48 protein-coding genes, 1 tRNA gene and 1 pseudogene (1 of these 50 running past the window's edge) are annotated in these 57671 nt (G+C 38.4%); 27 read left to right on the forward strand and 23 right to left on the reverse strand.

The features are described from left to right. Positions 1-281: 281 nt before the first annotated feature. Positions 282-1094: a hypothetical protein gene (locus ABVT42_RS06700; RefSeq protein WP_353874193.1), complete on the reverse strand. Its 813-nt coding sequence runs from the start codon at positions 1092-1094 to the stop codon at positions 282-284. A 245-nt stretch (positions 1095-1339) separates the two neighbouring features. Here ABVT42_RS06700 and ABVT42_RS06705 point away from each other — a divergent pair, with 245 nt between their 5' ends. From ABVT42_RS06705 to ABVT42_RS06720, 4 genes are all read left to right on the forward strand, one after another. After that, positions 1340-1492 (forward strand): two-component regulator propeller domain-containing protein, encoded by a 153-nt coding sequence (locus tag ABVT42_RS06705; protein WP_353874205.1) that lies wholly within the window; start codon positions 1340-1342, stop codon positions 1490-1492. Then, the gene (locus tag ABVT42_RS06710; protein WP_353874192.1) at positions 1446-2066 is read left to right on the forward strand and encodes a two-component regulator propeller domain-containing protein; all 621 of its coding nucleotides are present in this window, start codon (positions 1446-1448) and stop codon (positions 2064-2066) included. Before ABVT42_RS06705 ends, ABVT42_RS06710 begins: the two co-directional genes overlap by 47 nt. Before the next feature lie 67 nt (positions 2067-2133). After that, complete coding sequence (locus ABVT42_RS06715; protein WP_353874191.1) at positions 2134-2628, forward strand: hypothetical protein; 495 nt, start codon at positions 2134-2136, stop codon at positions 2626-2628. Positions 2629-3803: 1175 nt separating this feature from the next. Then, positions 3804-5177 carry a M20 metallopeptidase family protein gene (locus tag ABVT42_RS06720; protein WP_353874190.1) on the forward strand — a complete coding sequence of 458 codons (1374 nt, stop codon included), beginning with the start codon at positions 3804-3806 and terminating at the stop codon, positions 5175-5177. Positions 5178-5201: 24 nt separating this feature from the next. On the opposite strand, the gene ABVT42_RS06725 is transcribed toward ABVT42_RS06720, so the two are convergent. Beyond that, the gene (locus ABVT42_RS06725) at positions 5202-6353 is read right to left on the reverse strand and encodes a c-type cytochrome (RefSeq protein WP_353874189.1); all 1152 of its coding nucleotides are present in this window, start codon (positions 6351-6353) and stop codon (positions 5202-5204) included. A 504-nt stretch (positions 6354-6857) separates the two neighbouring features. Beyond that, positions 6858-7292, reverse strand: coding sequence for a PPC domain-containing protein (locus ABVT42_RS06730; RefSeq protein WP_353874188.1), 435 nt, complete (start codon positions 7290-7292; stop codon positions 6858-6860). A gap of 937 nt (positions 7293-8229) precedes the next feature. On the opposite strand from ABVT42_RS06730, the gene ABVT42_RS06735 reads away from it, so the two are divergent. Then, positions 8230-8985: a hypothetical protein gene (locus tag ABVT42_RS06735; protein WP_353874186.1), complete on the forward strand. Its 756-nt coding sequence runs from the start codon at positions 8230-8232 to the stop codon at positions 8983-8985. Positions 8986-9859: 874 nt separating this feature from the next. On the opposite strand, the gene rfbB is transcribed toward ABVT42_RS06735, so the two are convergent. From rfbB to ABVT42_RS06750, 3 genes are all read right to left on the reverse strand, one after another. After that, the gene (rfbB, locus tag ABVT42_RS06740; RefSeq protein WP_353874185.1) at positions 9860-10882 is read right to left on the reverse strand and encodes a dTDP-glucose 4,6-dehydratase; all 1023 of its coding nucleotides are present in this window, start codon (positions 10880-10882) and stop codon (positions 9860-9862) included. A gap of 124 nt (positions 10883-11006) precedes the next feature. Continuing rightward, a complete protein-coding gene (locus ABVT42_RS06745) occupies positions 11007-11195 on the reverse strand; it encodes a dTDP-4-dehydrorhamnose 3,5-epimerase family protein (RefSeq protein ID WP_353874184.1) in 189 nt (62 codons plus the stop codon). After that, positions 11185-11400, reverse strand: a complete 216-nt coding sequence (locus ABVT42_RS06750; protein ID WP_367023549.1) for a dTDP-4-dehydrorhamnose 3,5-epimerase family protein — start codon at positions 11398-11400, stop codon at positions 11185-11187. Before ABVT42_RS06750 ends, ABVT42_RS06745 begins: the two co-directional genes overlap by 11 nt. 280 nt (positions 11401-11680) lie before the next feature. Here ABVT42_RS06750 and ABVT42_RS06755 point away from each other — a divergent pair, with 280 nt between their 5' ends. From ABVT42_RS06755 to ABVT42_RS06765, 3 genes are all read left to right on the forward strand, one after another. Then, a complete protein-coding gene (locus ABVT42_RS06755) occupies positions 11681-12043 on the forward strand; it encodes an NAD-dependent epimerase/dehydratase family protein (RefSeq protein WP_367023615.1) in 363 nt (120 codons plus the stop codon). Positions 12044-12649: 606 nt separating this feature from the next. Further along, positions 12650-13597: an FAD-binding oxidoreductase gene (locus ABVT42_RS06760; protein ID WP_353874182.1), complete on the forward strand. Its 948-nt coding sequence runs from the start codon at positions 12650-12652 to the stop codon at positions 13595-13597. A 193-nt stretch (positions 13598-13790) separates the two neighbouring features. Next, positions 13791-14348: an NUDIX hydrolase gene (locus tag ABVT42_RS06765; RefSeq protein ID WP_353874181.1), complete on the forward strand. Its 558-nt coding sequence runs from the start codon at positions 13791-13793 to the stop codon at positions 14346-14348. Between the two features lie 14 nt (positions 14349-14362). Here ABVT42_RS06765 and ABVT42_RS06770 read toward each other — a convergent pair whose 3' ends face one another. Beyond that, a complete protein-coding gene (locus ABVT42_RS06770) occupies positions 14363-15088 on the reverse strand; it encodes an NUDIX hydrolase (protein WP_353874180.1) in 726 nt (241 codons plus the stop codon). Positions 15089-15196: 108 nt separating this feature from the next. Continuing rightward, positions 15197-15838 (reverse strand): adenylyltransferase/cytidyltransferase family protein, encoded by a 642-nt coding sequence (locus ABVT42_RS06775; protein WP_353874179.1) that lies wholly within the window; start codon positions 15836-15838, stop codon positions 15197-15199. A gap of 305 nt (positions 15839-16143) precedes the next feature. On the opposite strand from ABVT42_RS06775, the gene ABVT42_RS06780 reads away from it, so the two are divergent. The 11 genes and pseudogenes from ABVT42_RS06780 to ABVT42_RS06830 form a co-directional block, all read left to right on the forward strand. Next, complete coding sequence (locus ABVT42_RS06780) at positions 16144-16782, forward strand: isochorismatase family protein (protein WP_353874178.1); 639 nt, start codon at positions 16144-16146, stop codon at positions 16780-16782. Positions 16783-16786: 4 nt separating this feature from the next. Further along, the gene (gene pncB, locus ABVT42_RS06785; protein ID WP_353874177.1) at positions 16787-17968 is read left to right on the forward strand and encodes a nicotinate phosphoribosyltransferase; all 1182 of its coding nucleotides are present in this window, start codon (positions 16787-16789) and stop codon (positions 17966-17968) included. A gap of 55 nt (positions 17969-18023) precedes the next feature. After that, positions 18024-19682, forward strand: coding sequence for an NAD+ synthase (locus ABVT42_RS06790; RefSeq protein WP_353874176.1), 1659 nt, complete (start codon positions 18024-18026; stop codon positions 19680-19682). A 532-nt stretch (positions 19683-20214) separates the two neighbouring features. Next, positions 20215-20592, forward strand: a complete 378-nt coding sequence (locus ABVT42_RS06795) for a helix-turn-helix domain-containing protein (protein ID WP_353874175.1) — start codon at positions 20215-20217, stop codon at positions 20590-20592. Between the two features lie 37 nt (positions 20593-20629). Continuing rightward, the gene (locus tag ABVT42_RS06800; RefSeq protein WP_353874173.1) at positions 20630-22546 is read left to right on the forward strand and encodes a two-component regulator propeller domain-containing protein; all 1917 of its coding nucleotides are present in this window, start codon (positions 20630-20632) and stop codon (positions 22544-22546) included. A gap of 384 nt (positions 22547-22930) precedes the next feature. Continuing rightward, positions 22931-23419 carry a DUF2239 family protein gene (locus tag ABVT42_RS06805; protein ID WP_353874172.1) on the forward strand — a complete coding sequence of 163 codons (489 nt, stop codon included), beginning with the start codon at positions 22931-22933 and terminating at the stop codon, positions 23417-23419. Beyond that, entirely contained in the window at positions 23400-24803 is a 1404-nt protein-coding gene (locus ABVT42_RS06810; RefSeq protein WP_353874171.1) for an MATE family efflux transporter, read from the forward strand. The genes ABVT42_RS06805 and ABVT42_RS06810 overlap by 20 nt, the downstream gene beginning before the upstream one ends. A gap of 54 nt (positions 24804-24857) precedes the next feature. Beyond that, on the forward strand, positions 24858-25718 hold the full coding sequence (locus ABVT42_RS06815; RefSeq protein ID WP_353874170.1) for an alpha/beta fold hydrolase: 861 nt from the start codon (positions 24858-24860) through the stop codon (positions 25716-25718). Between the two features lie 175 nt (positions 25719-25893). Then, positions 25894-26265, forward strand: coding sequence for a HutD/Ves family protein (locus ABVT42_RS06820; protein WP_353874169.1), 372 nt, complete (start codon positions 25894-25896; stop codon positions 26263-26265). After that, positions 26262-26531, forward strand: coding sequence for a hypothetical protein (locus tag ABVT42_RS06825; protein WP_353874168.1), 270 nt, complete (start codon positions 26262-26264; stop codon positions 26529-26531). The genes ABVT42_RS06820 and ABVT42_RS06825 overlap by 4 nt, the downstream gene beginning before the upstream one ends. A gap of 195 nt (positions 26532-26726) precedes the next feature. Next, positions 26727-27221: pseudogene (locus ABVT42_RS06830) on the forward strand (IS3 family transposase); the annotation flags it as partial. Here the strand turns inward: ABVT42_RS06830 and ABVT42_RS06835 are convergent. The 5 genes from ABVT42_RS06835 to ABVT42_RS06855 form a co-directional block, all read right to left on the reverse strand. Next, positions 27214-31830, reverse strand: a complete 4617-nt coding sequence (locus ABVT42_RS06835) for a hypothetical protein (RefSeq protein ID WP_353874167.1) — start codon at positions 31828-31830, stop codon at positions 27214-27216. The pseudogene ABVT42_RS06830 and the gene ABVT42_RS06835 sit on opposite strands and share 8 nt — an antisense overlap. A gap of 238 nt (positions 31831-32068) precedes the next feature. Then, positions 32069-32854, reverse strand: a complete 786-nt coding sequence (locus ABVT42_RS06840) for a DUF2971 domain-containing protein (RefSeq protein WP_353874166.1) — start codon at positions 32852-32854, stop codon at positions 32069-32071. A gap of 116 nt (positions 32855-32970) precedes the next feature. After that, entirely contained in the window at positions 32971-33402 is a 432-nt protein-coding gene (locus ABVT42_RS06845; RefSeq protein WP_353874165.1) for a hypothetical protein, read from the reverse strand. A gap of 704 nt (positions 33403-34106) precedes the next feature. Next, positions 34107-34183, reverse strand: a tRNA-Ile gene (locus ABVT42_RS06850). A gap of 182 nt (positions 34184-34365) precedes the next feature. Next, positions 34366-35025 (reverse strand): class I SAM-dependent methyltransferase, encoded by a 660-nt coding sequence (locus ABVT42_RS06855; RefSeq protein WP_353874164.1) that lies wholly within the window; start codon positions 35023-35025, stop codon positions 34366-34368. Between the two features lie 76 nt (positions 35026-35101). Here ABVT42_RS06855 and ABVT42_RS06860 point away from each other — a divergent pair, with 76 nt between their 5' ends. Beyond that, positions 35102-36682 (forward strand): hypothetical protein, encoded by a 1581-nt coding sequence (locus ABVT42_RS06860; protein ID WP_353874163.1) that lies wholly within the window; start codon positions 35102-35104, stop codon positions 36680-36682. 48 nt (positions 36683-36730) lie between these two features. Here the strand turns inward: ABVT42_RS06860 and ABVT42_RS06865 are convergent, their stop codons facing one another. The 4 genes from ABVT42_RS06865 to glnE all read right to left on the reverse strand — a co-directional run bounded on the left by ABVT42_RS06865 (position 36731) and on the right by glnE (position 45024). Further along, positions 36731-39958 (reverse strand): efflux RND transporter permease subunit, encoded by a 3228-nt coding sequence (locus tag ABVT42_RS06865; protein ID WP_353874162.1) that lies wholly within the window; start codon positions 39956-39958, stop codon positions 36731-36733. Between the two features lie 190 nt (positions 39959-40148). Then, the gene (locus ABVT42_RS06870) at positions 40149-41414 is read right to left on the reverse strand and encodes an efflux RND transporter periplasmic adaptor subunit (RefSeq protein ID WP_353874161.1); all 1266 of its coding nucleotides are present in this window, start codon (positions 41412-41414) and stop codon (positions 40149-40151) included. A gap of 298 nt (positions 41415-41712) precedes the next feature. Beyond that, positions 41713-41967 carry a zinc-finger domain-containing protein gene (locus ABVT42_RS06875; protein ID WP_353874160.1) on the reverse strand — a complete coding sequence of 85 codons (255 nt, stop codon included), beginning with the start codon at positions 41965-41967 and terminating at the stop codon, positions 41713-41715. Between the two features lie 162 nt (positions 41968-42129). After that, positions 42130-45024, reverse strand: coding sequence for a bifunctional [glutamate--ammonia ligase]-adenylyl-L-tyrosine phosphorylase/[glutamate--ammonia-ligase] adenylyltransferase (glnE, locus tag ABVT42_RS06880; protein ID WP_353874159.1), 2895 nt, complete (start codon positions 45022-45024; stop codon positions 42130-42132). A 278-nt stretch (positions 45025-45302) separates the two neighbouring features. Between glnE and ABVT42_RS06885 the strand changes: the two genes are divergently transcribed. The 3 genes from ABVT42_RS06885 to ABVT42_RS06895 all read left to right on the forward strand — a co-directional run bounded on the left by ABVT42_RS06885 (position 45303) and on the right by ABVT42_RS06895 (position 48178). Beyond that, positions 45303-45524, forward strand: a complete 222-nt coding sequence (locus ABVT42_RS06885; protein ID WP_353874158.1) for a hypothetical protein — start codon at positions 45303-45305, stop codon at positions 45522-45524. Between the two features lie 76 nt (positions 45525-45600). Continuing rightward, positions 45601-46188 carry a LemA family protein gene (locus ABVT42_RS06890; RefSeq protein WP_353874157.1) on the forward strand — a complete coding sequence of 196 codons (588 nt, stop codon included), beginning with the start codon at positions 45601-45603 and terminating at the stop codon, positions 46186-46188. Between the two features lie 76 nt (positions 46189-46264). Continuing rightward, on the forward strand, positions 46265-48178 hold the full coding sequence (locus ABVT42_RS06895) for a M48 family metallopeptidase (protein ID WP_353874156.1): 1914 nt from the start codon (positions 46265-46267) through the stop codon (positions 48176-48178). A gap of 14 nt (positions 48179-48192) precedes the next feature. On the opposite strand, the gene ABVT42_RS06900 is transcribed toward ABVT42_RS06895, so the two are convergent. Further along, complete coding sequence (locus tag ABVT42_RS06900) at positions 48193-49716, reverse strand: NOL1/NOP2/sun family putative RNA methylase (RefSeq protein ID WP_353874155.1); 1524 nt, start codon at positions 49714-49716, stop codon at positions 48193-48195. A 19-nt stretch (positions 49717-49735) separates the two neighbouring features. Further along, positions 49736-50320 carry a TIGR04211 family SH3 domain-containing protein gene (locus ABVT42_RS06905; RefSeq protein WP_353874154.1) on the reverse strand — a complete coding sequence of 195 codons (585 nt, stop codon included), beginning with the start codon at positions 50318-50320 and terminating at the stop codon, positions 49736-49738. A 300-nt stretch (positions 50321-50620) separates the two neighbouring features. Here ABVT42_RS06905 and ABVT42_RS06910 point away from each other — a divergent pair, with 300 nt between their 5' ends. The 3 genes from ABVT42_RS06910 to ABVT42_RS06920 all read left to right on the forward strand — a co-directional run bounded on the left by ABVT42_RS06910 (position 50621) and on the right by ABVT42_RS06920 (position 54003). Beyond that, the gene (locus tag ABVT42_RS06910; RefSeq protein WP_353874153.1) at positions 50621-52129 is read left to right on the forward strand and encodes a CYTH and CHAD domain-containing protein; all 1509 of its coding nucleotides are present in this window, start codon (positions 50621-50623) and stop codon (positions 52127-52129) included. Between the two features lie 221 nt (positions 52130-52350). After that, positions 52351-52938: an RNA 2',3'-cyclic phosphodiesterase gene (gene thpR, locus ABVT42_RS06915; protein ID WP_353874152.1), complete on the forward strand. Its 588-nt coding sequence runs from the start codon at positions 52351-52353 to the stop codon at positions 52936-52938. Between the two features lie 6 nt (positions 52939-52944). After that, a complete protein-coding gene (locus tag ABVT42_RS06920) occupies positions 52945-54003 on the forward strand; it encodes a M28 family peptidase (RefSeq protein ID WP_353874151.1) in 1059 nt (352 codons plus the stop codon). A gap of 66 nt (positions 54004-54069) precedes the next feature. On the opposite strand, the gene ABVT42_RS06925 is transcribed toward ABVT42_RS06920, so the two are convergent. The 3 genes from ABVT42_RS06925 to ABVT42_RS06935 all read right to left on the reverse strand — a co-directional run bounded on the left by ABVT42_RS06925 (position 54070) and on the right by ABVT42_RS06935 (position 56164). Then, positions 54070-54615: a dihydrofolate reductase family protein gene (locus tag ABVT42_RS06925; protein WP_353874150.1), complete on the reverse strand. Its 546-nt coding sequence runs from the start codon at positions 54613-54615 to the stop codon at positions 54070-54072. Positions 54616-54877: 262 nt separating this feature from the next. Further along, positions 54878-55321 carry a phytanoyl-CoA dioxygenase family protein gene (locus ABVT42_RS06930; RefSeq protein WP_353874149.1) on the reverse strand — a complete coding sequence of 148 codons (444 nt, stop codon included), beginning with the start codon at positions 55319-55321 and terminating at the stop codon, positions 54878-54880. Positions 55322-55507: 186 nt separating this feature from the next. Then, positions 55508-56164: a glutathione S-transferase family protein gene (locus tag ABVT42_RS06935; protein WP_353874148.1), complete on the reverse strand. Its 657-nt coding sequence runs from the start codon at positions 56162-56164 to the stop codon at positions 55508-55510. Positions 56165-56212: 48 nt separating this feature from the next. On the opposite strand from ABVT42_RS06935, the gene ABVT42_RS06940 reads away from it, so the two are divergent. Continuing rightward, positions 56213-57343 carry a hypothetical protein gene (locus ABVT42_RS06940; protein WP_353874147.1) on the forward strand — a complete coding sequence of 377 codons (1131 nt, stop codon included), beginning with the start codon at positions 56213-56215 and terminating at the stop codon, positions 57341-57343. A gap of 92 nt (positions 57344-57435) precedes the next feature. Here ABVT42_RS06940 and gluQRS read toward each other — a convergent pair whose 3' ends face one another. Beyond that, positions 57436-57671, reverse strand: the final stretch of a protein-coding gene (gene gluQRS / locus ABVT42_RS06945; RefSeq protein ID WP_353874146.1) for a tRNA glutamyl-Q(34) synthetase GluQRS. 661 nt of this gene lie beyond the right edge of the window; the window shows 236 of its 897 coding nt (coding positions 662-897); the start codon falls outside the window, past its right edge; its stop codon occupies positions 57436-57438.

Here is a 57671-nt window from a genome sequence, read left to right on the forward strand (position 1 = left end):
ATGCTTGATCGCGGAATGAGATTGCGCAGCCGGAACTCACCATTTAAAATGCTTCTGCGCATGATTGGCTGATAAAAAATCAATGGGGTTTTCTTTTTTCAGGGGCGACTACTTAAAGTATATACAAAAAATTTAATTACGATTCATTAATTGGGCGTCTATATCATAATTGATGGAAAACAATGCTATTTGCCAACTAACAAATAGCATTGCTAAGCATTCAATCAAGTCATGAATTTTTGCGATAGTATTTCCAATTGTTGTTCATCTGGTATCAATACCTATAAACCTGCACCATTAATGTACGCATCGTCTAATAATTGTTGAACGCTCAACATTGGTGTTGTTTGCACATAGCCGCTTTGATCGGCATAGCTCACACCAATCATATAATCAAACTCACCATTGCCTAATGGAATTTCATCCCAAACAATAGCAATCGCTTTATTCAGGTGAATTGTATCAATAGGAAATGCAACCGGAATATAAAGCGTACGCTCACCTTTCCCAAACCAGATACTGTTTATGCGAAAAGCCAGCTCACCGTTCGTTTGCAACGATGCCCGATCAAACAGTGTTAAATTGAGCGTTTTCTGCTCGACACTTTGGCTAAGCTGATCAACAACTTTTTCCGAATCAGGCATTAGAAAGCCCGCCTGACCTTCTAATAAAAGTCTTTCAAATACCGGAAAAGTATCAGATAAGTAGTTTTCCTGCTCAGCCACAAATAAACGAAATCGAATATCATTCAACTGATTATTCACTGTTTCTAATTCCAGAATCACTTTGCGGAAAACCCAGGCACCTTCAAGCTCAGCACGATACCGATCACCGTCACGTGTAAAATTTTCGATTGAAATATCACTGGCCTGTTCAAAATCAAAATCGACTCGCTGAATATTCAGTTGATTGTCATAGACAGAGTGATTCGCCCATAATTTGATTTTGTTAATGTGTTGCAGCTCAAGCCCTGGATAAAGCGGATGAGATTGGCTCATGGGATAGTTAGCCTCCCAATAGAGTTTTTGAGCACTCACCCCATAACTTAAGCTTATTAAAAATAAACTTGTCACTAATAGCTTTAATTTAGTCATTGTATTTCTCCGTGTAGTAACGAATGTATATTGTCAAAATTGATGATGTCGAACTCAGGTCCGCCACCGTTTACTTTGCAGCTGCTCCACAGTTTTTGATACTATTGTTGAAACTAACAAATGGCATTTCAACTCGGTGCAGTTCAAGCCAAACGGATTGTCATTCACTTCATTCCTTAAGTTTTGAGCATCCCGACAAGCAAATAAATGAAAAGAGACACAGTTCACAGTTATATAAATAAGCTATTAAATGCCGCTATTTTTCGGTTTGGTCGATAATTGATGATCCACAAGGATTCTTATGGGTTGGTACATTAAGCGGGTTAAACCGTTTGCAAGTTGCCACCGGTGATGTCAGACACTTTTACTCATCAACCCGACAATCCACACAGTCTTAGTCACAATTGGATATTTACTCTGCACCGGGACAAGCAAAATCAATTATGGGTGGGAACTTATGGGCAAGGTATTTCCCGTTATGATGCCAACACCGATGAATTTTTTCACATACAACATCATAAAGCACAACCGGATAGTCTTGCTTCAAATTATATTTTAACCTTGTATGCTGATCGACAAGGCAGTTTGTGGTTTGGTACTGATGGCTCGGGGATTAATCGGTATGTCCCAGCACGACAAAAGTTCCATCATGTTAATAAGCAAGAATCCAGCACAACAGCCACGTCAGTAACAATTATGTTTTCTCAATTTACCAACAAGATAAACACACACTTTGACTGGCGACTTATGGTGGCGGACTCAACAAGCTCGATCTCACTTCAGGTCAATTTACTTATTTTCAACATCAGCCAGGAAACTCTGCCAGCCTGGCGTCAGACTATTTATACCTGGTTAAACCTGCAACCAATAATCAACTCTGGGTTGGCAGCAATAAAGGCCTCGATTTATTTAATCCACAAGATAATTCAGTCAAACATTATGCTCATGATAGTAAAAATCCAAACAGCTTAAGCCAAAATTAGCGGCTTTTCAGCAATATGCCTATTTTTCGGGTCGCACACAGTGCAAAGACTTTTGAATGTTCATTTTATTTTACTTCATCTTCTATATTGCGGCCTCGGTACTCGATAATTTATTAGGTTCGATTACCATAACACTACTCTATGTTCGTCATGAAATTCTTATTCAACGCAAACAGGAGCCATTAATTCATCATCAAAAATCAGTGATGCAACAGACATTTAAATTAGCAGTATTTCCAGCCCTGAATATCAAAGCTATCGAACAATATCCTTTTACCCTGTTAGAGTTGGAAGCTAATTTTAAACAACAAACAATCAACAGCATGAACGAGATAAAATCTTTTCGTTATTCAAAGTCTCTGGCTTCACAAGCATTTTGCTTAAATGCCAGCGAAACGGCAGAAAAAAATTATTTACAGATTGATTGCCACTACCGTGGAAACAAATGGCCAGCGTTAGTCCCTCAGCCAGAAAGGTTTACCAGTTACCCCACGACCAATATTCAAATAACCTTCAAACTTTCCACGCTCGTTCGAGCAACACGCAATTAAGATTTAAACTTAAAGCATCGAGAATTAGTAAGCAGCAATAAAGTCATGTCAGTTTATACTTGCAGCAAAACCACTAAAATTTTATGGTTTATATTTGTTTCATTTAGAAAAAAGCTTACCAGTATCTTATTCAAATGAATTCAAAGCAAAATAAATTTTTACTACCATTTAAAGATAAAACTATGATAGTCTACGACTCAAGTTGATGAAAGCAGCTTTCATCCATCAGGTTATAAATTATTGCTCAATAGGTTAATACCCAAAAATTTTTAATACCCAATAAACTAAGTTTATTTTAGTTGAAGATAAAATAAAACTTTGGCAGAAGTTTTATTAAATCATAGTTTAAGTTTTTACAATTGAAATCATTGTCAACACAGGAGATTAATGATGCAAAATGCTTTATATCTAAAACGCTTTATATTCAAAAAGCTTTATCCCCTAAAAAATCTATACAGCCGCCATACGACCAAGCATCCGTATTTTTTATCTGTTGATAAAGCGCCAGGTTAATACCAAAGTAGTTCGCATAAAATCTGTGTTTGCTTTTGATTTTTAATCGCTTGTTGACAGTTTACATTTATTAGTTCTTCATATTTATTAAACGCATGTAAACTTTGACAATCCAATTAAAAAGTATACTGAAAAACTGGCTTGCTTAAGAACTTATTGGCTGAAATTGCCTAATATTTTAGTTTCAAAAAACACGATCTTATCGTACGACTAACTGGATAGTTGTCGAACATTAACAAGTCGACAGCACAGCAAAATATTGCCTGAATTCTGTATTCTTTCTGATAACTTGTTGTTATCTTTTTTTGACCATTTGGAAAAGCTTCTATAATGCCTAACACGTGTGAAGCTCAACATAGCATGCCGAGGACGACGCTATTTATGCTATTTTTCCATAAGCTGTATGGTCACTTTTTAATTTCAACAAGACCATCGCCCCATAACTTTGTTCATCGATTTTATTTATCTTCGACTATACTCATTAATTAATTATTTGCTATCAGTCTAATGCGCGTCAATTTATAAGCACAAAACTTATAAGTACTATTTAAGACTATCCAGCAAATCAACTTAATAGAAACCTACTACAATCATCATAATAAATTAATAAATTCTGTAGAACCATGAACCAATAACATACTCAATGCCAGATGGGAGTAATCATGTTGATAAATAAATTAAAATTACACGCTACTTGGATAAAGATTTTTCGCCCGTTCAATCTTGTTGTTGTAAGTATGCTATTCAGTACACATTTATCAGCGCAAACACAACACAGTGCGGTGCCAAAACATCCAGTCCAACAAGCGGTTGAACGTGACTATCCCAAAAATCTAGAACCACTATTTAAGCATTTTCATAAGAATCCAGAGCTCTCTTTTCGTGAATTCAAGACAGCCAAACGTCTCGCTAAAGAACTGCGCCAATTGGGCGTAAAGGTAACAGAAGGTGTTGGAGGAACCGGCATCGTTGGTATTTATGAAAATGGTAGCGGGCCTACGGTGTTAGTTCGAGCAGATATGGATGGCTTACCGGTTAAGGAAGATTCGGGACTCAAATATGCCTCTCAAATGACACAAAAAGACATTAATGGTAAAGAAATGCCAGTCATGCATGCCTGCGGACATGATATGCATATGACCGCCTTAGTCGGCACTGCCCGCCAATTAATCGCCCATAAAAAACAATGGCAAGGTCGACTCATGCTCATTGGTCAGCCTGCGGAAGAACGTCTGGGCGGAGCCAAAGCCATGTTAGCAGACGGACTATATGAAAAATTTGGTGTCCCCGATTATGCACTTTCATTGCATGTTTCTTCAGGTATTCCCGCAGGCAAGATCATCATGCAGCCAAAATTAGCCTACTCATCTGCCGATAATATTGATATAACTTTTTTTGGTGTTGGAGCCCACGGCGCCTCACCCCATCAAAGTGTTGATCCCATTTTACTGGCCTCAAACTTTGTCATTGATATTCAATCAATAATCAGTCGCAACATTAATCCACTCGAAGCCGGAGTCATTACTGTCGGTTCATTCCACGGCGGCTTCAAACATAATATCATTCCCGATAAAGTAAAACTTGAGTTAACGGTACGTGCCAATAATGAAGCCGTTCGCGCACAACTGCTCGCAAGCATTCGACGCATTGCCAAAGGCGTAGCAATTACTGCGGGATTACCTGATTCTCACTTTCCCCAGATTGATGTTATTGAATCAACGCCAGTGACCAACAATAATCCTTCATTGGTTACTCGTTTAAAACACGCCATCAGCAACGCACTTGGGGAAGAAATATTGATTGAACGCCAAAATAAAGGAATGGGCGCAGAAGATTTTGCCTATTTCACTCAAACAGAACATCAAGTCCCTGGTGCTTACTTTAACGTCGGAGGCCAACCGACAATGGACAATGGCGTAAACCAGCCAGTACCCGCTCATCACTCACCGTTTTTTAAAATCGAACCACAATCATCGTTAATTAATGGTGTTTCTGCAATGACTATTGCGGTACTAGAACTGCTGAAAACCCAATAACAAATCTGATATTCAGCGAGTCAATTACTCGCTGATTTCACCATGCATAACCGGGTAACCAAAGTTCATCCAACCAAAAATACCTTCATATAAGGTGGCGGTATTTTTGTATCCCATACTTCTGAGTTGATGAATGATGCTATCAGCAGCAGCTCTCGGGCATGAACAATAAGCGATAATCTGCACATCTTTGGGAATATCTTTAACTACTTCGGCAACATCGGCATAATAAGGCAAAGGGATTGCTCCTTCTATATGCACTCGCTGCCAAACCGATGTTACTCGCGTATCCAATAAAACCATTCTTTGCTTTTTTACCAGCGCATTATTTAAATCTTCTGATGAAACGTAAAGTCCATCTTGTAATTTAAACTTCGGATTATCACCTTGTGGATTAATAATATATTTGTCGGGTGTTGGTAATTGTTTTAATACCGTGGTTTTCATCGTCCAGTCTTTACCACGACTACGAATAAAAGCAGTAATGTTATCGATTTCAGTCGACGATAATTTATTCTCAAAAGCCGGCATTGGTGTATCTTGTCGCCCATGTCGAATAGCATAGCGAATAAACTCGTCAGTATTATGTGCCAGTGCCGATTGATTGCCCAGTGCAGGAGCAGTAATTCCTTCACCTTTTTTACCATGACAACTAGCACATTCTTTTTGATATACTTTCTCACCCAACTGTATATCACCATGAACCGGTTCGGTACTTAATTTGACCCGCTCAGCACCAGATTTCTCAAACAACCAGTAGGTTAAATTCCACACTTCATCGAGACTCATTGGGCCACCAATTTCATCAAGATACCCCCCCATCGGCGTGCCTTCGCGTCCAAAAGACATGGCTCTTAATACAGCATGAGGTACCCCGGATTGAAACAAGCTTTGACTGCGTAGTGAAGGTGCGTGATCATTAACATGCCCCTGACGATTTTCACCATGACATAAAATACAATATTTTTTATAGTTGGCTTCAGCGACTTTAGCCTGTTCTTGAGTTAACGTTCTTGGCGGAGGCAACTTCTCATATTGGTAACTTTCACTCTCTTTAGCATGTATTAATGTTGACCCTAAAAGCGCAAAACAACATATGCTGAAACTAATAACAGAGAAATCTTTCTTTACTTGATGAGACATAAAGTTCAATGTAAGTAGTGAAAACCTTTTCATGAATGTTTACCTTAAAACAGTTACCTTAAAACAGTTACTCTAAAAAAAGCCATCCTGTACAGGTCGACCTAAAATAATTGTAATATATAAAGAATAGGATAAATTCTAATTGAATAGTATATCCAAGCTTACAGATTTGGAATAACTTAATCAATCATTAAAATAGCACCAGTAATGATTGCTAACAAAATATTAACGAATAGAACAATCTGAAATGTCGTCATTTATTATGTAATGATTAATCGCATAGATAAGCACTCGCGAAGTTCAGTACTGACAAACCAAGTAAAAAATAGTACCAAGTTATAATTGACAATCGCTGTAATACTAATAGAAAAACAAAAGCGACAATGTATAAAAACTGTTATCTAGTTAGTCTGTATAGAAATATCAATAGTCTTTTACCGATGCTAAACACAGAAGACACTACCAGCCCAGTAGTGTCCTGTTTGAATAAAAAATAATAGAATAACTGATTAATTAGTGAAAATACCGTTGGAGTAATTACTGTTCATATTTTGCCATCAAAGTAACGCCCTCAAATGCCTGATAGGCTTTCAGCATAACAAAGTACTCCATTCCACTGGCATTTTCAAAGTAGCAGCTCTCTTCATTACCAGATTTATAGGGTCGACAATTGTAATCACTGGTTGTTGGCCACGCTTGAAATTCTCCAGTTTTAACATAAAAATCAGCATCTCCCGTTCCGCCACTTAATTCAACCGTTAAATAAGAGTGACTTTGTGTCAGATCAATTTGGTAAAGTAATTGCTGATCTTTTTTTCCCTCAATAATTACCACTTGATTAGGTATTAAAACATTTGTTGCCGCTTTGGCCGTTTCACCAGACAAACTGGTCATTAACAAAAAAATAGCAATCGACATCGTACTAAAACAATGACTTTTTCGATTAAATTGGTAAAACGCTAATTGATTCATGTTGAACATCCTATAATTGAAATATTATTTATTGTTTATGCTATTTGCCACTCCCCATAAAACCAGTAACGTTGAACAATCTATCGCGTAGTTAAAAAATATAACAACACCAACCTTATTGTAAGAATATTTAACATTGTTTGGTTAAAGAACAGAAAAGCAACATCCAAGATTAAACTATTATATTGACCATTCAATTTGATTAGTAAAACCCCCACTACCTATCCATCAAGCTTTCCAGCATTTTTTAATGATGCTATCCTTATATTTCCAATCTCATCAACAAATCAACATTATCATACACAGCAATCTATTATATTAAGAAATCAAAACTTTTCACTCCCAATTCAAAAGAAATAAAGGAGCACTTACAAAAAACCAAACTTGCTCACCAACACCGTCTTATTAATATATTTTCGGATCGTCTTTTTATTAAAATGTTACTTTGAATTAGCGACACACCCCCTTTTTATTTCAATTATTCATATAAGAAAAAAGCCTTTTGCGGCGTAATAGTAAAAAGACATCACTTAACAGGAAAAATATTTTGGTGCAACTATCCACTTTGATCATCATGTAATACGGTCAAATTATTTTCATCATAAAAATGTCAGAATTATTACATAGTTTTCAATCTAAAAAATCATTTAAAAATAACTGAAAGGCAACTTGAAATAAAGCCAAGAGATATCTTCAAAAATATCCCGAAGTAAGATTGATCTATGTCAGCGCTGTTCTATTCTCTGGCTGTTGATTCATGATTAAGCAACCCGCAATCTGGTATAAGCAGTTTGAATTTTTTATTTTGGGGAAATCACGTTGCATTAAAAATACTAAAACCAGTAAAAAGCAGTTGCTTGTTGTATGCCGTGGAAAATCAATCAACATTGATTAAACATTTAGTCGAAAACGAAATTTAAACAAAGAGGCTTATAAAATGGAAACTACCATTGAGACACAGCAACAAAAAGATATCAATACTATTTTAGGCAACCCATTTATCAGTGCCCCCGTTCTGTTTAGCTTACAACAACACGCTAGCGGAGGCTTACTAATCTCATCAAACTTTTTTGATAGCAGAAGCAACAGTGAAAAAAACGAAGATCAATCAAAACTTATTCCAGGCAGTTTAGTGTCAAACCCTGCAGTTGTAGGTGCTAGTGCTCAAGTTATCCCTACTGGTGGACGATGCCACGGTACGCTATCACAAAGACTGTTAATAAAAGCGAGTTCTCCAGCAGCGCCACAGCAATTAAAAACATTGGATTTCTTCCCAATTTTCAATTCAAATTATAAATCTGCAACAGGCAATCCACAGGAAAACCTCGGGTTGAGAGTTACCGATGGATTTTTATTACCAACCGTTGATTCTGCATCGAATAATAATGGCCTGACACTTCCATTAATTGTTGGACCTGACTCTACCGTCATTGGTAACATTGATCCTTCAACGATTTCAGATTATGCCAAAGCGAACACGTTAAATGTACCCTGGGGTAATATTTTTAATATTGCCAAACAAGTTTTACCCGTTGTTGCCAAATCTGGCTACGAAATTTATCAAGAACTTTCAAATGAAAATCGTCAAAAACAACTTGAGTTTAAAGATGACGTATTTGGAATATTCAGTACTATTGCCAGTGTTGCTAAAATCGCCGTGCCAATCGCTGGTTCAATCTTGAGCGCACTTTAATTTTTTAAACTGCACGCTTTTAATATTTAAAAAGCAACCATATCAAGATGAATAATATCTAAAATAAAAAACAATAAATCGCATAAAATTCAAGCTGAGTTAATACTCAGCTTTTTTATACAAGCTTGCAATCCAAATGCCTACCCTATATTAAAGAAACTTAATTAAAGATTTAAATTCTCCCAAATTCAAATAACTTACGTCACAGCTTGATGGTCAATCGAACATTAGTTAAAGCAAACACGATAAAAAAATAAAATCTTAAATTCTGGCCATCAAATCAGCATAAAATTTAATACTCCAAATAAAAACAGCTTAACTGAGCAACAACGCACAAAAAATTATTTTACAAAAGCCACCCTAAAAAACACCCCCTCAAACCCCAAGAAAAATCAAGTATAAAAAAAGCGACTTCAAACCAATAAAAATATTATTTTTTGCATAAGCAGTTATCTTGGCACACTTAGTAAGACCATATTTACTCGCCAAAAACCTAATAAATAAGTCCTATGAAATTCACTTTGCCTCTGCAAAACGTTTTGAATTTGTATTTTAAAAAAAACAGCATTAAATAAAACACGAAAGTATTATGATTTACCGCCCTTTAAACATTTCTTAGAGAGATTAACATTTGGTAATTATACTTTTTATTACGATGCACCCGATTTTGTTGAAATGGAAAACCTGCCAACACATCAACTAGCAACACACTTTTTGAGTATTAATGCCAATGAAATATTCGAAGCGTTACTTGAGGAGGTCATTATAAAGCATCAACTACTGAAGGTTAAGTAAGATTAAGTACACTCTCGCTCAAGCTTATAATTAAGCTTAAAACCAATTGAATAATCAGCAAAAAGCGGGGACTCAAATACTAACTATTAAAAAAGTTTCGATTGTCGACAAACCATTCCACCGTTTTTTGAATGCCTGTTTCAAATGTTTCTTTAGGTTGCCAACCTAATTGCTGATTTATTTTGGTCGCATCAATTGCATAGCGAGTATCGTGCCCCGGCCTATCGGTGACAAACTCAATCAAAGTATCGAACTGACGAATTCCACGAGGTTTATTTTTGATTAACTGATCTAATTGCTGACAAATCAATTGAACAACTTCGATATTCTTTTTCTCATTAAAGCCGCCAATATTATAAGTTTCACCAATTTTACCCCGTGTAATTACCACATACAAAGCACGTACATGGTCATCAACAAACAACCAGTCACGAATTTGTTGTCCATTTCCATAAACAGGTAAAGCTTTTCCATCTAACGCATTAAAAATAACTAACGGAATTAGCTTTTCGGGATATTGATAGGGCCCATAATTATTTGAACAATTACTCACGATGACTGGTAACTGGTAGGTACGATGCCATGCTCTTACCAGATAATCTGAAGCAGCTTTCGATGCGGAATAAGGTGAACTTGGTTGATAGGGTGATGTTTCGACAAAATATTCACCGTGCTTCAAATCACCAAAAACTTCATCAGTAGAAATATGATGAAATCGAAAAGTGCTTTTCCTCTCAGCGGATAATTGTTGATAATAATGTAGTGAACAATCAAGTAAATTATAAGTTCCAACAATATTAGTTTGAATAAATTCGCCAGCACTTGTTATAGAACGATCAACATGACTTTCTGCAGCCAGATGCATCACCCAATCAGGTTGATACTGTTGAAGAATCTGATTTATTAGTTTTGTATTACCAATATCTCCGCAAATAAACAGATAGCGCTGGTTTTCGGCGATACTTTCTAAGGATTTTAAATTACCCGCATAAGTTAACTTGTCAAGATTAATAACTTGATGTTCTGTATGTTCAATTAAATAGCGAATCAGCGCAGAACCAATAAATCCCGCACCACCTGTAACTAATATAACTTTCCTCATAAATTTGCTCTAAATTTTAAATAGGTCTTTAATATTAAATGCCAGCGATGAGTAGAAAAACATCTAGCTTTCTATCTTAAAATTACACCTTAAAATTACACCTAAAAACTTTCATTTACAGCATTTACCCTACCATAATAGGGTGCGTGATAAAAAAACCACTCCTATCTTTATTAGACAATTGAACGCTGACATCTGGTAAAATCGACCAATCAATTGCCAATTCAGGATCATTCCAAATAATGGTTCGCTCAAACTCTGACACATAATAATTAGAACATTTATATTCAATCTCTGCAATTTCAGAATTCACATTCAGAATTCACATAAAAGCCGTGCGCGAATCCTTCCGGTATCCATAATTGGCGTTTATTTTGTTCACTAAGAGTAACACCGTACCATTGTCCAAAAGTACGACTATGGCTGCGTAAATCAACCGCGACATCAAAAACACTTTCCTTTACTACTCTGATGGACAGAGCGGCTATAATTATCCTGCACAAAATCGACTTTCGCAATATTTTTATAGAATCAGTCTAATCGAAAAGTCTCGAGAAAAAAGCCTCATTCATCTTCAAAAACTTTTGGCTCAATCAACACTAAATCATACAACCTTAGTATTAGTTATCTTCATACAAAGACTCGCTGAGTTAATAAGCCAAGCAAATAATCTCCATAGCCACTTTGGTCAGATTAATAAAAGAAGGGCGTTTTTCTCGCTTTACTTATTTATCCAGTTCCCGGGTTTATCTTTTTAATCAACAAGGGGTTTAATCACAAACATTACAAATAAACCCAATTAATAGCCGCAAGCTTTTCAATTTATTAAAGCTCTCGGCTGAAGCATTCATTGAACAATCTCTACTTGATTATCAAATTGTACGTCCATCAAATGTATTCGGTTGCGTGTTAAAAAGTCCACTTTTTTTGCCTTCAATTGTGCGGGATGTGACTTTAAAAAAGCAGGTAACAATGTTTGTTAATCCAGAATATGCAAAAGACTATAATCATATCGATGATGCGGTAAAGCTAATTTTACAAATCACATGTTATGGCCAACAAAAAGTTTACAATATTGCCTCAGGAAAAAATATTAGTGCTCAGACAATCGCAGCTATATTGCAGCAAGAAACCAACTGTCAAATCGTCTGGAAAAAATAATTGCAATGATTACTTCCCACCAACTGATATTAAAAAAGTCAAACAAGAATTTAGCTTTACTCCGATTCAATTACCTGCATTTCTTCCAAAAATGCTCAGTGATTTCTCGCTGTATTTATCAGCACTAACAGAGGCTCACAGCGAAAGCAAAAATCACGGATAACCGGAGTTGATATGTAAAATTAGCACTTAAGCTCAACACAAGTTGAGCATTTTAAGACAAGTCTGTTAGCCTTTATTCAGCCGTATTAAATTGTATTAATCATCGCGGTTATTTTACGGTCCCTATTTTGCGATACATAAACTTATCTCTGTAGTGCCATTTGAAATATTGAATACTTTAGTCGACGGCACGAATGTTTTTTCTATAAATCACTTGCGAATCAACTAATTACTGCTTATCTCCACAAACAGGTGAAATTTTATGATTAAATCCCTAAATAAAATCGGGTTAGGCCGATATTATTCACTAATTATGGTTGAACTATTAATTTTAAATACTACACTTTTATTAAGACAGTGCAATATTTATACGCAAGTTAATGAAAAACGATCATTTTTTACTGTTACCAATATAATTACATTGGTGAGATGGGATTTTCAGCAATGTTTAGCACAACATCTCATATAGGTAGAAAAAGTCAGATGAAACCGACAAGTCGACACCTCTTGCCCATAAGAAACGATTCTTTCTTTCAATCTCTAATGGGAATAAATTTACGTATCGATGCGCTGTTCGGTCATCGTTTTTCTCGTTCTTCCAAGCCCGTTAACTCGGCTAATCCAAAGACCTTGAATAATGCGTTTCAATCTGTAGAAGGTAAAAATAAACTCGGCGCAGCAAGACTGGTCGATAAATATTTTTACACAGAAGATATTTGTCGCATACGGCTTGAGCCAATTGATGCCTTAGATTATCATGCGGGCCAATTTATAAACCTTCAAACCTCAGAAAGTTGTAATCGTAGCTATGCAATCACCAATACTCCGTTAGAAGGCGACTATTTAGAACTCCACATTCGTCGTAAATTAAATGGAGAAATGAGTAATTGGCTGTTAGATGAGTTTGAAGTTAATGATTATATTCACTTTAGCAGTGCAATGGGCAACTGTTACTATGCTCAACAACACCGTAAGCGCCCATTGGTATTTATTTCAACTGGCGCTGGTGCTGGAGGTTTGTACGGTATTGTAAAAGATGCGCTCCATCACGAACACCAAGGCCCTATGTATTTCTACCACGGTTGTCGAGATAACGAGTCGTTATATTTAACGCACTTGTTGACCGAATTACAAAACGAAACCAGTAATTTTTATTACCTACCGTCAATTACACGTGAAAAATCGAGTGATACTGTATTGCATGGACGCTGTAATCAATATGTTATGGCTAACCTCATGCTATTTAGTAACGCGGTATTTTACATTAGCGGCAATGCGGGAATGGTAAAAGACACTCGCTCACAATTAATTGAAAAAGGTATTCAACCAAAAGATATTCTGGTTATGCCGTTTGAGTCAAAAGATTTACGAAAGACTCCCAGAGATCAATAGCCAGTAGCTAAACATGATAAGAGAGCGGTATTCGTTTCATTTCTAGATTAATATCTGCTCTCAAAAATTCAATTTTTTAAATCGCAACACTCCCTATCAAGCAAGTCTTTCAATCCAATCGAGTTAGGTCGTAGGGATTTGAATCTTTTCATGCTAAACTTGCCGCAATATATTTCTATTTATTAATTTGCTTATGGATATTAAGTTCTGTATACAGTGTGGAAACTCAACTCATTTGACTATTCCAGAGATGGATACACACCACCGACACCAATGTCAAACCTGTGGTTTTATTCATTATCAAAATCCGAATATTATAGCGGGTTGTCTGGTCTATCACCGGGAAAAAGTGTTACTTTGCAAACGAGCAATTGAGCCCCGCTATGGATTATGGACAGTACCAGCAGGTTTTATGGAAAATGGAGAGAGTACGCGTGCAGCAGCCATTAGAGAAACCCGTGAAGAAGCTAACGCTATGGTCGAATTAAAAGATTTATTTTTCATCGCAAATTTAGTTCCAATTAATCAAGTTTACATGCTTTATCTTGCAGAACTCGTGAATGAAGATTTTTATGCCGGCATAGAAAGCCTCGATGTCCAGTTATTTAGCGAACAACAGATCCCCTGGGAAAACCTGGCATTTAAAACAGTTGAAATAACCCTTAAGAAATTTTTCCAAGCGCGACAAAACAATCAATTTGAATTACATGAAATAGAATTTAAAGCAGATCGGTCAGTTATTTGGTTTTAGATATACCATATTTTTTATTTGGCATAAATTTCACGCATATAAAAATAAACATTATCGCTATCACTCCGTTTATAAAGCTGTGCAGTTCGGGTTGAGGTCTGCTTATATTCTCCGGATAACTCAGTAATCACTTCAGCTTTTAATATGCGTCGGCGAAATCCAGCCTTATTTAACTTGCCTCCCAATATAGTTTCATAACAGGTTTGCAATTCCGACAAAGTAAATTTTTCTGGCAAAACAGGCAAAATAATTGTTGAATACTGAGCTTTACTGCGTAATCGTTGAAAAGCTTCACTAATCAACTCATTATGATCAAAAGCCAACGATTTATTCACTTCCCCAGTCTCATTAATCGGGTACCATTGACAATCTGCTGCAAAAGTCACATTTTCTACATTCACTAAAGCAAAATAGGTAATGGTGACAGACCATCCCCTCGGGTCACGCTGAGCATTACCAAATGATCCAATTTGTTCTAAATAAGGTGCTTGATAACCTGTTTTTTCAAACAAAATACGATAGGCCGTTTGTTGCAAATCGTGATCTTTTTTCAAATCGATAAAACCGCCTGGTATTGCCCAAGCTCCTTTACAAGGATAATGTTTGCGATTAGATAACAAGACATTTACAGCGTTATCAACAATGGTAAAAATAACAACATCGACACAGGTTAAAGGAACCTCATAATCATGAATTCGATAATTTTTTAAATAGTTTTTTTCTTTATTTTGATTGCTCATTTTATCTCGAATGTTATCTTTATCAATTTAGGTTTACTTCAAACGACGACGACTATTATTGACATAAGTGGTAAAAAGCTATCAATAACCATAGACAACCTCCATCAATTATGCACCGTATAATTTTCTTCGATAAATATAATTAGCAATGGTTGTGTTCAGATAATTTTTAAATCTAGACACAAACATCGCTTGTGGACGCGAAAAATCTCTAATAAGAGCTCGAATTTCTGCACTTTTAATTGGTTGTTTTTTACGAATCGGTAAAATTTTACATCGCTGTTTTAATTCAATACGCGATAATTCAGTATGCTGTAATTCAGCATCAATATACCAGCTTTCTTCCAATCGTGTTTTGTGAAGATGAAATGCTGACGAATCAACATTTTCAATCCAAGTAAACTCAGCACAAACGCTTTTCTCTGCATAACTTTTATCAAGCGTGGCCAGTAAACAGCCAGCGTTGACAGATTGTTGTTGCCGAGCAATCTGTCGAGCAATATCGGAAACTTTTATTACGACCGAACGACAACCCGCTTGCTGTTGCCAAAAGTTAAACAACTCAACCAGGGCTTTAGTCATCAATAATCGGTCACTAAAGTCGGCCATTGCTACTTGATGACTTATTTGATAACGCGGTATTAACACAATTTCATCAAATTCTCGACTTATTTGCTGCAATATATCCTGATGGCCTAAGTGAGGTGGATTGAATGCCGCTTCTAATACAGCAATTTGTTTTAACTGCATTGTATTTCTCCCGTTGACACAATATTATACTAAATGTACTATTGAATGGTATATTAAATATAATATTCATACAAGTGATCATGCGCAATAATGTTAATCCCGATTTTAGTTGCAGTTGCAGCAGCCATTTTAAATACTTGTAGGCATAATATTTTGCATACCCATTACAAGGGTTGTATGTATTCATGCAATATTATTTAAAATACGGATAAAGAATGTTCATTAGTGAATAGTCTGAAATACCCATAGAAAAAACATAGTTAAAAGTAGTCCCCAATAAGCAGCTCAAGCAATGGAGAGATAAAATGAATGCTTTACCTCGCGCCAAAACCGCTTCATTTGACGTAGACCCACAATATGCTTTTACCCCGGAGTGTCCAAATGAATTGCCTGTTTCTGGTGGCACAGAAATAGTCCCCGCCTTAAATCATCAAGCACAATTTGCAGCAATTCGCGTTGGCTCAAAAGATTCACATAGTCCACAAGCCATTTGGATCGCAAATCAAGACACCCCCATGTTCAGTCCGGTCGAAGGTGACAATGTTGATATTGCGTGGAATGCTCATGCTATTCCCGGAACAAAAGGATTTGAATTAATTAAAGGTCTTCCTGATCCAGCGGATTACGACTTTTTTGTTTGGAAAGGTATCGAACTTGATATGCACCCTTACGGTGCTTGTTATCATGATTTAAAAGATAAATTGAGTACTGGAGTAATCGAATTTTTAAAGGTTAAAGCAATAGAAAATGTGATCGTCGGCGGTTTAGCAACCGACTATTGTGTTAAGACGACAGCATTACAACTGAAACGAGCAGGTTTTCATGTGATTGTAAATTTACAAGCTTGCCGAGGGATCGCGCCCGACACCATTGAGGCCGCCATCCAAGAAATGCAAGCAGCAGAAATAGTGATAATTCAAAATACTGCCGAGTTAGAAGGATAAAATCATGGAATTTAAACCAGTCATATTATCATTATTAGATACCGATCTGTACAAACTGACCATGATGCAAGCGGTATTACATCACTACCCTGCTGCCGAAGTGGTCTACCAATTTAAGTGTCGTACTAATCAAGTTGATCTTGCTCCCTTAATGCTCGAAATCAGACAGCAGATTCATCATTTATGTAGTTTACGTTTTACTCAGGATGAAATTAACTATTTAAGTGAAATTCACTATTTAAAACCTGATTTCGTTCAATTTTTAAAACTTTTTCAATTATCTGAAAATTATGTTCACCTTGGCAAAGATGCATCCGGTCAATTAACCATAAAAATAAAGGGACCGTGGTTACATACGATTTTATTTGAGGTGCCACTCCTGGCTATTGTTGAGGAAATTTATAATCGTAATACTCATGGCCAACTTGACCTGACATCAGGTGAATCAAAATTAGCCGAAAAAGTTAGCATTATTCATAATCATCCATTAGGTGAAAAACTCAAAATTATGGAATTTGGTACACGTCGACGTTTTTCTTGCCTTTGGCAAAGACAAGTTCTCACACAGTTAAAACAATCGATTCCCAATAATTTAGTCGGTACAAGCAATATTCATTTTGCCAAAGAACAAAACTTAATACCCCTTGGTACAATGGCGCATGAATACCTACAAGCTTTTCAAGCTCTCGGCCCCAGGCTTATCGACAGCCAAAAAGTAGCGCTGGATGTATGGGCAAAAGAATATCGCGGTGATTTGGGTATTGCTTTAACCGATGTCGTTGGGGTTGATGCCTTTCTCAAAGATTTTGACCGTTACTTTGCAAAATTATTTGATGGAGTCAGGCATGATAGTGGCGATCCGTTTCTATGGACCGATAAAATTCTCTCTCATTATCATTCACTAGGCGTAGATCCAAAAACAAAAACACTGGTTTATAGTGATGGTTTAAATATTCCATTAGCCTTTAAATTATTGGAAAAATATCATGAACAAACCAATCTGGTGTTTGGAATTGGAACAAATCTGACGAACGATGTAGGAGTAAAACCATTGAGCATAGTCATTAAAATGACTCAATGTAACGGTCAACCTGTAGCGAAAATCAGTGATAGCCCGGGAAAAATCATGTGCCAAGATGAAGCATATTTAACCTACTTGAGAAATATCTTTCAATTAAAAAATTAGTAATATCATTTTTTAATTTATGTTAAACAGGAATTAACACATTACGGGAAAAATAATGAAAATTATTATTGCACAACTTAATTTTACGGTTGGAGATATTGAAGGAAATCTCGATAAAATATTAACGACCTATCAAAAAATCAGGCAAGAAAATGCACTTTTAATTTGCACAGAGTTAGCGTTAACTGGGTATTATCCACAAGATTTATTACTGCGAGAAGACTTAATAAGTCGCCAGCTAAATGCACTGGAGGTACTAAAGAAGGAAACCAAAAATCAGCCCTGCGCTGTGGTTGTTGGATTTGCAGCAAAAAATAAAGACACATTTGGCAAGCCCTTATTTAATGCACTAGCGGTCATATCAGATGGTCAACAAATATTCGAATATCATAAACAACTACTGCCAACTTATAATGTTTTCGATGAAGCGCGTCATTTTGCACAAGGTACGAGAGATAACTGCTTTACTTATAAAGGCAAGTGTATTGGTTTTTTAATCTGTGAAGATGCATGGTACGAAGAAAACAAAACGTTTTATCAAATCGATCCTGTTGCTAACCTCACTAATAAACAGCTGGATCTAATTATCAGCATCAATGCCTCCCCCAGCAATCTGGGTAAAATACAGGAAAGACATCATCTCGCCCAAAAAATTGTCCAGCGAACCAACGCACCATTTGTCTATGCCAATCAGGTCGGTGGTAATGATGAATTAGTGTTTGATGGCGGCAGTTTTATTATGGATAAAAATTTCAGCATTACGGCACAAGCGGATTATTTTTCAGAAGACCTACTGAGCGACAATAATACAGACAAAAACAGACATTCCAACAACCCCAAAATGTCTCAAGAATCATTCATTTGGCAACAGGTTGTGCTAGGAATTAGAGATTACATTAGCAAATGTGGATTTAGTCAAGTTGTTATTGGATCATCGGGCGGAATAGATTCAGCTGTGACATTGGCAATTTGTACTGCCGCCATTGGTGCAAATAATGTCACAGCAATAACAATGCCTTCAAAATTTTCTTCTGTCGGTAGTGTTAATGATTCGGTAACACTATGTGACAATTTAAAAGTTTCTCTATTACACAGCTCAATTACTGAAGAATTTGAACATGCAGTTAGTCAATTTAAAGAGGTCACCGGTGAAACAGCCAGTCCGATTACCCAAGAAAATATACAAGCCAGAATTCGTGGCAGACTTTTAATGGAATATAGTAACCATTACGGTGCCTTAGTTATTTCAACCGGGAATAAAAGTGAAATGAGTGTAGGCTATGCCACCTTGTATGGTGACATGAATGGCGGCATTAATCCGCTAGGCGATCTCTACAAAATGGAAGTTTATGCGCTTGCCAAGTGGATAAATCGGCAAGCAGGTTTTTCATTAATTCCCGATGCCATAATCAATAAAGAGCCAAGCGCAGAGCTGGCTGCCGGTCAACAAGATCGTGACTCATTACCAGATTATCCATTACTAGATGCTATTTTGAAACTTTATATTGAAGGTGACTTATTAACCATCGACGAAAAGCAAGTTTGCCAAAACACATTGAATCACTATGCAGTTAATCAACATTTATTAGCGCGCATACATGCAATGGTTGATCACGCAGAATTTAAGCGTCGACAAGCACCTCCAATTATTCGAGTACAAAAACGTAGTTTTGGTATGGGACGGTGGCTACCTGTTGCAGCACATTACGATTAGTATTTATTCTGGTAAAAGTGTTTTATGTTGAAATTATTTAATAACAATATAGATGCACTAATAAATCGAGCATAACCTGTTATTGAGGAATTTAATATTTGTCAGGCGCAACACATTGCAAAATCTAATAATAATTCTAGACGATATTAATCAGCAAAAGGTTTCGGTTTTATTTTATCGACTATTTTTATGCTATCACTGTTTCAATTGAAAACAGTTTAGCAATAATTTTGCTTTTTTTAGCTGGTCAATTTTATACTTTATCAAACGCAATAATGATTGAATCAGTTTTGTAAAGAGTATTTATTGACCATTTAGCAAGACATCTGCAATAAAGAAAACACTAATAATCGTTTTTATGCGTCTAATATTCAACCTGCCAAGCAACCTGACACAGTTGTCAGGTTGCTGCTAACTTATTGTTTTTATTGTTTTGTCAGGCAAGAGTCTGGTCAATGGCGTGTTATTATCCAGTGTCCAATCAGATAATTAATGCTCAATACCGAATAACCCAAAGCATAGAGGTGAAAACATGTGGGTAAAAAAATTACGTTTACAGAAGTGTTGGTCACAAGAACAACTCGCAGAGTTTTCGGGATTAAGTGTTAGAACCATTCAGCGTTTAGAAAAAGGCCAACCTGCCAGCATGGAATCACTCAAAGCTTTAGCCTCGGTATTTGAACTTAATCTTTCCGATTTGCAAGAGGATTTAGCCATGATTAATGAAACAGCAGACATCAATATTGAGACTAATTTTAAACAAAAAGAATCGCCGAAATCTGCGCTTTGGATAAGCCGAGAAGAAAAACAAGCCATTCAATATATGGAAATATTACGATGCTTTTATATCCACCTCATCATATTTATTGCCATAATGCCTTCAATCAAATTGAACAAGGACTCAGATTAGTCACTCAAGATGGGCAACTTTGGCTATTTAAAGTCTGATGAATAAAGGATTTTTAATTTATGATGGCCGTAAAGCAACCCCACTTGAAACCCCTTACCAAGAACTACTATCAAGCGCCTATGTAGGATTACACTTGCAAGATGGGCGTGTTGCAGTTGGCAGTTTGCAGTCGGGCGTATATATTTTTGATCAACAACACCAACTGCTATCACATATCGATAGAAAGCTTGGTCTTTCTGATAACGTCGTCTATGACTTAAGGACAGATAAAGATAGCGGTCTATGGGTAGCCACCGATCGCGGTGTGTCGCGTATTCAAGTCTCAACACCATTATCTAAATTTGATGAAAGCCTGGGACTCGAAGGACAAATTTTTAATTTAACTCACTTTCAAGATACTTTATTTGCCGCAACTTCAACCGGCGTTTACTATCTTGAGAAAAGCCCTCAACCGGTATTTAAAAAACTCAACGGCATTGCCAATATAACATTTGATTTGTTAGCAATGTCTGATCGCTTACTCATTGCTAATTATCAAGGACTATTTCAACTAAAAGATAAAGAGATCATTCGCTTATCAAAAAACAGCTTTGGAGCGGCTTACGTTTTAGCGCAGCGACCAAACAAAAAAAATCATATTATTTATGGGGGTGAACACGGAGTTACTTTAGCGCGCTTGGAAAATGCTCAATGGCAAGAGTTTAACTTACCACTAAAAAATAGAAAAGTTCGAGGGTTGGTATTTGAATCAGATTCAACTTTATGGGCAACAACCAATAATAAAGGTATTGCACGTTTCATCATTCCTGAAAATTGGCCCGATTCAGACACTACCCAGACAAGTGTTTACGGTTTAGAAAGTGGACTGCCGTATTTGACTGGTACACGCGTAGAAAAAATTAATCACCAAGTTCAATTTGTAATAGGCGAAGGTATTTCTTATTTTAATTCCGCAACGCAAAAATTTGAAGCTGCTCCACAATATACAAACCTGGCTAAAGCGCATCAAGCCAAAATCACTCGCGTCATTCAACTAAAAGAAAATCTATTTTTAACGCTGCTATATGTACTAGAACAAGGTAAAAGAGTCATGAAACCCGGCATAATGTGGCAAGAAAATAATGTTCTGTACTGGGATAATACACCTTTATCCTCATTAAATAATCAGTTTATCGAAGGCATTTATGTCGCACCAGACAAAACGCTCTGGCTAGGGAGAGACTCTGGACTCTATCGATATCCACTGAGTCAATATAAAGCACGCTCGTTAGATGTCAATATTTTACTAAGACACCTTCTAAATGGCCGAGGTGAAACCATGTACGGTGGCGCAAGTATTCTTAACGCACCAGATACAATTAATTATCACACCAATCGACTCAGATTTGAATTTGCTGCAACCTATTTAAATGCCCCAGCCGAGACACAATATCAGGTAAAACTTTCTGGTGTTGATAAGCAATGGTCTCCCTGGAGTAAGGAATCATTTAAAGATTACTCTAACTTATGGGAAGGCGAATATGCATTAAGTGTTAGAGCAAAAACCAACAATGGAGAAGAGTTTGAAGCTGAAATTTTTCAATTTGAAATTTTGGCTCCCTGGTATCGTAGTATGACCGCTTATGCTGTTTATTTTATTTTCGCCGTTGCGTTACTGCGTTTTGTCACTCAATGGCGTTTCCGACAAGTTAATCGGCAACGAGCAATACTTAAACGAGAAGTCAAAAAACAAACCAAAGCACTTGAAGAAGCCTATCAACAATTAGAAAGACTCAGTGTTACTGATGCATTAACCGGCTTAAAAAACCGCCATTTTGTTGAACGGTATTTAGAGAAAGATATCAGCAAATGTAAACGTGACTATGCCGACTGGCTTTCAGGTCGAAAAGAACGCGCACTAGAAAATGCCGATCACTACCTTTATGCAGCAAAAAAATCACAGCGCAATGCCTAGGTTGGAATATGCGATATCGATTCTGCGCTGGTATTAAATTCGCCCAATAGCAACGGAAATGCAATCATCCATTATTTAAAACAACAGTCGGCTAACCTATTAACCTCACTAAACGATAAAAGCCGGTTAAGCTGGTAACTAATAATTATCTTCTTAGCATGTCTCATTTTAACTTGTCATTTTAACTGTTGACTCTAATTGGCCACCCTGAACAGTCTTTCTCATCTCCCCTTTAAACAGCCCATACTAAACGCCTGATTCAAGTTTCCCTTACCACCTTATCTTAATTTAGGTTAAACACATATTATTTTTACCCGGGTAAATTGTTCTTTATTTTTATCTGGGTAATAATATGTCGCTCGATAGTTAACTGGAATGAACCAAATGGCCGAAAATTATATTGCAATTTACAATAAAACATTGATTGCCGAGGGTAATCTGGCAGCCATCGTCCGCCAAGTTAAGTCTATCGAGCCCCCGCAAGCAGCGAAGCTACCCGTTAAACGCGGACGACCAAAGTTAGGCGTTCAATCCAAAGAAGTCACGCTATTACCAAAACACTGGGAATGGCTGACCTCACAACGCGGCGGCGCTTCGGTCACCTTACGTCGGCTAATCGATCAAGCCATCAAAAATGTGACGCCAGAACAAGTCATTCAGATGAAACAAAACCAGCTTTACAATCTACTCAATCTATTTGCAGATGATGCGGGATTTGAAGAGGCAACCCGTGCGCTCTATCGCAACAATAAGGCCAACTTTATGCAGGCAATTGCAACCTGGCCAAAAGATTTGCAGCAATTAATTCAGGAAAAATTTGTAGCAATCCACCAATTGCATTCAGGAAAAAATAATGACAATGGCCCCGCCTAATAATAAATATTTATCCGGTTCGCTAAGCTCTGTCTTTTTGAAAACGGCAACTCCCATTATCCTAATGATGTTGGTAAATGGTTCATTCAATCTGGTAGACGCATACTTTTTAGGCATTTTTGTTGGTGCCGATGCTTTATCTGCAGTCACCGCTATGTTTCCACTTGTGATGTTAATGGTCGCATTATCAACCTTAGTTGGTAACGGATTTGCCAGCATTATGGCGCGCTTATTGGGCGCTGGAAAAGCCAGAGAAGCCCAAAGCGCCTTTGCTCAAGCAATTACATTATCTTTGCTGGTTTGTGTACTGCTAATCATTTTATTCTTTATATTTGGAAAAGTACTCACATTAGCGGCCAACAATGGCGTTGCAACGCAAGCAGCAATGAGCTTTGAATATCTGTCCATTTTAATCAGCGCCTCACCGCTAATATTTATTTTAACGGTCAATGGCGACGCATTGTGCAGTCAGGGACATACGGGGTTTATGGCTACAGTGTCTATCTGTACAGTATTAATCAACGGACTGGCGAATTATATTTTGATTGTCACTTTTAATTTGGGGGTGGCAGGTTCGGCATATGGCACCTTACTTGCGCAAATAATAGCATTAGGCGCAATTTTTATTTTCCGCATCAACACAGTTAATCCTTCCACTATTTCTGTGTTTCACTTAACCCGCAAGAAAAACCATTGGAAAGCATTTCTGGCATTAGGCGCTCCGTCAAGTTTTGGCTATATTGGCTTGTCACTTTCCTCTTCAGCCATATTATTTAACTTGCAGCAGTTCAGTTCAACTGATTACGCAGCAACACTAAGTGCTTACGGTATTCTTACCCGCCTAATGACTTTTGCATTTTTGCCACTACTTGGGTTAAGTCTGGCATTTCAGAGTATTACTGGTAACAACGTTGGAGCAAGACAATGGCAGCGTACCAATAGTTGCATTAAAATTGCGTTACTCAGCGCGCTGATTTATTGTGCGTCAATTGAAGGATTACTGTGGCTATTAAAAGATTCTGTTGGCGGCTGGTTTGTTAATGACGAGCGCGTTGTGCAAGAGGTCAGCCGTATTTTACCTATAATGACCCTGGCCTTATTTTTATTGGGACCTTTGTTGATGATTAGTAGCTTTTTTCAAAGTATTGGTGATGCCATTCGCGCGTCAGTTTTAGGTTTATCTAAAACCTATTTATTTGCACTACCGCTAATTTTTTTAATGCCAGTATACTTTGGTGAATGGGGAATTTGGTATGCGGGGCCATTAGCAGAATGCTTGACCTTAATACTGACATTATTTGTTTTGTACCAGCGTTCAAGCCACACTCAAGATAATAAAAAATCCTATGCGTTTGGGTTGTTTTATGCAAAAGAGTCCGTTTAATGAAGGGTATCTTAAATTTAAATTTGATTCGTACTTTTATCAATGCATGCCAAAATGAATAATCTGACCGATGAACATCAATACGTTAAGCTATCCGTTGGCAAATGTCATTATCGTATCGACGGACCAAGCGGTGGCTCAACCATATTATTACTTCACGGCGCCACCGTTGCCGGTTGGATTTTTGAACGACTCGTGCCCTATTTCAACCAAGCAGGCATCAGAACATTAACCATAGACCTAATGGGTCACGGTTACTCCGCTCGTCCCAAAACAGTCTATAACCTGAGTTTATTTAAACAACAAATTATGCAGCTGCTGGATGAAATTCGCAATAATCCTGCCAAGTTTGATTCGCTTGATGTTGAATCCCCCATTTCAATCTTAGGCCACTCGCTAGGCGCAGCTATTGCGGCATCATTAGTCGCGGACCATCCGGCAAAATTTAACCGAGTCATATTAACCGCACCGCTGGTTAATTTTAACGCCAATATGCCTATCGTCACTTTATTTAAAACTCCCTTACTTGGCGAGTTGTTAAATCGTATTTATGTCATTCCCATGTTAAAACGACGACGCCAAAAACGTTATGCCAGCATTGCCGATGGGCGATTTGTAAACAAATTTATGTCGCAGTTTTTACTTCCCGGTTTTGAACAAACTGTTTTATCGTTATTCCGCAGTGGCGTGCTTGACGATCAAACTCAAACCTACCAATCTTTAAACGAAATAAATATTCCTTGCCAAGTGTTACGTGGCAGTGACGATGTTTTGGTCAAACCTGAACAAATAACTTACCTGAAAACACTTTTGCCTAATGCAGCGTTTAAAGAAATTGAAAATACTGCCCATGCTTTTATTTTATCACATCCCGAACTGTTAGCTGAGGAGTTGGTTGCGTTTATTAAAAAATAAATGTTTAACCGTTCGAGTTAAGAGTGAGAATACTAATTCGTGTTGCTATTTACTTATGACTTGCTAATTCTTTGTGGATTGTCATTCGTATCGGTAGAATAAGCAGTCGGTATACTTAATCCGACAGTTTAAAATCTTAGTCGGTTTAACAATTATTCATTGAGGCAATTCATTCATGATCATTCTCTCCCCTACCGATTACATCACAATGCCATGGAAGAATGGTGGTGGAAAAACCTGTCAACTTGCAATATCAGACCAATGTCATATAGATGACGAGTTACCTCTTTGGCGATTATCTATTGCGACAATAGCTCAAGATGGCCCATTTTCATTGTTTGAACATTATCAACGTTGCATCATGTTGTTAGAAGGTGCTGGTATGCGATTGCGGTTTAATCAGCAAGAATGGATAACCATAAATACGCCTTTACAGAGGCAACTCTTTTCTGGCCAATGGCAAACAGACTGTGAGTTAATCGATGGAACCATTAAGGATTTTAATTTAATGGTTGCCAACGCGTTGCATACTTTAAGGTTGATGTGATCACGCTTCAAAATCAGAGCCAGTTATGGACACAACCTTTAACCAGTGATGAGCAAACTCAATACATTGAGTTGGCTTATGTTATATCTGGTGAGTGTCATATTGAATATGAAAATTCTCTCGAAGATAAAACCAATCATGTTAAAAATAAATTGGAAAAACTGTCTGCCGGACAGACGTTAGTAAATAAAGTAAATCGATTAAAATCAGTTCAAAGTTTTGCTAGCAAAACAAAAATATTTGTTGCTCAAATTTTTATTTGGTAACGGTTATTCGTATTTGTTTCTTGATTAGAGGGTATTTTGTCGAACATATTTAGTTAACACATTTTCTATTCAGGAATACATAAAAACTTTTGCTTATACCAATCTGCCAGCTTTTAAATGAAACTCTTGAATAAAAGTCTGATGTTTTTTGCCATTGAACACCTCTCAGTTTAGTAGTAATTGTGCCACTATCGTGGTGACGTCACCTATATCTGGACGGGTAAGCGGTGGGCATATTTGGCAGTTGTGTTAGACCTTTATGCACGAAAGCCTGTGGGTTGGGCTATGTCCTACTCGCCGAACAGTAAGCTAACCCAAACAGTCTTGCAAATGGCATTTGAAATGCGAGGCAAGCCAGAGGGATTATTATTCCATAGTGATCAAGGCTGTCATTACACCAGCGTAGAATTTAGGCAAACGCTTTGGCGTAATCAGAGCAAACAGAGCATGAGTCGTCGAGGCAATTGTTGGGATAACAGTCCAATGGAAAGACTCTTTCGAGCATTAAAAACGGAATGGATTCCAGTTAAAGGTTACGGAGACTTTGAGTCGGCCAAACAGCACATCGTGAAATATTTAGTCGGCTACTATAGCCAACAAAGACCTCACAGCTTCAATGATGGATTGCCTCCCAATCAGAAAGAAAAAGAATACGTCGAAAACTATAAAGGGGTGGCCCAAATTAGTTGACCTCTACATCTCCTGGTACTTTAGAGCCAAGAAGAGTTTTCTCCCTTTTACCTTTCCAGCGCTTAATACGATTTTTCAGTTTACTTTCGAAGCAAGAACTAAAACTAATAACAGGGCCACCCTTTTTGTCAAAGCTGTTCGCCCAAATCTCGAACCGCCCATCTACAATTTTTGTGAGTAGAATTCCGCAGCGCCAAAATTCTTCTGGCGATTCAGTTTCGCACATAATTTTATACCAGTGGCGAGACCACACATTTCTCTCGTACGCATATTTTGCGGTGCTAAAGGCTGCCCCAATCAAGCCCTTCGAATCCGAGTATCGAGCAAGAATGCTATCAGCCTTGGCGGATACATCACCAAAACCCAATATCAATAATGCTCTGGCTTTATCGATTGGCCTTTCTCGATCTAATAAATTTTCAGCATATCGGATGAGAAAATCTGATTTACCAGAAAACAAAGCCGCTAGAACTTCAATGGACAACTCGTGATCATTCGCTGCTCTGTCTAGCCGCTTGGCTCTTAGAGCGTCCATAGCCTCATTGTCAGCACTCTCCCAGATGCTCAATGAACCTAGTGGAATGGCGGCAAGTCCATGCGTAATCGTAAGTACTGCCGGTTCATTTTCAAAATGATCAAATAGCTTTCTGGCTAAAGGAGTTTCAATACTAGACAAACACTGCGCAAGCATAAGGGCAATATTAGTTACTCTGATTTTTTTGTTCTCGGGAAGAGAAAGAAAAGAATGGGCATAGCTTACTGCTGTTTCGGTCGAAAACTCTGTGAATGCCTTAACCGCACTTAATCCAACATTGTCAATTATCAATCTTGCCCCTTTTGCACTTAACTCTTTTTCAAAACGTTTGAATGACTCCCATGATCGCTCTTGCCGCTCATCAAATTCCTCTGGAGATTCTGACGATCTCTTCATAGATTCTATAGAAAATAAACCATCACTGTTATCAATGAGGGATAAAAGTGTTGGACGAACGGCGTTCAATGAATTCTGGTTTTGCTCGACAGGCGGAGATTTAGATGAAATATCCGCCCCCACTACTTTATCTAACGATTCAGAAAGCTTTTTGCTGATTAATACTTTCGCAGTATTGCCAAGTAATTGGGCAGCCAATCCATAAAAAGTTGGTGAAATACGAGCGATTACTTCATCAGAACTTATAATTCCTAGCTTCCCAGCAGATACAACCACGTATGAGCCGTAATGCACCTCAAAGTACTGCTCTCTTGGATCAAGAGGTTGGGCGCTCCATCCGCTCTTTACAACATATTCTATCAGCTTTGCATCTTCCAGATAGGTTATAACATTTAGGGCTTGCGCCCTAACGCTTGAATTCGAACTTCTAAATAATTCACCAACAACGCTCTTAGCTAATTCAGAAATGGGCGTATCTGAATATCTTGCGAAGGCTAGAATGGCTATCTTTACATTGTCGTTACTACTCTTTTTAGCTTTCATCAAGGCTTCCTCTAACTTTTCAGAGGTGGCTGGTTTAAAAGTATCGCAAAGCTTGAGTAATATCGCTCCCTGATTTGAAAGGGATGATAGGATATCTAGCTGTCTATCTCCGTTAATTTGAGAAAATACTGCGAATAACGAGTACTGAACAATAACCCAAGTGTCTTTAGATTCTGCAGAATTCCACGGTTCTGGTACGTGAGTTTTAGCGGCAATCTTTATGAGAGACTCGACTATTTCTGAAGTAAAAATAGGAAAATTTTGTGTGAATTCAGTTAAATTATTTCGCAGTGATTGAATTCCTTGGCCTACCGAGTGATTCGTTCGGTTTCTATAATATTTTATAGTCTCTCCTGGTAAAAATCTCACCAAGCCTGGTAGGGTGTCGCGGAGAAATATATCATCTTTTGTCATCCAACGTGACTCCCGCATATCCTCCATCATAATCTTTTTAAGATTTACTGCAGTAGATTTTATATTGTCTGGAAAGGTAGAACTAGGATCACAGGGGTCAGATGCACAGTATTTTTCGACGAGCCTCCAGCCTTCATATTTTTCTCTGTCTTTAGTTAACTCTTCAAAAATAAGGCTGGCTTTGTCCGCGTCTTCCTGTGTACCCGTAGCGCGCAGAATGGCAATCATTGACCACTTTCCTGTGTTAGATGAATTCTCGCCATCAAATATTTTGGCGATATTGAGTAGTTTATCTCGCGTATCTCTCCAGTCTTGGCTGTTAAAGCGAATAAGCGACTCAAAATCATTATAATCAGTTGAAGTGCAGCAGTTAAGAGATTGGGAAAATGCCCATGCAACAAGTGCTTCACTGAATGAAGAAATAGATGAACCGGAAATTATCTTAAATATGTCACTTGAAAGTTCTGATGTATTGACTTCGTCATCTTGAGTCATTTTGAGAGAAATAAAACCTTTCTCAGCAGAACTTAAGGAATCCATTCTTTGAGAAAGAACGTCCCGTCTCTCAGACACCATTTTATCGTAATTTTCCTTATCACCTTTTGCATAGAAAGCATGAACCGAAAGTTCGGGAGAAAGCGAATATACTCTTAACCATTTATCAAAACAAGATAATGCCATATTCCATGAACCAGTATCATATTTAAGCTCACTCAAGGCAGAAAGAAGCCAATCCTTATTGGCAATATATTCGGATTGGCATGCAAGACGATACAAAGTATTTAAGGCAGAGGACGGTCGAGCTCTGACGGCAGATGAGAATATCGAATATTCTTGAAAATCAATATTCTGCTGCTTTATAAAAGAAAGCAATATGGTCTCGCCAATAGCTTCGGAGCAGTTGTCGTCAATGCTAGAAATGAGCAGAGCCGAAATCATTGCCTTAGATGTCATATCCAATGCCGATATGGGCTCTATGATCTCGTTCAGAGTCTCGGCAAGATTTAAATCATTTCTCTCGGATTTTTGTAATGACTTAATCAAAGCTATTCCAAACGCTACTGACAAGCCTTCTTGAGAAAGGGTGTAAAGGTTAGGATCATTCTCTAATGGGTGGAAAAAATGACCTTCAGTTACAGCCAGAAGATCAGCAGACAGGTTATAGAGCGATGAGCCTGAACCTCCAATCTCGAATATAAGCTGGTCTTCCTCTTGATCTCTTTTAACGCGACTGATGATTTCCTGAGCGTGTTTAGATAGCCTGTCTTTAAATTGTTCAGGTCTTTCTAGAGCTGAGCCCTCTTTAGCTGACGCGCGAATATGTTCGAATAACAATCTTTCTACATTTAATTCGGAAAAATTAACAATTTGGGCACTATCCAGAAGTTCTATTGCTATAGAAAGAATACGAGGGTTTCTAAGAGTTTTAATCACAGCCTCAGTGATGCTCTTGATGTCTATAGCGCATTCTAAGAGAATCTCTTTCAATTCATCTAGACTCCACTCCTGAACAAGAATGGGGTTCAAATCAGTAAGCAGCGTATCCTTGATATTTGAATTGTAATAACCCTTACGACTTGATAAAACTAGGTTCCCGCCTAGGTCACTCAACACCCTACCAAAGCTGTCAATAATACGGCTCCAGACAATTTTCGCATTTTGATTAAGTCCATCAATAAATACTACCAATCTTGGTGGTTCGTTTTGAATACTGATGTTTTTCCACTGTTTGAAACGCCGACACCATCTGGCAACAATGACATCTGTCAGGCTGTCGCCAGTTTGAGTAATTATTTTATCGATAAGAAACTTTTCAAGCTGTTCATAAGAAAATGAATGACCTATTTCTGAGGCTGGCACAATGATAGTGAGCGATGAATTTTCTAGCTGACACCATGTTTGCGCGAATAGCCACGACTTCCCGCAACCTTCATCACCGAAAATAATATTGACGCTGTCATTAACTTTTAAGAAAACTTTTTCGGTCAATGTTGCAACTAATTTACGCCTAGGCTGTAAAGCTATTTTAGAGGTTGCTATAGGCGAAATCGGCTGTCCCAGTATTTGCTTTGCGTGCCGCTTATCCGAGAATATTCTCTTTAACCATTTGCTATTCTTCTCTATCGCAAGTTGTAAACCCAAAGTAGGTTCACGAAGCGAGCGCTCTAGCTCTCCTGCTTTCGAAGAAAATTCGGAAATTGAGCGAATTGAAGAGATTGCAGATTTTGCCTCAGTAAATAACTTTTTATTCGTAATGTTTTTCTGAAAAAATTCTATCGCAACATCTTCGGCTATGGCGCATGCGCATGCCAGTGGTGGGAACCGCATGTTCTCTGGCCAGTCGAGTATAATTAAGGAAACTCCGCCCATTTCAAAATTCGACTTGAGTGGATCGTGAATTTGGGTTTTGAGTTCTTGAGTGGCACCAAGAATCCATGCATCAGGAATATCTGTGCCGCTTAGTATTTCGACTGATTTGCTAAGAATTTCATTTTTAACGAGAGGTTTTGTGTATAGCTTGCATTCAAAACTGATATGGCTTGTTTGAGAAGATGCATCCCCATCTTTTCCATATTGCGACCCTGAACCAGCAAGGCGAAATGTGTGTCCGGATATCTTACCCAGAATTGCAGCTACAAAGCCTTCAAATCCATTTTGGCCAGTTGGCTTAAGAGCGCATATCGCGTTTTTTAAATTTTCTAAGTCGTCCGTATAGCTCATTTAAAGTCTTTGAATATTTTGAGAAAATCAGGTTTAATTATTTTGAGTGCTTAAGAAATTACGGGTACAGAATACTTAATCGATATCCGCTTTGGGTCGAAAACAGACTATCACATAAATCAACTCACTTCCGCTTTAAGATAGTTCCTACACTAAAACTATCTAATTTTCCTCGATATTTTAGTCGCGACTCGGCCATTTACGGACATTAATTTGAGTATTCGGCCTCCCTTGTTACTCATTCATAACATTCCATATTCTGTAGGCCGTAGGAATAATGCAGTCGTTCGAGTTTCTGTAAAGGGATGTTTTTCCGAGTACAGACATCTTCTAATAGTGCTAGCTCATCTGACTCTTCGACTTCACAACCTACGAATACTTTTGTCATTTTCAACCCTAGCTTTTCTAACTTCAAAGCTTTATTTCCTGACTCATTGTAAGTGATTATTCTTGATTCGTTTTCATAGGACCAATCTCGAAATTTTGTTCTAAGAATAATTTCTAATAGTATTCTTGGAGACCTTAAAAACTCGTGCCAATCAATACGAGGAATATTATTTGTATAAGATACAGACTGAAGTCGATACCCTCCAAGATATATTTTAAACCGCTCTAGGTAATTATCACTCACGGGAGAAAACTCTATGCATATTCCTTTGTGCTCATTTCCATAATGACTCCATGTCACGATGTTATATGGGGTATCAATGAACGATAAGATACCTATGCTTTTAATTCGTTGGCATACAGTTTGATGCGCTATCCAGTTTTTATCTTGTTTAGATTTGGCTTCAAAATACTCTGCATTTACCACATGATTAAAAATTTCGGCCTCATTTGCTAATTCATTGAGAAGTTCTTGAAGTTCATTAATTTCTATATCAGTCTTAAGATGAGGAAGTATTGAGCAATCATATGGATCGTTCAAAGAGCTAGCTTGAGGAACCCAAATTTCATCATTTGCAATATTCTCAATATTTCGCCGATCTAGTGGCTTAATCTTATACAAAGAACTTGAATACATACTGACAATATATCTCCTTTTGTTTGACTCAGTTTTAGCAACTTCAAGATTTTATTCTTGGTGCGGTCATTTTCTAACATCGGCTAATTGTTTTCGAATTTCGTGAAACTCTAAACTTAACTAAACCGCAATGGAGTGTTAGTGCGCTCAGGGTCAATCAGTCTCCATATTTTTTGCCCCCAGAACATAAGCTTTTTATTACCACTGTTTTCGTAGTCTAAAACTGCGCGAACCGAGTGTGTCGCAATTGAATATGCATAACCTAGAGCTAAAGCCTGGTCATTTCCAGAGTTCCCAGCTTTCAAACATGGAATTCGATACTGAGTGTTAAGAATCGCTGGGACATGAATCCACCAACAATCGTCTGCCATATTAAATGATTCGCTTTCTAGAATATCTATTACAGAAATACTATGTTCAACCATGACCTTGGCTGCTGCAGTAATAACTAACGACGGAAGGGTTCTTAAAGCTTCATCAGGAAGCTTTTGGAGTTCACTGTAAGTATTCCTTGCATCTCTGACCTGTAACCACCTTCCTATTCCCATCATTCTTCCTTTAAGTGCATAACAGCTTATTCTATTCAGCAAAACACAAGTAATAAACTCGATATCCCGAAAAATATCTTATTCATTAAATATTCAATAACTTACATGCATCTGTTTGAATTGTTAATATTATTATTTTCACATAGTGTAAATAATAATATATCCGTTAGAGCGATTCGCTATTCTTATTAACAAATTACAGCGCTAGCGAAGCGTAACAATAATAATTGCTTCTCTTGCCCAATGTCCGCTTTAAGATATAAACAGTCATTTCTCTCATTCTCTTACTTGATACTATCAACGGCCAATATTCCATACAATGTTAAAATTTAAGCCAAAAAACAGGCTCTGACAGGGTGTTAAAAATCTGTGGCTCACAGCTAACACCACGCTAATTTCTTTTAGCTTGAGTAAAGAATGAAGGGAATAAAGAAAGAATTTAAGGAGTCATCGCATACTAACTCAATCAAAGATCGCTTAATTTTAACTTTGTATATCGTTCAGGTCTTAAACTGATTCTAATATTGAGGGCGCTCGTATTTAAACTTTGTCTGACAAAGAGCTTCGTTTGAACTCTATAGCGTCGCAGATGGAGAAATGACCGAGCAAACGTGGCCACTTTTGCTTTCATATGAAACCATAATGTGGCCAAAGCGGCCAAACTATGCTTACAAGAACAAACTTCTTGATTTGTAAGGTGAAAATGGTGGGCCTTCACAGACTTGAACTGTGGACCTACCGATTATGAGTCGGGTGCTCTAACCAACTGAGCTAAAGGCCCATTTTCACTTTTATACTTGATCAATTTTAATTGATGAATCAGTTAGTACTGACATTAAAATATTGAGATACTAGGGCTAGTATCTCCCCAATGTTAAGCAGCAGCAGCCTAAATTGGGACAAATCAAGCGGAGTGGGAGTTTACGTAAAATATGACTGGCAATCAATAGTTAACGCCAGAATTTATTGGTAATCTGGCGAATAAACTGATGATTGATAAAAAAACACCACATCTTTATCAATTACTTTTAGCGTCCAGTTCATTTTTTGAGCGATCCACTCGAAAGTTGTAACCGAATAAAAATTAATATGAGTGGGATCATTTTTATAATGCCACTGGCTAAAAGCCGTTAAGTCTTTCACCCGCTTGGTCATAATCGCCAATATACCCTTCGGTTTGAGCAGTTGGTTTAAACTGGGTAAAAGCTCCGCCGGACGGCTGACATGCTCTATGACTTCGGTTAAGGTAATAAAGTCATATTGACTCGTTAGTCTCTCAGGGTAATTAGCAAAAAATGGATCGTAATTACTCACTGCAAGGCCAGCCTCCTGCGCCATTACACTAATCGTTGGGCCGGGCCCACAACCATAATCCAGCCCGATTGAGCCAGGTCTCATTTGCTCAAATAATGGTACTAATATTCGCGATAGAAATTTTCTATAGCCGATATCATCAGGGGAGTTTTGGTGTTTATCATATTCCAACTTTTCTTGTACTGCTGATAAATGGTGTGCTGGCGGCACGCTGACTAATTGACACGCAGTGCACTGAAAATAACTTCTTTTTTTATCACGATGATAAAAACTCATCGATTGAGAGAGGCACAAAGGACACTGCTGCAAATTCAACTCCACTTGTTGGTTTCTGGACTATACTAGAATAATTCGTGAACAATTACAGCCACTATCATTCATCCCGATGAGCAATAATGCAGTTCTGATTAAACAACGACTCACCGAGTATCAAAAAGCCCCACTTTATCCTTTAGAACTGCCTGCTATAAAAAATAAGCTGGCCGATCCTAATAGTTCGACGGATTCGTTTAAAGATATTTATTATAAAGATCCGCTATTTTGCGCAGCGCTGATTACCGCAGGTTGGGAAGCTACACAAAACCGCAGTAATCACCCCTACGCCGCCGATCATGCATTGAGTACCATTGGAATTGGTGGTGCACAACAACGCTTTTTACCTTTAAAGCCACAGGGCGAAATCAAATTATCACAAGAAGTCCAATTTTTACTCTCATGTAGTTTACTGGCGGCAGAGCTGGCTGAACAAATAGGCGAATTAACCAACGCTAGTAACCAGCGCTACTGGACCGCCTTATTTTACAGTTTACCGGATATCATACTTTGGTATTTAAAACCTGAAAGTATGTGGCGAATTTATTACCGTCGCTTAAATCGGCCCAGCAAGTTAAATTTGTTTGAAGAATCAAAGCTGGGATTTAATTTACACGACTGGCGCAAAACGATTGCCGAAGAGTTACACCTGAGCGAGCAATGCCAATTGATTTTTTCAAAAGAGTTGCCAACCAATCCCAAAGAATTATATGCATACGCCCACCAGGGCATTAGCGAGAGCACACCTTCATTGAAACAATGGCACCGTCAAGAAGCCTGGTTAATCGTTATGTGTAACCAATTAGCAAGAGCAGTAATGTCTTGTTGGCATCCTCACGGTACACAGCATATTATTGAATTAATCAAGCATTTATCACATTTAGAAAATCGAAAACTCAAGCAATCTATTCATCAAGGGATCCGCAATGTTAGTGAAAACCTAATACAAAGTCCTTTACCCAATCCTGGCTTCGGTTACTTGCTAAAACCCAGTAAACCACCTTTTCCAGATTGGCTAGTCAATCCCCAAATTGATAAATCACGCGTCTCACCCGCAAGAAGTACGCGCCAAAAAACGCATTTATCAGGTACTGCGCCGACGCATAGCCAGTCAACTAACTTTAATTTAGTACAATTAAAAAATAAGGTTGAGCAACTGATCAGTCAAATGCTCAATCAAGCCAATAGCTTCGCGTCATCAACCGCTTTGGTACAAGCAGGATTAACTTGCTTAATTAATGACTTACCTTTTGATCGCGCCTCATTTTTAATTGTGAACTACAAAAACCTAAATGCGCAAACCAAGATTGCTTTGTCGCGAGAAAAGCAACTAAAAATAAAACCCGACTTTAATTTTAAAACAACGCCGGCCTTGGCAAACTTCATTGAAAAGCAGGCTTTTATGTGTTTCAAACATGAGAAGCATCAAAAAATATGGCGACAATTACCCGAAGCGATTACTCGGCAAAAGATTGAACAATTTGGATTTTGTTCACTTAAGCCAGGCAGCAAAGTCAGAGCACTGATTTATTTTGATGGTAACAATCGTTTATGTTTTCAACCTGAAATACTTAAGCTGGTTAAGAAATTATTTTTGGCAATTAATAAAGGCCTATCAATCCGTAATGATACCCGCCAAAATAAAACCACTTAAGTATAGGTTCTTGCTCTCCCTTTAAAATGTAGAACCCACTCAAACGGTTTAATCGTTTGAGTCGGTTTGATTAGGGGCCGGCAAATAATGGTTAGAGGTCGGTAGATTGCCGCTAGTCGCCATTTGTTCTGGCACCATCATTTCCTTAGACGATGATTTAAATAAGTATCTAAAGAAACGACGAAAGTCTTCCAAAATTAAATATAAACTCGGAATTAAAAATAATGTAATTAAGGTTGCTAGCAAAATACCAAAAGCCAACGACAAGGCCATTGGAATAATAATTTGTGCTTGCAAGCTGGTTTCAAACATGATCGGTAGCAATCCAAAAAAGGTTGTAAGCGAGGTCAACATAATTGCCCTGAATCTTTGTGTACCCGCTTGTAATACCGAATCGAGCAATGGCAATCCTTCACGCCTTGCACGGTTTACAAATTCAACCATCAACAGACTGTCATTAACCACGACGCCGGTTAAGGCAATAATGCCAAAACCAGACATCATGCTAAAACTTTTATCAAAAATTAAATGGCCAATAATCGCGCCAATAAATCCAAAAGGAATAACCGACATAACCATAAACGGCTGAATATAAGATTTTAAGGGAATGGCCAATAAAATATAAATCAAAATCACCGCCAATAGCATTGAGCGACCTAATTCGGTAAACAACTCTCGCATATCTTTTGCCTGACCACTTAATTCGGAACTAACACCTGGATATTTTTTGATTAGTTCAGGTATAAATTCTTGGTTAATTTCTTTGGTAATTAAACTCGATTGCACTTTGTCTGGATCAAAATCGGCCATCACCGAAACAGCACGTTTACGATCTTCTCGCTGAATAGCCGAAACACTTTTACCCAATTTAAACTCGGCAACCGCAGAAAAAGGTACCCAATCACCTTTTGGTGTACGAATACGCATATTTTCAAGATTGGTAATTGATTTACGCTCCTCTTTGGGGTAGCGCACCATCACTTTTATTTCATCTTTACCGCGCTGGATACGTTGCGCTTCTTCACCAAAAAAAGCTTGTCGCACTTGACGTCCTAAATCGGCCAGCGTAATTCCAAGGGTTTCTGCACTGGGTTTTAATGAGAGTTCAATTTCCCGATTGCCTGTACTGTTTGAAGTACGAATATCATACACGCCTTCATACTCCATTAACTTATGTTGCAACTCTCGCGAAGCACGCTCAAGATTGTCATAATTTGATCCGGCCAGTCGAAAGCTGATAGCCGCATCACCACCAGCACCCGTGGTAGAAATAAAACGCATTTCTTTTACTCCAGCCACTTCACCCACCGCATTTCGCCAGGCTTTTTCAAAGGTGAGCGAATCGACAATGCGTGTTTCGGCTTTGGTTAGCTCGACCAGCATACCGCCTTGCGTATCGGTTTCAGTCCAGGCTAATGCATGTAACGCTAGAGATTCACCACCATTTTGCAGTGTCAATTCGGCATCAACTTTTTCAATGGCGGCCTCCATTCGCGCAATCAAATTGTCTCTGACTGAGACTGGCGAGCCATCATTTAAACTAAACCGAGCTTGTATCATATCTCCCGGTATCGAGGGAAAAGGTTCTGATTTGATAAGTCCGGACTTGATTAAGGCAATCGATAACACTAAAAGCGATGTAAAGCAAACCAGTGCTAAATAGCGACTTTTTACACACACATCCAGTGCGCGGCGATATTGGTTTTTAGCAAAACTTTCCATTCCTTCACGGGTTTTATGTTGCAGCTTACCCAACCAATCAGCTGACTTTTCGTCGTAAGCATCGTATTTCATGTGAGCTAAATGCGCAGGTAGTATCCATTTAGATTCTATCAATGAAAAAATCAGACACAGTATCACCACAACAGCAATAGCTTCGAAAAAAGGCGCATACACAAAGTCAAGTGTCAGCAAAGGAAGAAACGCAGCTATCGTCGTCAGTACCCCAAAAGTTGCGGGCACAGCAACCTTTTTAGCGCCATTGATAACATTGTCAATTGAATGTCCTTTTTCTTTCACTTCGGAATAAACACTTTCACCAATAATGATGGCATCATCTACCACAATCCCCAACACCAGAATCAATCCAAATAAACTGAGAAAATTAATATTGGTAGAAATATCACCCACTTTATCCATAAATAAAAAGGCGCCAAAAAAACATATGGGAATACCAATTAACACCCAAAGTGCCACTTTAAATCGTAAAAATAGTGTCAATAAAATAAATACCAAAATTACGCCCATGCCCATATTGCTAAACATCATATCCAAGCGTTGTTGCAAATAAGAAGCACCATCACCCCACGGCTCTATCTTGGCACCTTCGGGCAGCGCTTTATTTTTTTCTTCAACATATTGATGTACGGCTTTTGCAATGGCTATGTCGTTTTGTTCCCCTAATGATTGCACTTGAATAACGCTAGCGGGTTTACCGTTAAAGCGCGCATAATCGGTAGATTCGACAAAACCATCGTGAATGGTGGCAATATCGCCCAGTAATAATCGAGTTCCATCGGGGTTGGTACGCAAGATTAGTTGGGCAAACTCACTTTCTGAATAAGCCTGACCAATTGTTCGCAAACGAATATCGCCACCATTCGTTTTAATTTCGCCGCCCGGTAAATCAATTGAAAACTGACGAATCTTATTCGCTACTTCGGTCATGGTCAGATTATAAGCGCGTAATGTGGCATCGGTAATTTCAACGGCAATTTCATATCCACGACTGCCTAATATATTTGCCTTGTTGACTTCGGGCAAAGCCATAATTTCATCGCGGACTTCCTGAGTAATTGCCTGACGGGTCTTTTGATCCATATCGCCAAAAATACTTAGCCATAAAACACCAGATGAAAACTCGGACTTGGCAATCACGGGTTTTTCCGTTTCTCCAGGTAAGGTAGAAATGGCATCTACGCGAATTTTAATTTCATTTACGGCATCCTCCAGATCGATATCATTTTCTATTTCTGCAACAACGCTTGCATAGCCTTCACTGGCTGTTGAGTTGATTCGTTTGATGCCTTTGACATCTTGAATAGCTTCTTCAATTTTTAAAATGACGCCTTGCTCAACTTCTTCAGGCGCAGCGCCCAAATAAGCAACTTGAATGTTAACACTGTTAAACTGAATGTCGGGTTGCATTCGCTTAGTCATCATCTGATAAGAAATAAAGCCGCCGATAATAATAAAAATCATTAATAAATTAGCTGCTACCGGATTATAGGTAAACCAGGCAATCAAACCATTTTGTTTTTCAGTAGAAGTTTGCATATTATTTCTCTGCTATTCATTGCACACTGTGCCGACTTAACGCTGTGCTAACCTAATACCCTATATCAACCAATCCCTGTACTAACCAATCCCTGTACTAACTAAATTTGTCAGCGTTAAACATGCCATGAGTCGAGCCTATATTATTACCGTTAAATACGCTTTTCAGTATGCTTTAATCGACAGGTTATTATTGACTAACAATATTTTTTTCTTTTACAACATTGTTTGCTGCTGTTGAATTTTTATTTTCAATTACTGTGCGATCATTTTCGCTGATCGAAACGCGTAAAGGCATTCCCTGCACCGGAGATTCGATAGCCGTCATAATCACCTGATCACCAGTTTGCAGTCCTTCGCGCACATACACATAGTTGGCATCGGCTCGCACAACATTTAAATGACGCTGATATAATCGCTCATCTTTATCACTAACTAAAATATTGGTGAGATCTTTAAAAGCTTCGCGTGGAATTTTATATAAGTCTTTTTCGGTGCGCCCTTCAATAATCGCACTGACAAAAGTACCGATACTGAGTGGCGGTTGCGATGAATGGTCTGATAACAGAGAATAAGGATCCGCGATTTGTGCTACCGCATAGTGAACTCGGCTGCGCTCATCAACAACACCTTCCATTCTGACCAATCTAGCCGGCCATTGCCGAGTTTCACCGGCATATTCGGCAATTAACGTCACTTTCGAACCGCTGGCTTGTGTACCAGAATTTTGTGCCATATGTTGCTTGATCTTGGGGATGTTAATAAATGCCAGTTCTTGTGCGGTTAGTGGTAATCTGACCTCAGCATAATCAATCGCAAAAGTAGTACCAAGTTGAGTGCCTGTTGCCACAAATTGCCCGACATCAGCGAGTTTATTTTTTACCATGCCATCATAAGGTGCTCTGATAACCGTACGTGCCAGTTTTTGTTCAGCTTTTTTTAAGTCAGCCTGAGCCGATAATACATTCGCCTGTGCTTCCTGTAAAAAGGGTTCGCGTAATGCAAGCAGCGGTGCTGTGTCGCGCGATCGTCCGCTTAAATCCCATTCTTTTTTAGCTTGTTCTGTGCGCGCTTTTTCCTGAGCTAGTTTGGCTTGCTCGCCAGCCAACCGTGCTTTTGCTTGCTCAACCGCAACCTGATAATCGGTAGATTCTATTTGCAATAAGATTTCACCTTTGCGAAAAAATCCGCCAACCACAAAATTGTTGGAGACCGATTGCACCACACCAGAAACTTCTGAAACCAAGGTTGTTTCAGTACGCGGCGAAATCACACCGTGAACTTTAATTTCAAAAGTAACTGATTGTTTTTGTGGTATGAATACATCAACTAGCGGTGCCACATCATCAACCGGTTTTTTGGGTGGTTTGGGTTTATTGGCAAACATTAGCGATACGCCAGCACTACAAACAATAATTACGATGACACCGATCAAAAAGTTTTTTTTAATAACCATACACGCCTCAGGATACGCCTTGGATATTGCGACAGCCGTTTTTCTGCGCAAAAGATAGTCAGGTTAGTTATATTATTATCAAACAGTTTGTTATTGTGCCTTAAAAGCCAATTTCAAACCTTATGAAAATGTAATAAAAGATATACAAAATGTTGATTTAAGCGCTATCAAACAAACAATTTGAAAGGCATTCAAAATAGATTTTCACGTTGCACAATCTATTTACCGAATACTATACGTTAACCACCATCAAAAGGTTCAAAAAATTTTGATGGATAATTTATTTTGGTCAACCATTCTAATCATCAATTAATTCAAATCGATTACCGCAATAAGGACAGTTTGCCGAACCGGCTTTTTTAAAATCAAAGTAAACTCGTGGATGTAAATTCCATTGAGCCTGATCCCGAGGTGGACAACAAGCAGGGAGTTGTTTGCGAGTCACTTGATAAACCGGCTGAGAAGAAGGACCTGCCATCGATGATGAGGACTCGGGTTGAGTTTCAGATTGTTCACTTGTTAATGGATCAGATGCTAATTTTTCAGTTGTCATAAGATCTCTCTGCTATTTATCGAAACAATTTTCGAAAGTCAATTCACGCTAAGTATTTGTCAATGTGATGAATTACAAATAATCAATCACGCCATAAGTATATTTTAAATTCGTCACGTCACTATTTGATTTTAAATTGTAACCCTAGCATACTGTGCAAGCTTATTTTGAACATAATACTTGATGCCAAATATTATTAACCTGACTAAGTGGATCAACAAATTCTTTGTAGTCTGCCAATTGTTTTGGTGTAACCAAATTGATTTCATTAAGCTTATTACGAAACAGTCGATAATTGCGGATCAACGTCAATGCATCGGCGGCATCAATTAATCGATGGGCCTGTGCTAATTTTAGACAATCCACCATATTTTGCGGAACCTGTTCTTTGCCAAGATAAGCCAACACAAAATATTGCGCTAAAAATTCAATATCAACCATACCGCCAGCAGTTTGTTTCAAATCGACTTTACCTTGTTGATGTCTTTCTAACTGCTGACGCATTTTATCACGCATTGCAATGACATCTTGTTGTAAACGTTGTATATCTCGTTTTTTTGATAAAACATTGGTACGAATCTGGTTAAATGGCTCAATCATACTTTTATCACCAGCAACCAATCTTGCACGGACTAAAGCCTGATGCTCCCATGTCCAGGCCGATTCCTGCTGGTATTCCTGATAAGCATCAATATGGCTGACCAGTAATCCGGAACTGCCCGAAGGTCGCAGCCGCATGTCAACCTCGTACAACACACCTGAATTGGTCCGAGTTGATAAAAAGTGAATCAGTTTTTGTGCCAGGCGCGTATAAAAGCGACTGTTGCCAACGGGCTTAGGTCCTGTTGTTGCCTCATCAATCGGTTGATTAAATAAAAAGACCAAGTCAAGGTCTGAGCCAAAACCCAGCTCCAAGCCGCCCAGCTTGCCGTAGCCAATAACGGCAAAACCTTTATCTTGACCACCATCAAGAGATTGAGGTGCACCATGTTTTTTGACTAACATTCGCCAACATAAATCGACCGATGCCTGTAAAACCACTTCGGCAATTTGGGTTAAATAACGACTGACCTGAGAAATGCTCATTCGCTCAGCCAGCAGTGCAGCGGCCACTCGCAATTCATTAACTTGCTTAAATGTCCGCAAGGTATCAAGTAACAGCTCTTCATCTTCATTATCAACTCGCAGCAAACTTTGTTGTAATTCGGCGCGTAAATCAGCTTTTTCCAGTGGCTCATACAGGCTGCTCGGATACAGCAGCTCATCAAATAGTATGGGATATTCCGAGAGGCGCTGCACAATCCACTGACTGCGTCCCGCCAAATCAACCAAATGCTGCAAAATTGGTGGGTTTTCACTCAATAGCTCTAGATACGCAGTACGCTTTAATATGGATTGCAGGACTTTGAGCAAACAATCCAGAGTTTTGACAGGATCATCGGTTACTAGACAAATGGCCAGTAAAGCAGGGAAAAAAGTTTTTAAACGACGTGCGCCTCTAGCAGATAAGCTCGACACAGCCGAATCACTCAAAAAACGGTTTACCAACGCAACAAATTCTGTTGCCGTCAATTCTGCGATTTCTAACTGCTTATCTTCTTTGAGTTTTTGCTGCAACGCAGTCGGCTCAATATGGCCTTCTGCCAGCGAGACGTAAAACTCATCCTGTGACAAGGCATCCGCCCGCTGAGAACCCAGCAACTCATTGAAATGTTGATTTACTCGTTGTGTATGATGCTGCAAAGTATCGAGTAACACCTGCCAATTTGCAAAGTGCATTGCTTGCAGCAGCGCAGCTTGCTCTTGTGTTGACTGTGGTAATTGTTGAGTTTGTTTTTCATCATATTCTTGAATGCAATGTTCCATTTTGCGTAAAAATAAATAAGACTCAACCAGTTCATCAGCGACAGTTGCCGTCAAAAGCTTGCTCTCTACCAGCAAGGGCATCACCAAAAAAAGGTTTTTTTCTTGTAATCGTTTATCTCGTCCGCCTTGAATTAACTGCAAGGATTGCACGATAAACTCAATTTCTCTAATTCCACCAGCCCCTAGTTTAATATTGTCTTTTAGTCCTTTCCGCCGAACTTCTCGTTGAATCATTTCTTTCATATTACGAATAGATTCGATAACTCCATAATCGATATACCGGCGAAAAGAAAAGGGACGTATAATATCGGTCAGTTGCTTTTGATGCTCATGCTTTCCAGTTAACAGCCTCGCCCGAATCATGGCAAACCTTTCCCACTCACGTCCCTGCTCCTGATAATATTCTTCTGCTTGCGCCAAAGACATTGCTAAGGCCCCTGAATCACCATAAGGACGCAGTCGCATGTCGACTCGAAAGACAAATCCATCTTGTGTCACTTCATCAAGCACTTTGATCAACAACATGCTTAAGCGGCGAAAAAAGCGCGAGTTGTCCATGTTGCGTGGCGCATCGCAAGTTGTGCCATCTTCTGGATAGAAAAAGATTAAATCGATATCTGATGAAAAGTTGAGCTCTCCCCCGCCAAGCTTGCCCATTGCTAATATCAGCATCGACTGTAATTCACCGGACTCTCGGCCAATCGGTTTACCAAATCGCTCAATCAGTGTATTAAAGGACCAATCATAAGCTTGTCGAATTAAACAGTCTGCCAATTGCGATATTCGACGAGAAGAAACATCCAAGGTCATTTTGTCATTTAATTCAAGAATGGCAATCGCAGCGGAGTGCGCACGGCGAAAACATCTTAAGCGCGACATAAATACCGCTTCATCGAGTTTGTCGGCCGGATGGTCAATCTGCAAATAGTCCAACAAACCTTGTTGTAATGACTTTTCAAGCGACAGTTGATCAGCAGTTAAATGGTGTATTTGCCAATCGAGCGCCTGGTTTAATAAGTCAGGCAGTGAGTTTAGGGTAGTATTCACAAAACGACTCAATGGCAATACCGATTCAATCAAAGGGAATAAATCTTTCCCCTTAGGCGTTAGCTCCAAGTTTATAGTCTGTTTTTCGTCCGTACGAGATGAAGCAGCATTGGATGAAGATGTATCAGCGTTGGATGATTGCATAGATAGATTTTCGTTGTTTGCCTGATTCTGAGATTATTGTATAGTAAATTTGCCAGTATTTAGTTAATCTAAATACAATAAACCATAACATTCAATGATTCCAGCAATCAACGGGCCAACCGACAATCTACCTAAAATATTAGTCAAGGCAATGGTGGCATCGTAGTTTTTGAGCGTTATAACGGATCACCCAATAAATAAACATTAACTAACCAGTATTAAACAGCACCATTTATTTAACAAGGTATAACGTCTAACAAGGTAAAAAGAGAGGCCCTATGTTTCAGCTATTTGAAATGATTGTTGCAATTGTTTTTATTTCAATTGTTGCCAGCTTAATTCGCGAATGGATTAAACATCGTCAACCAGAACCTATTGACCTAAAACCACTGGAAGATCGTATTACCCGGCTGGAATCTTTAGAAGAGCGTATAAAAGTACTTGAAGCAATAGTGACAGATAAAGGCTATGATTTAAAATCACAAATTAATAATTTATAAATTCACTCCATCGTGTGTGCAGTTAACTTGCTAACATACAACGTTAACTTTTCAATTCAATCAAGAGGAATTTAAAATGGAAAGCGGGATTATTTTAGGTATTGTTGTACTCACAGCGATCGTCTTTATCACTCTGTATAACAAGCTGGTCACTCAAAAAAACCATTATAAAAATGCCTTTAAACAGATTGATGTCCAACTGACACGCCGTTATGAGCTAATCCCCAATTTGGTCGAAACCGCCAAAGGCTATATGCAACACGAAAAAGAAACGCTCGAAGCAGTCATTAACGCGAGAAATATGGCACAACAGGCAAATCAAAATGCCGCAGGTAATCCAACCGATGCCGCCAGAATAAAAGAACTGGCCGCAGCGGAAACGCTGTTAACCGGCACACTTGGAAAGTTATTTGCCCTGTCAGAAAACTATCCTGACTTAAAGGCTAACGAGACCATGAACCGTTTAATGGAAGAACTCACGTCAACCGAAAACAAAGTTGCTTTTTCACGTCAGGCTTTTAATGATAGCGTAATGCAATACAACATCACTCGTGAGACTTTTCCTTCAAATATTGTTGCCGGCATGTTCAATTTTGAACCGGCTCAATTGTGGGAAATGCAAGATCCCGCAGCACGCGAAGCTATCAAAGTTTCATTTAACTAGCGCAAATTAGTATCAGCCAGAATAAATATGCTGCTGATACTAACTTTCACCTGATAACTTTCACCTAACACACCGTATGGATTTTTTTACCCATCAGGCAAAAGCCAGACAGCAAACCAAAGTACTTGTTATGTTGTTTATCCTGGCAATTATACTGATTATTATCGCCATTAATCTGGTATTTTTTCTGGCGGTGGCATTTCATCAAGTTGATGAAAACACTATATCATTGTGGTTTAAACAACCTTATTGGAAATGGATTACCTTACTGACTATTGGCATAATATTACTCACTAGTTTATGGCGAAACTGGCAGCTGGGCCGCTCGACATTAAGCCTTGTACAAAGTGTAAACGCAACTCCCATTATTCAATCCCAGCAAACACTGGCTGAAAAAACCTTATTAAATGTGGTTGAGGAAATGTCAATTGCTTCAGGTATGCCTATTCCGGAAGTATTTATTATGCGCGAAGAATCGACTATAAATGCTTTTGTTGCCGGGCTAGAGCCATCAAAAGCCATTTTGGTTGTGACCCAAGGGTTATTAGATCACCTCAATCGTGAAGCGCTTCAAGCTGTTATTGCCCACGAATACAGTCATATTTTTCATGGCGACATGCGCATCAATGTCAAATTAATTGGTGTATTGGCCGGACTATTGGTCATTAGCCAAATCGGCCATGGTCTGCTGCGTGGAGGTCGCAGAAGTTCAAACAATAAAAACTCAAGCGCACTAGCCGTGCTGGTCATTGGCCTTGGCTTGTTTATTGTCGGATATATTGGTTTGTTTTTTGGTCGATTAATCAAAGCCGGAATTTCCCGTCAACGAGAATTTCTGGCCGATGCCTCTGCCGTTCAATACACTCGTAATAAATCGGGTATTTGTCAGGCCTTATATCAAATTGGTCAGCATAGTTCACTATTGTCTAGCCCAAAGGCCGAAGAAATGAGTCACTTATGCTTTGGTCAAGCGATCAAATATAAACTTTCAGGATGGCTAGCCACTCACCCGCCAATAGCACAGCGCATTAGTGCCATTGATCCACATTTTACTGCACAAGTAGATTTTGATATTAATTTATCTGCAAACCAACAACAAAATTCATCCACTAAAAAAACATTTACCGACACGGCAAACTTTACTGCCATGACAGAAAAATCTCCGTTAGCAGAACCACCCACAGCTTCAATTACCAGCAATAGCATTTTATCTTCGGTCGGACATCTATCAGAAAAACAATATTCTCATGCAGCACATTTATTGCAAACCATTCCAGCAGAATTATTAGCGATAGCACGCGGAGAAAACCAATCATGCAATAGCCAAAACTTGTTAGTCAGTTTAATTATTTATCACCAAAAAGTATCTCGCTTTCAGCAAATTTCCGCACTGAAAAATGCACACAATATTCAAGCACTAACCACTCAACTCAGTCCATTGACAATGCAGCAGCAGCACGCCTTGTTCGATATTGCATTGGCCAAACTGGTACAACTGGATGCCCCTACAAAGACACAATTAGAGCAACAATTAATCCAACTCATTAACCGTCCAACCCAATGTGGGCTAACCGAATTTGTTTTTTATGCACTCATTGTTAATAAATTAAAGCCATTGCAGCCGGCAACCAAAACAATTAATCAGTTTGCCAAGCTCGGTCATGAAATTAACGGTTTATTTTCACTACTTTACCAGCACAGCCAATTGAGTGATGCAGAAAAAAACAGTACTTTTTCAAAGCAGATGAAGGTATTGGGGATTTCACAAACAATGCTCTCCAATGAACCTTTTTCCCCTGAACGGTTAACTCGAATGTTAGAGAACCTTCATTGTTTACATCCTTTTTTGAAAAAAGAAGTTTTTAATCTGGCCATTGATATTATTCAACAAGATGGAATGGTAACAGACAACGAATATGAACTATTACGCTTGCTAGGTGAATACTTTGAATGTCCTGTACCAATAAATATAGGTCAAGTCACTGATTGATTAAATATTAAAAACTAAAATTGCAAGTTATCTCTAACCAGATCACGTGGTAGTAAATTTTTAATCTGGTGTTTTTGCTTTAAACCAATCCCCAGCACTTTTTGCTCAACCATTAAAATAACTTCACCATCAATCGGTAAATATTCAGCAGCATTATTAGCAACTTGATGCTTGGCAACTGAAATATCGAGCGAAGCGCCCCGCATAAAGGTAGAAGCCTGATTTGAATCTATTGTCATACATTGCTGTTTAAAATACGCTGCAAATGCCATAACAAATTGGTGATTAGTTCGTATCTTTTTAGGAAAAACATCTGCCAAATGGATACCGGCACGATTTATCTTAATGTAAGCATTAAGTCTTTCAATTTGTTTAGGAAACAACCATACCTCGATTCCCTTTTGGCGCCCTTGTGATTTATCACGCTGCAAAAAATCAAACGGAAGTGTTGCTAAGTCAAACCCAAAATGCTGTTGGTAGTAAGTATGAAGGGGTTGCCATTGCTTTTTATTGATTGGTTTAAACGGTGACTGAAAGACAGGACGAATAGTTGAGTCACCAGAAGCTGTTTTGGGTTTACGCACCTTGGCAACAAAGAAACCTTCACTGTCAAAATGATGCGGTAAAATATGTAAATATCCTTGTTGGGTCACCGCTTTTTCAGCACCATGAAATAAGTCGTGTAAAGACTCAACCTGAGCGTCAGAGGTATCGAGTAAAGAGTCAACGACCTGATGATTTTCTTCAAGCGATAAGGTGCAGGTAGAATATACTAATATACCGCCGGGCTTTAATGCCTCATAAGCGGAGGTTATCAATCGCTTTTGCAGTTGTGCAGTGGTTTGCACGCGAGTCAGTTGCCAGTCCGCTAATGCCAATGGATCTTTCCTCACCGTTCCCTCTCCACTACAGGGCGCATCAAGCAATATAAAGTCAAACTGTGCAGTTAATTTTTCGCCTAAATCACAGCCATCCAAATGCGACATTACGGTATTGGTGACACCACAACGTACCAGATTAGCATGTAAGCTTTTTAGCCGGCTGGCTGACAATTCATTGGCTAAGACTAACCCCTGATTTTCCAGCATTGCTGCCATTTGCGTAGTTTTTGAACCCGGTGCAGCAGCAACATCGGCCACCAGCCAACTATGGCGGTGATTGTCTTCAGCAGGCCAATTAAGCACAGGTAACAATAATGCTACTGGCGGCAGCATCGAACTGGCTTCCTGAATGTAAAATAGCCCCTGAATATGTTCAATACAGTTGCCTAAAGACAGCTCACAATCCTCGGTACCGGCAACCCAATAGCCCGCCTCGCACCAAGGAATAGGCGTTATTTGCCAGCCATATTGCTGTGCAGCCTTGACTAAGCCTGCATAATCCCACTTGAGTGAATTAATACGAATGCTGGGGCGAAGAGGTCTTGCACAAGCCGCCAAAAATTCAGCTTCGCTCTCAGCACTCAGAAAGGTTTGACGGGCATGAATAAGATAAGATTCACTTATCTTGAGATTAGCGGCATTTTTTATATCTGACATATTGGTGTCATGTTAAAGATTAACTCCAACCACTATGGCGACTTTTCCCACCAAGTTTGGTCAATATAAAGCCAAAAAGGATGCCACCAAAAAAAACGACAGCGCCAGCAAAAAAGATTTCCCGATTAAAACGACCTTCATAAGTTTGCTTTTCCTGACTGACTTTTTCAAATTGTGTTTGCAACTTTGCCAATTCGCCCTGCAAATCACGATTAGTTTTCTCTAAAGGTTTAAGCTCATTGATCTGTCGCTCTAGTGCGCCAATTCTATCTTGGTGGTTTTGTTTGATATTCGACAAGTTACGTCGAGCTTCGGCAAGCAGTACGCCAGCTGTTGGGGTTTCTGTTATATATTGGGAATCAAGCCACGAGGTCCGACCTTCTTCATCTTTAATATGAACGTAACCGGTTTCTTCATTACGTTCAAGAATCTCAAACTTTGTACCTGGGGATAGTTTAAATCGAACCTTGTAATCATTCGAAGGACCGGTTCGTGTCCAAATTTTAGTTTGATCATCAACATAACCAACCTCGGCATAGACCGGAGCACCGAGACTAATAAAACTAACAATAAGGATTAAAAAAAAGTTTAATTTTTTTTTCATAAAAGGACCACAATAACTGAACTGACTTAATTTTACAGGTAAGCATCAGGTAACTCAATTAGCGTAATAATCGCCTATTTACCTAACGAAAAGTGACTTGATTGATTATACTTCAAGCAAGATTAAATACCTGAGATTTGTTTAATATTGACGCTATTGTACGGAATAGTTAACCGCAATTAAACTAATCCAGATCACGTTTTACTAAATTTAAAGGTAATATACTCCCGTTGTCGGTGATGACAAATACTAAAATGAATGGTTAAATAGCAGCATTCAAATAATAACAGGTTAGATTTTATGGCTAGCGAACTTGAGCTCAAGCTTGCTGCAACTCCAGAAAAACTCAAAGAAATCAGAGAGTTAAACTTTCCAGGTGTCGCATCACAGAGCGATTGGAAAACGACTCGTCTGATCAATACCTATTTTGATACCGAGCATTTCAAATTAAGTGAGGTTTCCATCGGAATGCGGATCCGCCAAAGTGGCGATAAACTGATCCAGACCGTGAAATCTTCTGGTCGCGCGATAGGCGGCTTACATCAAAGAAATGAAGACGAAGCAGAACTTGAGAGTAATCAACTGGATATCAGCCTGATAACCGACCCCTATTTACAAATTCTGGTAGAAGAAGCTATTGAAGAAGATGGTGAATGCATTGCCTGCTTTACCACTAATTTTGAAAGGACCTCCTGTGAGCTAAGCTTTTCTGATAATACTCGCCTTGAGGTTGCACTGGATATTGGCACTATTGAAGGCGATGAAGGCACGATGCCAATTTGCGAAGTCGAACTAGAGCTGTTAGAAGGTAGCGCCGAGTATTTATTTGCTATTGGCCGTTATTTGATTAAAGAGCTTGAGCTAACGCTCTATAACGCGAGCAAAGCACGTCGTGGTTACAGCCTGTGTAAAAATCTTGCACCTGAACGATATAAAATGCAGGTAGCTGAGCTGGCGCAAGGCGTCGAAGCAGAACATGCATTTGAACAAATTTGTTATACTGGTCTGAAACACTGGCAGTACTACGAGCTGTTCCTCAATCAAAAAAATTCTCATTCTGCCGTTCTTGAGATGTATCGTGGTTTAATTTATCTGCATCACATGTATATGGTATTTGGCGGTGTCATACCGCGGCAAGCCACTCAGGATTTACGCAACAATTGGGGTTGGTTAGCTGAGGCTATGCGCCCAATTGTTGATGCGGCTAAGCATAAGCGGCATTTAAATCGTTATTTGCAACAAAAAGCAGACTGGGATTTAGTCGAAGAGCAACAGAAAAAAATTCAGGCAGATGCCAAACAAGCGATTGAACAATTTAAACAGTTGCTGGCAACTCAACGCTATAATCTAATGATGCTCAATATGTCACAATGGATCTATTTTAAGGAGTGGCGAGACTTTATTCCTGAAAAAGATCGCGAGCAATTAAGTACACCCGTAATTGATTTTGCGCGTAAACAACTGGAGCACATGCTTAGGGAGTTAAAACGCGATTTGGGCCCCAAGGTCGAGTTGGAGCCAGAGGAATATTTTAAATTAATCGCAAAAATTCGCAGAGCTTTAGATACCGGCCTCTTTTTTGGAGGATTATTTGACTCACAAAAACGCCAAAACTATCGTCAATCGTGGATTGATATACTTGATGGGATCCGTGAATTACAAATGAACCAATATATCTCTGGCTTATTAATTGAAAACCACTCTCAAGAAGAAATCGATGAGTGGCTTGAAAAACGAAATACCCCCGTGTTGAAAGCCATAGAACAAACACGTAAAGCTGCGTTTAAAGTGAATCCGTATTGGGGATAGCGATTATTCAATAGTTATGCTTTAATTGTAAGAATTATGTTCATTGATAGCTGTTCATTAATAGCCGTATATTAATCACAGTTTGTTGATAACAATTGACAGATAGCCATTTACTAATAACCGTTAACTAAAAATAATTGAGTTGTTAAGTTTAAATTATATAGCTCAGTTATTTTTCCCTCGAATTTACTACAGATATTAGCAATATTGATAAAACAGATATGTCACCACCCAACAAAACCACTTCTTACCAATACCGTTTATTTTTCGCTGTTGAATTTGATGCAGCAACTAAAACCGCAATTCTCAATATCCAACAAGCTCTGCAACAACTATCCGAAGTCAAAGGATTAGCAGTAAAAGGCGAAAATTTTCATATTACATTATGTTTTATTGGCGAAGTTAAGGAAAAGATTCTAGAAAAAATTCTTGACGGCTTTCAACCATTAACTCTCGCCCCTTTTACAATTTCATTAAACGATTTGTTATATTGGCCAAAACCACAAGTGTTGGCACTGACACTTAAGGATTCTGAGCAACATTTAAATCAATGTAAAAAAGCAATTGAACGTCAACTAGTTGAATTAAATTATTTTCAATTTGATAAACGTGAATACTTTCCCCATATTACGCTATTCAGGCAAGTCGAAATTCCTCCAGTTGCCAATCAATATTTTTATGATGAACTATCTATCAAATCGTTCAGTTTAATGCTTTCAGAACAAACACACAGTGGCGTACGTTATCAAACGCTGGAGCGTTATCCGCTTAATCATCCAAACATAAAACAACAGCTATTGGGGCGCTAAAAGCCAATGGCTTGTCAAGTGGCGTCATTATCAAACAAGTTGCCAAAAGAATTTATCGCTTATATTTTTTATCCCGCGCTATCTCATAAAACCAAAGCATTTAAGTTTGCAGCTATATGTTTACTCTCATTATTTATTTTGGGTTGTATACAAACCAGTCCCCATTGTTTATCCCCCCCAAAACCAACAGGTCTCATCAACGCTAAACAGTTATTCAAAGATTTACAAACACTGGCGCATCCAGATATGCAAGGAAGAAAAACCAATACGCTCGGTAGTCAAAAAGCCCAACAATTTATACAACAAAAATTTGAGCAAATTGGTTTACAAGCGTTACAAAATAATTTCCGGCAACCTTTTTATTTTGGTAAAAATAATGAGAAAGGCGTTAATCTGTTCGGAAAGCTGGCAGGCCGGCATAAGACGAAAAAAAATCATTTAATAGTTATTAGTGCTCACTATGATCATTTAGGACAACAAGGCACAAAAATCTATCATGGTAGCGATGACAATGCATCAGGTGTTGCCGCATTATTAACTATTGCTCAATTTTTTAAAACTTATTCAACGGATTATTCCCTTATATTTTTAGCAACTGATGCCGAAGAAGCTGGACTCTATGGCGCGCAAGCATTTTTAAATGCCTCCCCAATAAAACCTAAGCAAATACTTTTCAACATCAATCTGGACATGATTAGTCGAGGTGGCAGAAAAAATCGCTTATATGTGGCTGGGACACGCTTTAAACCTGTACTTAAATCAATAACAATGCTGGCGGCCCAACCAACTCAGTTATGTTTAAAACCCGGACATCAGGGAAGGCAATTTTCTCGAAATTCATTAACCGCACCAATCAACTGGGATGAAGCAAGCGATCATTACATATTTAACAAACATGGAATCGATTATTTATATTTTGGCGTCGACCTTCATCCTGACTATCACCAATCAAGCGATACGCCAGAAAAAACTAATCTAGCATTTTATACTGCAACCGTTGAAACGATTATTTCTACCATTCAACGGCTCGACAAATTGGTACTAGGCTTTAATCAGAAAGATTGATTAGTTGTTATCTAAAACGCTTAATATTTTACAGCCTATCGAGTTTGCAAAAGGATAAGAATTACGTTAACGTCGCGGAATAGAATAAGTCAATTGAATAAAACCATTCGAAAACTCTTGTGAACCAGTCAGTTTAAGTGGCACATCATTTTTTAAATGACCAAACAAAGGAATCCCCTGACCGATCAAAATGGGAACCTTTGTAATTATCAACTCATCAAGCAATTCGGCACTTAAAAAAGACTGAATGACACTACCACCTTCAACAAACACTTTTTTTACTCGCCAATGTTGTAATTCTACGGCCAGCAACTCGATGGGGCCACCAAAAACATCAACACGCTCAACAAAGTCTGCCGGAGGCTCTTTCAGTGTGCGACTCAGCACAATAACCCGTTTACCTCGATAAGGCCATCTTGCAAAGGAAACCGCTTTTTCAAATGTATGCCGCCCCATAACCACGCAATCAATGCTATCCATAAATCGGTGATAACCGTAATCCTGAATATCGTCTTTTTTTGTAACACTTTCAATCCAATCAAGTTTGCCATTAAATCGTGCAATATAGCCATCAACACTGGCGGCAACAAATACACAGAACTTTATATCCATAGAAAAATCTCTAAGTAAAGACCAATATTACGCTCTTCAAACATAATAACGCGTATTCAAATACTACATTCTATTTTAGTTAAAACGTGAGAGAATTAAAATGTTTTTCTAATATTGCTAAAATAACTATTATGGCTCTTTCTGAAAATTTTTTATGTTTCTAAAAGACTAGCGCCAACAAGTACCTTGAGGCAACTGATAGTTTACAAATTCAAAATGAAAAATATATCGATGTAAATTTTTCGTTTACGCCACCGAAAATTCATCTAATGATTTTATTTGAACGATGCAACAATTTCGGCCGCATAACCATTAAGTCACCTGCATTTGCTCGAATATTAATGACCTGCTTGGTCGAAACGATCGTTTCAATCTGTTCTCTTAACAAAACGCCATTTAAATAACTTTGCGGTATAACCTGCAATCCGCCAGACTGTAGCGTCATTTCGTTTAAGTGTAAGCGTGAAGTGATAATTTGATTTAGCACTTCATCAGGTAGTTGGCAATGGAGAACATTTTGTTTTGTAGACCAAGACTGCCAACCGGGCAAATTCACTTTGTGGGAAACGGCAAAAATCTTATCTTGATACCAACCAACTCTCCAATTATTTTTATAGGTTTTATCGAATAAAATACCACGCATAAAGGTAAAATTGTCATCAAAAAAAGTGTTTAACAACCGATTTATTTTATTCGAAAAAATCAATTTATTTACTTTTTTTACTTTTAAATCAATATTTCTTACGCCACCTTTTACTCATCGGCAGTAATATCTGATTAATCGTAAAAATTATATTTTCGAGTTCATTTGCATTTAAAAACTGAGAAATAGTCGTATAGCCTTGCTCTTGTAATTCAAGACACAATTCAGATTGCCGATGGCACTGATTATTTAATTCAGCCATGTTAAATCAATATTTTCTGTTTGACACACACGCTTAAATGCTTGCCGCTGACTTAGGCGAATTAAATAAGGTTTTAACTCAGGAAAGTCAGCAGGCGTTTTAGTAAACACATCACACCAGAGACATAACATAAATAGAAAACAGTCACACACAGAAAACTTTTCACCGAGCAAATAGCTTTTACCTGTTAACTCATCATTTAATAATGACAACATATTGGTTACTCGACGTTCTTGTGCATCTTTAATGGCATCAGCACCTTGAGGATCTTGCGTATGGCGAGCGGCATAAAAATACATAATGAGCTCACTTTGAACGGTGCTGTTTAAATAGAATAGCCACTGCAATGCTTTACCTCGTAGCATTTTATCGTACTCAGGTAATAACAAACTTGGTGAGTCAGGGAATTTTTTTGCATACTCTTCACATAAATACAAAGCGATTGCGGCACTCTCAAACAAGACTAATTCACCATCAACCAGAGTTGGAATTCTTCCTGTAGGATTGAGCTTTAAATATTCTGCCGAAAGATTAGCGGATGATTGACGGTCAACCAAAATTAATTCAAAATCAACATCTAATTCTTGTAATATCAAGTGTGGCGCAAGGCTCGCATTATTAGGATAGTAGTATAACTGGTACATATTTCGCCTCTCGTTAACTTCAGTAATTTAACCAGGTTTTTTTTTAGTATGAAAAGCAATATCGATAATAGACAATCCAAACATTCTATATCAAACTCTTTAAAGTTAATCTCACTTTTTTTTATAGCCGCTACCAGTCAATCCGCAAAGAGTTTTCAAGATGAAAAATCAGGTACATTATTTCAGGTATTTGAAGATAGTTATTTGAAAAAAGTCGCCAGTTGCTTAAAGGTTGATTCCTATCGCTTTTTAGCCGGATATCAAATGCTGATGCTTGAATGTGCGATGAAAAAGTCAATGAACCAACGCTATCCAACTGAAAAAGAGGTTGTTGAGATCGAGCAATGTGTCATGCAATCTCAGCAAAAATTTCTTAACGTATCACAATCTAACTGGAATAAATGTTACCAGAGTGGTCAGGTAGCTCGCTTGCTGCGTGAAGAAATCAAACAAGATAAAATCGCACAAAATCGAGGTGCAACCAACAAAAAACAAATTTTTACCCCCAAAGGCGCTTGTACTGTGACCATTCAATCCAATGAAACCTTTCATGCGCAAAGTGGGGATATTTTTTATCCATCCGGTACGGTTTTACCTGTTTCTCACATTTCGCATGACGACTTTAGTGTGGTATTAGGCGGCAGAAATGATCAAGTCAGTACTTTTGAGCCCTCAGAATATGTTGCTAATAATTGTTCAAAAATTTATTTAGATGCACTAAAAGCACAGCAGCTAACACCAGTATTTTCTTTCGCCGCTTCTGATATAAAAGTCTATCGTTCGACTGATTTAAAATCGGTAGCTTGTACTATTCCTCAAGGAACCAAAGAAGAAGATCTTGCAATGAGTGTTTATCCTCTGCCCGATGATGGCGATATGGTCGTTGGCGCAGACTACGAAATTATTTATTCTGAGGTAGAATTTGAATCAGATAGTCCGGTATGTGCAGGCGTCAGTGGCATTATTGATGCCGATCTGTTTGTTAGCTATGTTTTCCCACCCGAAGCAGGTATTCACTCAGGTACAGGCGGATTTCCAAACTGTACGAGCGATAAAGAATCCTACATTGCTTTTGCAGAACGAGGTAAAAATGGGCCGGAATTTTATTCATGTCATTATGATATTGAAAATGACAAAATGCGCTGGTGTCTGACTCTAGACCTTGATAAGTGCTTATGACCAAGTGACTACAACAACTGAACGCCGGTTATCAGTAAACCGGCTTTTATTTTGGAACCCGGCCAATTTATTGAAGCATAAAATCGTTTAAATTAAGCCTGATAAACTTTAGGATCAGTACCAACCTTGTTTAGGTTCCAATTATCGATAGCCCAGATTAAAACTTCTTGCGGTTTCAACTCACTCAAAAAGTCGGGAGGTTGTTGGCCTAGATGCTCAAGCGCCTGAATAAGCCAATAAGTGGCTTTGTCTGCTTTGATAGCAGGTGACAGCTTTGTTTTACTATATTTTTGTTGAGCCTGATCAACAACTAAGGGAAGATGAAAAT

Origin of the sequence: Aliikangiella maris (assembly GCF_040719265.1) — a bacterium.
Lineage (GTDB): Bacteria > Pseudomonadota > Gammaproteobacteria > Enterobacterales > Kangiellaceae > Aliikangiella > Aliikangiella maris.

Bases quoted from the DNA above. Each gene is read 5' to 3' on its own strand.
- ABVT42_RS06700 (WP_353874193.1), bottom strand. From the start codon at position 1,094: ATGACTAAATTAAAGCTATTAGTGACAAGTTTATTTTTAATAAGCTTA.
- ABVT42_RS06710 (WP_353874192.1), top strand. From the start codon at position 1,446: ATGTCAGACACTTTTACTCATCAACCCGACAATCCACACAGTCTTAGT.
- ABVT42_RS06715 (WP_353874191.1), top strand. From the start codon at position 2,134: ATGTTCATTTTATTTTACTTCATCTTCTATATTGCGGCCTCGGTACTC.
- ABVT42_RS06720 (WP_353874190.1), top strand. From the start codon at position 3,804: ATGTTGATAAATAAATTAAAATTACACGCTACTTGGATAAAGATTTTT.
- ABVT42_RS06725 (WP_353874189.1), bottom strand. From the start codon at position 6,353: ATGAAAAGGTTTTCACTACTTACATTGAACTTTATGTCTCATCAAGTA.
- ABVT42_RS06730 (WP_353874188.1), bottom strand. From the start codon at position 7,292: ATGAATCAATTAGCGTTTTACCAATTTAATCGAAAAAGTCATTGTTTT.
- ABVT42_RS06735 (WP_353874186.1), top strand. From the start codon at position 8,230: ATGGAAACTACCATTGAGACACAGCAACAAAAAGATATCAATACTATT.
- rfbB (WP_353874185.1), bottom strand. From the start codon at position 10,882: ATGAGGAAAGTTATATTAGTTACAGGTGGTGCGGGATTTATTGGTTCT.
- ABVT42_RS06760 (WP_353874182.1), top strand. From the start codon at position 12,650: ATGTTTAGCACAACATCTCATATAGGTAGAAAAAGTCAGATGAAACCG.
- ABVT42_RS06765 (WP_353874181.1), top strand. From the start codon at position 13,791: ATGGATATTAAGTTCTGTATACAGTGTGGAAACTCAACTCATTTGACT.
- ABVT42_RS06770 (WP_353874180.1), bottom strand. From the start codon at position 15,088: ATGAGCAATCAAAATAAAGAAAAAAACTATTTAAAAAATTATCGAATT.
- ABVT42_RS06775 (WP_353874179.1), bottom strand. From the start codon at position 15,838: ATGCAGTTAAAACAAATTGCTGTATTAGAAGCGGCATTCAATCCACCT.
- ABVT42_RS06780 (WP_353874178.1), top strand. From the start codon at position 16,144: ATGAATGCTTTACCTCGCGCCAAAACCGCTTCATTTGACGTAGACCCA.
- pncB (WP_353874177.1), top strand. From the start codon at position 16,787: ATGGAATTTAAACCAGTCATATTATCATTATTAGATACCGATCTGTAC.
- ABVT42_RS06790 (WP_353874176.1), top strand. From the start codon at position 18,024: ATGAAAATTATTATTGCACAACTTAATTTTACGGTTGGAGATATTGAA.
- ABVT42_RS06795 (WP_353874175.1), top strand. From the start codon at position 20,215: ATGTGGGTAAAAAAATTACGTTTACAGAAGTGTTGGTCACAAGAACAA.
- ABVT42_RS06800 (WP_353874173.1), top strand. From the start codon at position 20,630: ATGAATAAAGGATTTTTAATTTATGATGGCCGTAAAGCAACCCCACTT.
- ABVT42_RS06805 (WP_353874172.1), top strand. From the start codon at position 22,931: ATGGCCGAAAATTATATTGCAATTTACAATAAAACATTGATTGCCGAG.
- ABVT42_RS06810 (WP_353874171.1), top strand. From the start codon at position 23,400: ATGACAATGGCCCCGCCTAATAATAAATATTTATCCGGTTCGCTAAGC.
- ABVT42_RS06815 (WP_353874170.1), top strand. From the start codon at position 24,858: ATGAATAATCTGACCGATGAACATCAATACGTTAAGCTATCCGTTGGC.
- ABVT42_RS06820 (WP_353874169.1), top strand. From the start codon at position 25,894: ATGATCATTCTCTCCCCTACCGATTACATCACAATGCCATGGAAGAAT.
- ABVT42_RS06835 (WP_353874167.1), bottom strand. From the start codon at position 31,830: ATGAGCTATACGGACGACTTAGAAAATTTAAAAAACGCGATATGCGCT.
- ABVT42_RS06840 (WP_353874166.1), bottom strand. From the start codon at position 32,854: ATGTATTCAAGTTCTTTGTATAAGATTAAGCCACTAGATCGGCGAAAT.
- ABVT42_RS06845 (WP_353874165.1), bottom strand. From the start codon at position 33,402: ATGGGAATAGGAAGGTGGTTACAGGTCAGAGATGCAAGGAATACTTAC.
- ABVT42_RS06860 (WP_353874163.1), top strand. From the start codon at position 35,102: ATGAGCAATAATGCAGTTCTGATTAAACAACGACTCACCGAGTATCAA.
- ABVT42_RS06865 (WP_353874162.1), bottom strand. From the start codon at position 39,958: ATGCAAACTTCTACTGAAAAACAAAATGGTTTGATTGCCTGGTTTACC.
- ABVT42_RS06870 (WP_353874161.1), bottom strand. From the start codon at position 41,414: ATGGTTATTAAAAAAAACTTTTTGATCGGTGTCATCGTAATTATTGTT.
- ABVT42_RS06875 (WP_353874160.1), bottom strand. From the start codon at position 41,967: ATGACAACTGAAAAATTAGCATCTGATCCATTAACAAGTGAACAATCT.
- glnE (WP_353874159.1), bottom strand. From the start codon at position 45,024: ATGCAATCATCCAACGCTGATACATCTTCATCCAATGCTGCTTCATCT.
- ABVT42_RS06885 (WP_353874158.1), top strand. From the start codon at position 45,303: ATGTTTCAGCTATTTGAAATGATTGTTGCAATTGTTTTTATTTCAATT.
- ABVT42_RS06890 (WP_353874157.1), top strand. From the start codon at position 45,601: ATGGAAAGCGGGATTATTTTAGGTATTGTTGTACTCACAGCGATCGTC.
- ABVT42_RS06895 (WP_353874156.1), top strand. From the start codon at position 46,265: ATGGATTTTTTTACCCATCAGGCAAAAGCCAGACAGCAAACCAAAGTA.
- ABVT42_RS06900 (WP_353874155.1), bottom strand. From the start codon at position 49,716: ATGTCAGATATAAAAAATGCCGCTAATCTCAAGATAAGTGAATCTTAT.
- ABVT42_RS06905 (WP_353874154.1), bottom strand. From the start codon at position 50,320: ATGAAAAAAAAATTAAACTTTTTTTTAATCCTTATTGTTAGTTTTATT.
- ABVT42_RS06910 (WP_353874153.1), top strand. From the start codon at position 50,621: ATGGCTAGCGAACTTGAGCTCAAGCTTGCTGCAACTCCAGAAAAACTC.
- thpR (WP_353874152.1), top strand. From the start codon at position 52,351: ATGTCACCACCCAACAAAACCACTTCTTACCAATACCGTTTATTTTTC.
- ABVT42_RS06920 (WP_353874151.1), top strand. From the start codon at position 52,945: ATGGCTTGTCAAGTGGCGTCATTATCAAACAAGTTGCCAAAAGAATTT.
- ABVT42_RS06925 (WP_353874150.1), bottom strand. From the start codon at position 54,615: ATGGATATAAAGTTCTGTGTATTTGTTGCCGCCAGTGTTGATGGCTAT.
- ABVT42_RS06935 (WP_353874148.1), bottom strand. From the start codon at position 56,164: ATGTACCAGTTATACTACTATCCTAATAATGCGAGCCTTGCGCCACAC.
- ABVT42_RS06940 (WP_353874147.1), top strand. From the start codon at position 56,213: ATGAAAAGCAATATCGATAATAGACAATCCAAACATTCTATATCAAAC.